At 64.2% G+C, this 57,671-nt stretch carries 45 protein-coding genes and 2 pseudogenes (2 of these 47 running past the window's edge); 30 read left to right on the top strand and 17 right to left on the bottom strand.

The features are described 5' to 3' along the window. Positions 1-92, top strand: the end of a protein-coding gene (locus tag P0D87_RS02740) for a LysR substrate-binding domain-containing protein (protein WP_053858997.1). 823 nt of this gene lie to the left of the window's left edge; the window shows 92 of its 915 coding nt (coding positions 824-915); its start codon lies off the left edge, out of view; it ends in the stop codon at positions 90-92. Positions 93-270: 178 nt separating this feature from the next. Here the strand turns inward: P0D87_RS02740 and P0D87_RS02735 are convergent, their stop codons facing one another. Next, a complete protein-coding gene (locus P0D87_RS02735; protein ID WP_006051149.1) occupies positions 271-432 on the bottom strand; it encodes a DUF1328 domain-containing protein in 162 nt (53 codons plus the stop codon). Between the two features lie 734 nt (positions 433-1,166). Here P0D87_RS02735 and wecB point away from each other — a divergent pair. From wecB to P0D87_RS02710, 5 genes are all read left to right on the top strand, one after another. After that, entirely contained in the window at positions 1,167-2,393 is a 1,227-nt protein-coding gene (gene wecB / locus P0D87_RS02730) for a non-hydrolyzing UDP-N-acetylglucosamine 2-epimerase (RefSeq protein WP_171799822.1), read from the top strand. A 276-nt stretch (positions 2,394-2,669) separates the two neighbouring features. Further along, entirely contained in the window at positions 2,670-4,913 is a 2,244-nt protein-coding gene (locus P0D87_RS02725; protein WP_053857860.1) for a cellulose biosynthesis cyclic di-GMP-binding regulatory protein BcsB, read from the top strand. Then, positions 4,910-7,069, top strand: a complete 2,160-nt coding sequence (locus tag P0D87_RS02720) for a glycosyl transferase family protein (protein WP_053857861.1) — start codon at positions 4,910-4,912, stop codon at positions 7,067-7,069. The genes P0D87_RS02725 and P0D87_RS02720 overlap by 4 nt, the downstream gene beginning before the upstream one ends. Further along, entirely contained in the window at positions 7,066-9,726 is a 2,661-nt protein-coding gene (locus P0D87_RS02715) for an NfrA family protein (protein ID WP_053857862.1), read from the top strand. Before P0D87_RS02720 ends, P0D87_RS02715 begins: the two co-directional genes overlap by 4 nt. A gap of 35 nt (positions 9,727-9,761) precedes the next feature. Further along, on the top strand, positions 9,762-10,697 hold the full coding sequence (locus tag P0D87_RS02710; protein ID WP_171799823.1) for an alpha-amylase family protein: 936 nt from the start codon (positions 9,762-9,764) through the stop codon (positions 10,695-10,697). Positions 10,698-10,760: 63 nt separating this feature from the next. Here the strand turns inward: P0D87_RS02710 and P0D87_RS02705 are convergent, their stop codons facing one another. Continuing rightward, complete coding sequence (locus P0D87_RS02705) at positions 10,761-11,381, bottom strand: LysE/ArgO family amino acid transporter (RefSeq protein WP_029969106.1); 621 nt, start codon at positions 11,379-11,381, stop codon at positions 10,761-10,763. A 97-nt stretch (positions 11,382-11,478) separates the two neighbouring features. Between P0D87_RS02705 and P0D87_RS02700 the strand changes: the two genes are divergently transcribed. Continuing rightward, the gene (locus P0D87_RS02700; protein ID WP_053857864.1) at positions 11,479-12,372 is read left to right on the top strand and encodes a LysR family transcriptional regulator ArgP; all 894 of its coding nucleotides are present in this window, start codon (positions 11,479-11,481) and stop codon (positions 12,370-12,372) included. Positions 12,373-12,386: 14 nt separating this feature from the next. On the opposite strand, the gene P0D87_RS02695 is transcribed toward P0D87_RS02700, so the two are convergent. Beyond that, positions 12,387-13,337 carry a LysR substrate-binding domain-containing protein gene (locus tag P0D87_RS02695; RefSeq protein WP_053857865.1) on the bottom strand — a complete coding sequence of 317 codons (951 nt, stop codon included), beginning with the start codon at positions 13,335-13,337 and terminating at the stop codon, positions 12,387-12,389. A gap of 116 nt (positions 13,338-13,453) precedes the next feature. Here P0D87_RS02695 and P0D87_RS02690 point away from each other — a divergent pair, with 116 nt between their 5' ends. Next, positions 13,454-14,626, top strand: a complete 1,173-nt coding sequence (locus tag P0D87_RS02690) for a M20 aminoacylase family protein (protein WP_053857866.1) — start codon at positions 13,454-13,456, stop codon at positions 14,624-14,626. A gap of 63 nt (positions 14,627-14,689) precedes the next feature. Beyond that, on the top strand, positions 14,690-16,048 hold the full coding sequence (locus P0D87_RS02685) for an MFS transporter (RefSeq protein ID WP_408636718.1): 1,359 nt from the start codon (positions 14,690-14,692) through the stop codon (positions 16,046-16,048). A gap of 90 nt (positions 16,049-16,138) precedes the next feature. Here the strand turns inward: P0D87_RS02685 and P0D87_RS02680 are convergent, their stop codons facing one another. Together P0D87_RS02680 and P0D87_RS02675 are read right to left on the bottom strand one after the other, a co-directional pair. Continuing rightward, positions 16,139-17,395, bottom strand: coding sequence for an MFS transporter (locus P0D87_RS02680; protein ID WP_029969112.1), 1,257 nt, complete (start codon positions 17,393-17,395; stop codon positions 16,139-16,141). After that, positions 17,392-18,408 (bottom strand): PRC-barrel domain-containing protein, encoded by a 1,017-nt coding sequence (locus tag P0D87_RS02675; RefSeq protein WP_053857868.1) that lies wholly within the window; start codon positions 18,406-18,408, stop codon positions 17,392-17,394. The genes P0D87_RS02680 and P0D87_RS02675 overlap by 4 nt, the downstream gene beginning before the upstream one ends. Positions 18,409-18,971: 563 nt before the next feature. On the opposite strand from P0D87_RS02675, the gene P0D87_RS02670 reads away from it, so the two are divergent. After that, positions 18,972-20,354: an NCS2 family permease gene (locus P0D87_RS02670; RefSeq protein WP_006051136.1), complete on the top strand. Its 1,383-nt coding sequence runs from the start codon at positions 18,972-18,974 to the stop codon at positions 20,352-20,354. Positions 20,355-20,414: 60 nt separating this feature from the next. On the opposite strand, the gene P0D87_RS02665 is transcribed toward P0D87_RS02670, so the two are convergent. Together P0D87_RS02665 and P0D87_RS02660 are read right to left on the bottom strand one after the other, a co-directional pair. After that, positions 20,415-20,597, bottom strand: coding sequence for a hypothetical protein (locus P0D87_RS02665; protein WP_053857869.1), 183 nt, complete (start codon positions 20,595-20,597; stop codon positions 20,415-20,417). A 166-nt stretch (positions 20,598-20,763) separates the two neighbouring features. Next, positions 20,764-21,675 carry an NAD-dependent epimerase/dehydratase family protein gene (locus tag P0D87_RS02660; RefSeq protein WP_006051134.1) on the bottom strand — a complete coding sequence of 304 codons (912 nt, stop codon included), beginning with the start codon at positions 21,673-21,675 and terminating at the stop codon, positions 20,764-20,766. Between the two features lie 113 nt (positions 21,676-21,788). On the opposite strand from P0D87_RS02660, the gene P0D87_RS02655 reads away from it, so the two are divergent. The 10 genes from P0D87_RS02655 to P0D87_RS02610 all read left to right on the top strand — a co-directional run bounded on the left by P0D87_RS02655 (position 21,789) and on the right by P0D87_RS02610 (position 34,571). Then, the gene (locus P0D87_RS02655; RefSeq protein WP_053857870.1) at positions 21,789-22,733 is read left to right on the top strand and encodes a LysR family transcriptional regulator; all 945 of its coding nucleotides are present in this window, start codon (positions 21,789-21,791) and stop codon (positions 22,731-22,733) included. A gap of 300 nt (positions 22,734-23,033) precedes the next feature. Then, on the top strand, positions 23,034-24,557 hold the full coding sequence (hutH, locus tag P0D87_RS02650; protein WP_006051132.1) for a histidine ammonia-lyase: 1,524 nt from the start codon (positions 23,034-23,036) through the stop codon (positions 24,555-24,557). A 21-nt stretch (positions 24,558-24,578) separates the two neighbouring features. Next, entirely contained in the window at positions 24,579-25,274 is a 696-nt protein-coding gene (hutC, locus tag P0D87_RS02645; RefSeq protein WP_006051131.1) for a histidine utilization transcriptional repressor HutC, read from the top strand. Between the two features lie 65 nt (positions 25,275-25,339). Continuing rightward, positions 25,340-27,028 carry a urocanate hydratase gene (gene hutU, locus P0D87_RS02640; protein ID WP_053857871.1) on the top strand — a complete coding sequence of 563 codons (1,689 nt, stop codon included), beginning with the start codon at positions 25,340-25,342 and terminating at the stop codon, positions 27,026-27,028. A gap of 2 nt (positions 27,029-27,030) precedes the next feature. Further along, the gene (locus tag P0D87_RS02635; RefSeq protein ID WP_053857872.1) at positions 27,031-27,717 is read left to right on the top strand and encodes a HutD/Ves family protein; all 687 of its coding nucleotides are present in this window, start codon (positions 27,031-27,033) and stop codon (positions 27,715-27,717) included. After that, positions 27,714-28,973 (top strand): imidazolonepropionase, encoded by a 1,260-nt coding sequence (hutI, locus tag P0D87_RS02630; protein WP_053857873.1) that lies wholly within the window; start codon positions 27,714-27,716, stop codon positions 28,971-28,973. The genes P0D87_RS02635 and hutI overlap by 4 nt, the downstream gene beginning before the upstream one ends. A 15-nt stretch (positions 28,974-28,988) precedes the next feature. Further along, positions 28,989-30,386 carry a formimidoylglutamate deiminase gene (locus P0D87_RS02625; RefSeq protein ID WP_053857874.1) on the top strand — a complete coding sequence of 466 codons (1,398 nt, stop codon included), beginning with the start codon at positions 28,989-28,991 and terminating at the stop codon, positions 30,384-30,386. Between the two features lie 74 nt (positions 30,387-30,460). Continuing rightward, positions 30,461-31,273: an N-formylglutamate deformylase gene (hutG, locus tag P0D87_RS02620; protein WP_029969131.1), complete on the top strand. Its 813-nt coding sequence runs from the start codon at positions 30,461-30,463 to the stop codon at positions 31,271-31,273. Positions 31,274-31,912: 639 nt separating this feature from the next. After that, the gene (locus tag P0D87_RS02615) at positions 31,913-32,581 is read left to right on the top strand and encodes a hypothetical protein (RefSeq protein ID WP_053857875.1); all 669 of its coding nucleotides are present in this window, start codon (positions 31,913-31,915) and stop codon (positions 32,579-32,581) included. 82 nt (positions 32,582-32,663) lie between these two features. Then, positions 32,664-34,571, top strand: a complete 1,908-nt coding sequence (locus P0D87_RS02610) for a DUF3857 domain-containing transglutaminase family protein (RefSeq protein ID WP_408636717.1) — start codon at positions 32,664-32,666, stop codon at positions 34,569-34,571. A 16-nt stretch (positions 34,572-34,587) separates the two neighbouring features. Here P0D87_RS02610 and P0D87_RS02605 read toward each other — a convergent pair whose 3' ends face one another. From P0D87_RS02605 to glgC, 5 genes are all read right to left on the bottom strand, one after another. Further along, on the bottom strand, positions 34,588-35,739 hold the full coding sequence (locus P0D87_RS02605) for a branched-chain amino acid ABC transporter substrate-binding protein (RefSeq protein WP_053857877.1): 1,152 nt from the start codon (positions 35,737-35,739) through the stop codon (positions 34,588-34,590). Between the two features lie 466 nt (positions 35,740-36,205). Next, positions 36,206-36,667, bottom strand: a complete 462-nt coding sequence (locus P0D87_RS02600; RefSeq protein WP_006051121.1) for a hypothetical protein — start codon at positions 36,665-36,667, stop codon at positions 36,206-36,208. Between the two features lie 183 nt (positions 36,668-36,850). Then, positions 36,851-37,717: a pyridoxal kinase PdxY gene (gene pdxY, locus P0D87_RS02595; protein ID WP_006051120.1), complete on the bottom strand. Its 867-nt coding sequence runs from the start codon at positions 37,715-37,717 to the stop codon at positions 36,851-36,853. A gap of 227 nt (positions 37,718-37,944) precedes the next feature. Beyond that, entirely contained in the window at positions 37,945-39,405 is a 1,461-nt protein-coding gene (glgA, locus tag P0D87_RS02590; protein ID WP_053857878.1) for a glycogen synthase GlgA, read from the bottom strand. 90 nt (positions 39,406-39,495) lie between these two features. Further along, positions 39,496-40,761 (bottom strand): glucose-1-phosphate adenylyltransferase, encoded by a 1,266-nt coding sequence (gene glgC / locus P0D87_RS02585; RefSeq protein WP_029969138.1) that lies wholly within the window; start codon positions 40,759-40,761, stop codon positions 39,496-39,498. Positions 40,762-41,313: 552 nt separating this feature from the next. On the opposite strand from glgC, the gene P0D87_RS02580 reads away from it, so the two are divergent. Beyond that, positions 41,314-42,462 (top strand): alpha/beta fold hydrolase, encoded by a 1,149-nt coding sequence (locus P0D87_RS02580; protein WP_053858998.1) that lies wholly within the window; start codon positions 41,314-41,316, stop codon positions 42,460-42,462. A gap of 282 nt (positions 42,463-42,744) precedes the next feature. Here the strand turns inward: P0D87_RS02580 and P0D87_RS02575 are convergent, their stop codons facing one another. Both P0D87_RS02575 and P0D87_RS02570 read right to left on the bottom strand, forming a co-directional pair. Beyond that, complete coding sequence (locus P0D87_RS02575) at positions 42,745-44,193, bottom strand: hypothetical protein (RefSeq protein ID WP_053857879.1); 1,449 nt, start codon at positions 44,191-44,193, stop codon at positions 42,745-42,747. Next, positions 44,190-45,587, bottom strand: coding sequence for a KGGVGR-motif variant AAA ATPase (locus P0D87_RS02570; protein ID WP_053857880.1), 1,398 nt, complete (start codon positions 45,585-45,587; stop codon positions 44,190-44,192). The genes P0D87_RS02575 and P0D87_RS02570 overlap by 4 nt, the downstream gene beginning before the upstream one ends. A 581-nt stretch (positions 45,588-46,168) precedes the next feature. Here P0D87_RS02570 and P0D87_RS02565 point away from each other — a divergent pair. Together P0D87_RS02565 and P0D87_RS02560 are read left to right on the top strand one after the other, a co-directional pair. After that, positions 46,169-46,408: pseudogene (locus P0D87_RS02565) on the top strand (alpha/beta fold hydrolase); the annotation flags it as partial. A gap of 98 nt (positions 46,409-46,506) precedes the next feature. Then, positions 46,507-47,016: a DUF2867 domain-containing protein gene (locus P0D87_RS02560; RefSeq protein WP_053857883.1), complete on the top strand. Its 510-nt coding sequence runs from the start codon at positions 46,507-46,509 to the stop codon at positions 47,014-47,016. Between the two features lie 86 nt (positions 47,017-47,102). Here P0D87_RS02560 and P0D87_RS02555 read toward each other — a convergent pair whose 3' ends face one another. Then, on the bottom strand, positions 47,103-48,551 hold the full coding sequence (locus tag P0D87_RS02555; protein ID WP_053857884.1) for a sialidase family protein: 1,449 nt from the start codon (positions 48,549-48,551) through the stop codon (positions 47,103-47,105). A 240-nt stretch (positions 48,552-48,791) separates the two neighbouring features. Then, positions 48,792-49,109: pseudogene (locus tag P0D87_RS02550) on the bottom strand (5'/3'-nucleotidase SurE); the annotation flags it as partial. Between the two features lie 175 nt (positions 49,110-49,284). Here P0D87_RS02550 and P0D87_RS02545 point away from each other — a divergent pair. The 6 genes from P0D87_RS02545 (at position 49,285) to P0D87_RS02520 (ending at position 55,392) form a co-directional block, all read left to right on the top strand. Next, complete coding sequence (locus tag P0D87_RS02545) at positions 49,285-49,590, top strand: DUF4148 domain-containing protein (RefSeq protein ID WP_053858999.1); 306 nt, start codon at positions 49,285-49,287, stop codon at positions 49,588-49,590. A gap of 162 nt (positions 49,591-49,752) precedes the next feature. Next, positions 49,753-50,442 (top strand): type 1 glutamine amidotransferase domain-containing protein, encoded by a 690-nt coding sequence (locus P0D87_RS02540; protein ID WP_053859000.1) that lies wholly within the window; start codon positions 49,753-49,755, stop codon positions 50,440-50,442. Between the two features lie 162 nt (positions 50,443-50,604). Then, the gene (locus tag P0D87_RS02535) at positions 50,605-51,762 is read left to right on the top strand and encodes an alkene reductase (protein WP_053859001.1); all 1,158 of its coding nucleotides are present in this window, start codon (positions 50,605-50,607) and stop codon (positions 51,760-51,762) included. Positions 51,763-52,149: 387 nt separating this feature from the next. Then, positions 52,150-52,956 (top strand): helix-turn-helix transcriptional regulator, encoded by an 807-nt coding sequence (locus P0D87_RS02530; RefSeq protein WP_053857885.1) that lies wholly within the window; start codon positions 52,150-52,152, stop codon positions 52,954-52,956. A 97-nt stretch (positions 52,957-53,053) separates the two neighbouring features. Further along, a complete protein-coding gene (locus P0D87_RS02525) occupies positions 53,054-54,457 on the top strand; it encodes an NAD-dependent succinate-semialdehyde dehydrogenase (protein ID WP_082366967.1) in 1,404 nt (467 codons plus the stop codon). A gap of 164 nt (positions 54,458-54,621) precedes the next feature. Continuing rightward, on the top strand, positions 54,622-55,392 hold the full coding sequence (locus P0D87_RS02520) for an alpha/beta hydrolase (RefSeq protein ID WP_053857886.1): 771 nt from the start codon (positions 54,622-54,624) through the stop codon (positions 55,390-55,392). A gap of 64 nt (positions 55,393-55,456) precedes the next feature. Here the strand turns inward: P0D87_RS02520 and P0D87_RS02515 are convergent, their stop codons facing one another. Further along, on the bottom strand, positions 55,457-56,452 hold the full coding sequence (locus tag P0D87_RS02515) for an LLM class flavin-dependent oxidoreductase (RefSeq protein WP_006051107.1): 996 nt from the start codon (positions 56,450-56,452) through the stop codon (positions 55,457-55,459). A gap of 316 nt (positions 56,453-56,768) precedes the next feature. Between P0D87_RS02515 and P0D87_RS02510 the strand changes: the two genes are divergently transcribed. Further along, positions 56,769-57,671, top strand: partial view of an LLM class flavin-dependent oxidoreductase gene (locus tag P0D87_RS02510; protein WP_006051106.1) — the 5' portion only. Its footprint extends 174 nt past the window's final position; the window shows 903 of its 1,077 coding nt (coding positions 1-903); it begins with the start codon at positions 56,769-56,771; its stop codon lies beyond the right edge, outside the window.

Here is a 57,671-nt window from a genome sequence, read left to right as displayed (position 1 = left end):
AGACGTTGCAGCGCTTTCTATGCGAGGAACTGCATCTTGGCTCGCGGACATTCACGCGGGAAAGCGAACCGCATGTGCAATCGGCGGAATGACGAGCGTTTGACGTTGTCTTTGACGGACAGCACCGCGACGAGCAAAAAACAGATGTGCTGCGTTGCGGGAGACCCGGCCGGGCGGCAACTATTGCAATAGACCGTGGCAGCTATTGCAACAGGTTGCCGGTACGCGCGCCGGGCCGGGTATTCCTCCGCTTACATAGCGATGCGGCGATCAGCGCCGCATCACGCCCATCAGCAAGGTGACGAGGAAAATCACCACGAAGATGAAGAACAGCACCTTGGCGATCTCCGTCGCGCCGGCGGCGATGCCGCCAAAGCCGAATACCGCGGCGATGATTGCGATGACGAAGAAGATTGCAGCGTATCGAAGCATGAGGCCTCCCACCGATAGAAATGCTGGATTGACGTAAAACGGCGGCTCGCAGACGGTATGGCGCACCTGCCGCGAGCGATCTGCCGGCGAGCGAAGTCGAGCAATACGTGTGCCCACGGGTAAAGCTCGCGCAAGCGGCCTCGAGTTGTCGCTTCCGTGCAACAACGCGCGCTCCGGCTGCCCAGGCCGCATGAAATCCAATTGCAAGGTAAAGCGACGCTGACTAATTTGTAATGCGTCGCCGACCGAAAAAACTCACCTATGCGCTTTTGCTTTGACGGCAACGTTTGCGCGCATGAATAACGTCGCTGGATTAAACAATTTCATCGCGAAAAATATGCTTTGCCGGATAAAAGGGCGCTGCGCAAATCTGAAAACGTTAATTAAGCTTTAACATTTGACGGCTAAAAGTCTAAACATCCAATGCTTTTACGGCTTTAATGAGCCGTTCGTTTGCAAACAACTGAAAAAAATCCCGCGAACCTCCTTGCCAAGCGCTTGAGTGCCAAGCCAGAATGCGTCGCTAGACTGATTCCGCTAGTGCTTCGCCGCCATCATTAAAAAAGTTTGAGGCGAAAACGGAGGCCGGCAAAATCCGCAGGAGCCTGCGCGGAAAATCGGCTCCGGGATAAACGAATCAAAAAAAGAAACGCACGCTGCGGGTGGGTTGCATTTTCCCGATTTCGCGGCGGGCGCGGGGCGACGCATAAAATCAAATAAAGGCCGGGGTGGCTATGTCAATTAGAGTTTTGTCGATTTTCGGCACGCGGCCGGAAGCCATAAAAATGGCGCCGCTTGTCAAACAGATGGAGGCCGATGCCGGAATCGACTCCGTGGTGTGCGTGACCGGCCAGCATCAGCATATGCTCGACCAGGTGCTCGAGCTCTTTGCAATCGAGCCGGATCACAATCTCGCGGTCATGACGGCCAACCAGACCTTGAACGGCCTCGCGTCGCGTCTGATCGCGTCGCTCGACGAGATCCTCGCCACCGTCCAGCCCGATCGCGTGCTCGTGCACGGCGACACCACCACCGCATCCGCCGCGGCGCTCGCCGCGTTTCACCGCCGCATTCCCATCGCTCACGTCGAAGCGGGTCTGCGCACTCGCGATCTGACGCAGCCGTGGCCGGAGGAAATGAACCGCCGCATCGTCGACGTGATGAGCGATCTGATGTTCGCGCCGACCCCGAGTTCGAAGCAACGGCTCGCGGAGGAAACGCTGCAGGGGCGCGTCGTCGTCACCGGCAACACTGTCATCGACGCGCTGAATCTGACCGCGGCGCGCATCGACAGCGATCCGGCGTTGCGCGCTTCGCTCGACGCGCGCCTGCCGTCGATCGACGGCGCGCGGCCCATGCTGCTCGTGACGGGCCACCGGCGCGAGAGTTTCGGCGCGGGCTTCGCGAACATCTGCGCGGCGCTCGGCGATCTGGCCGACGGCGGCAGCGTGCAGATCGTTTATCCCGTTCACCTGAATCCGAATGTGCGCGGCCCCGTGCAGGAATCGCTCGGCGCGCGGCGCAACGTTCATCTGATCGATCCGCTCGACTACCTCGGCTTCGTGCGCCTGATGCAGCGGGCGTCGCTGATCCTCACCGATTCGGGCGGCGTGCAGGAAGAAGCGCCGGCGCTCGGCAAGCCGGTGCTCGTGATGCGCGACGTGACCGAGCGTCCGGAAGCGGTCGCGGCCGGCACCGTGCGCCTCGTCGGCACCGAGCGCGCGGCGATCGTGCGGGCCGTCAGCGCGCTGGTCGACGATCCGTCCGAGCGCGAACGTTTCGCACATCGCATGAATCCGTATGGCGACGGACAGGCGTCGCGGCGCATCGTGGCCGCGCTGACCGGACGTCCGTTCGACGAATTCGCGCCCGACGCGTTGGCCATTTCACCGGCGAGTTCGTTGGTTAACTCACCGGCAAATGCGGCGCCTCGCATCGCCGAGACCGAGTTCCCGAAATAAAGCCAAAGCCGCGCGCGAGCAGGCAGCGGTTTTTCACCGGAGCAGCGCACGCCTACGCACGGCGCGGCTTCAGGGCGCGGTCCGCAAACACGCTGCGATGCCGATATTGCAGATAGCACGACTGGCGCAACGGGGCATGCTCCGCGGCGCCGTCGAACTCCGGCAAATCGCGCAGCCCACGGCAGATCGCGGCCTCACTCGTCACTCCTTGCTGATTCAACCCACGCCGGGCAATCCCGGCTTTGCCGGCCGCTGGCCGATCCGAGTCAAGACAACATGATGCTCACTACCAAGCTGCGAATCCAGGCCCGCGATGGCCGCCAAACCCGCGTCCCGAGCCCCCGGCTCACCGCGTTCGCCGGGCTGCTGCTGTTCGCGTGCAGTGCTCATGCACAGCAGCCCGCCGACATCGCCGGCAGCTTCGCGCAACTCGGCCACGGCCGTCTCGCGAGCCGCAGCATATCGCTGGCCGAACTCGGCATGCGCGATCCGCTCGTGCTGCGCGCGCCGGACGCCCGCCAGGAACTGTATCTGCCGGTGCCGGCCGGCGTGCCGCTCACGGACGCGAGCCTGCAGATCGACGGCGGCTATCTGCACGGCAACGGCGGCCGCGTCACGATGCTGGTTTCGCTCGACGGCTCGCCCGTGCTGTCGCGCAGTCCCACGCAAGAACAGGGCGACGGCTCGGCGACGCTCGGCGTGGACGGCGCCGCGCGGCCGAGCGGCTTCGTGCGCGTCGGTCTCGACTGGTCGTCGGTGATCAACGACAACGTCTGCACGGATCAAACCGCGATCGGCAACGTATGGCGCGTCGCGCCGACCTCGCGCCTGACCTATCGCTACGATCCCGGCGCGATCGTCGATCTGCGCGGCGCATGGAGCGCGTTGCCGCACAAGCCGGTCGTGATGCTCGGCGCGCGCAGCGTCGCCGCGCCCGCGTTCGACGCGGGCTGGCGAGTCGAGGCGCTGCTGCAGCGCGAAGGCCGCGCGCCCCTCACGCGCGCGTGGCCCGCTGCCGGCGATACGGTGGATCTGACTGGCATCGACGTGCCTGCGCCGTTGCGCGCGATTCCCGCTTTCGCCGCGCTCGCCGCGGGCGGCTCGCATAAGCTCGCGAATGCTGCCGAAGCCGGCGCGTTGATCGCGGTCGCGCCTGGCGCTGCGTTCGCGCCCGATGTGATCGTCGCCGACGACACGCTGCGTGCGAGCTTGAAGACTTCACTCGACGCGTTGCGCGAACAGGTGGCGGGCGCATCGCCGGCCGCGGCCGATGCGTTCGACGCCTGGCGCGCACGCGCCATCGATCCGGTCGCGAAGCCGCTTGCGGCCGGCGAAGTGCGCGTCGCGCACGTGGGCGGCCAGGCGGCGATCGTGGTGGGCGATAACGACGGCGTCGCGGTGCTCGCGCATACGTGGCGTTCCATCGACGTCGCGAGCCGCCTCGTGGTTCATCAGATCGACAACGCGCCGGATGCGCGCGGCGAGCAGATTGCGCTGTCGCTGCTCGGCGGCGAGCCCCGCACGCTCGACGTGCAGGGGCGCGCAAGCTGGGACGCGAGCTTCGATCTCGGCGCGGCCTCGCGTGACGGCAAGCTGCCGGACGCCGTCGTGCTCGACGTGAGCGCGGCGCCGACCGTCGACAATTCCGCGCAGACCGCTTCGGTCTATTTCAACGACGTGCTGATCGGCTCGCAACTGCTCAACGCCAACGGCAAGCCGCAGCGCATCACCGCGCACGTGCCGCGTTTCGCGCTCGCGCCGCGCAACCAGTTGCGGGTCGAATTTCAGCGCCCGCCGGAGGGCGGTTGCCGTGCACGCGATCCGGGCCATCCGATCGCGGTTCTCGCGAGCAGCCACTTGCGCCTCGCCGACGCCACGCTCAGCGACGACTTCACCGGCATGGTGGCGCGCTTTGCATCGCAGGCCGAAGTGATCGTGCCGGCCGCTTATCTCGGCGACGCCACCGGCGCACTGCCGCGCGTCGCGCGTCTTGCCAACGCGAACGGCATTGCGCCGACGCGTGCAACTTTCAGCGTGGCCCGCGACGGCGAGGCGGTCAAGCCGCAAGGCGCGTTTCTCGCTGCGGATGTCGCGCTCGCCGATGAAAAGAGCCTCGCGCGTCTGGCCAAAGACCGCCTGTCGTTCACCGATTCGTCGGGCAAGATGCTCGCGGATCTGTCGGGTCTGAACCGCGTCGGCGTGATCGAGGTGGTGAGTTCGGGCAGCGTGCAGGGCGTGTCCTACCGGAGCGTCGGCGACGCGCCGGCCGTGCTGCCGGCTTCGCTGCAACTGTCGCGCGGCGACGTGGCGATTGTCGACGGCAGCGGCACGCTGCGCCAGTTCGATGCGCGTCATCCGGGGCAGGTGGTCGACGCGAGCGACATCGAAGGTCCGTGGTTCATGCGAGGCTGGGTGCGCTGGGGCTTGCCCGCCGCGCTGATCGGCTTGCTGATCTTGCTCGTGCTGATCGCCAACGGCGCGCGCCGCAGAAGCCGCGACAACTCGCGGAACAAGCCGTGAGCATCGCGCTAATCAAATGGTATGCGGGCTACGCGGTCGCTCACTACTACCACGGCCTGGAATACTTCGCGGCGCTGGTGGCGTTCCTGATCGTGCTCTCGAGCATCGACGATCTCTTCATCGATCTCTGGTACTGGAGCCGCATGATCTACCGCCGCGTGACGGTGGAGCGCACCTATAAGCCGCTGACCGCCGCGCAGCTCTATCAGCGCGAGGAGCAGCCGCTCGCGATCATGGTGCCCGCGTGGCACGAGTACGACGTGGTCGCGGCGATGATCGAAGATCTCGTGCGCGTGATGGATTACCGCAACTATGTGGTGTTCGTGGGCACGTATCAGAACGATCCGCAGACCATCGCCGAAGTGGAGCGCATGCGCCGCCGCTACAAGCAGTTGCGCCGCGTGGAAGTGCCGCATGACGGGCCGACGTGCAAGGCCGATTGCCTGAACTGGGTGATTCAGGCGATCTTCGCTTACGAGCAGGAAGCGGACATCGAATTCGCGGGCGTCGTGCTGCACGATAGCGAAGATGTGCTGCATCCGGTCGAGCTGCGCTTTTTCAATTACCTGTTGCCGCGCAAGGACATGATCCAGTTGCCGGTCGCATCGCTCGAACGCAACTGGTTCGAGCTTGTGGCCGGCACTTATATGGATGAATTCGCCGAGTGGCACGCCAAAGACCTTGTGGTGCGCGAGAGTCTGGTGGGCTCGGTGCCGTCGGCCGGCGTGGGCACCTGCTTTTCGCGGCGCGCGCTGCTTTCGCTGATCGCCGAGACCGACAATCAGCCGTTCAACACCGAGAGTCTCACCGAAGACTACGACGTCGGCGCGCGTCTCGCGAAGATGGGCATGCAATCCATCTTCGCGCGCTTTCCCGTGCAGTTCGCGACACGCCGCAAGGCATGGTTCGGCTTTGGCCGCGAACGCGACATCACTGTAACGATGCCTTTATGTGTGCGCGAGTTTTTCCCCGATACGTTTCGCACCGCTTATCGGCAACGCGCGCGCTGGACGCTCGGCATCGGCTTGCAAGGGTGGAAGCAGACCGGCTGGAGCGGCTCGCTCGCGAATCGCTATCTGCTGTTTCGCGACCGCAAGGGAATCGTCACAGCGTTCGTCGGCATGATCGCGTATGGGCTCGTGATCCAGTTCCTGCTGTTCGCGGGCGCCGATCTGCTCGGCCTGATGCCTGGTCTGATCGCGTCGCCGTTCGCCGACTCGCCGTGGCTGCGCGCGTTGCTGTGGGCCAACGCGGTGGCGCTCGTGTTGCGCGTCGTGCAGCGCATCTACTTCGTCACGCGCCTGTATGGCTGGGAGCACGGCGTGCTGGCGGTGCCGCGCATGGTGGTCGGCAACTTCATCAATTTCATGGCCGTTGCGCGGGCGTGGAAGATGTTCATCGTGCATCTCATGACGGGCAAGCGGCTCGCATGGGACAAGACCATGCACGATTTTCCGTCGGCGGATGGTTTTAACAATCGCCGTCAACGTCTTGGCGAACTGCTGCTGTCGTGGCAGGCGATCGATCCCGACCGGCTCGAGCAGGCGCTCGGCGAGAGTCATGCGCGCGAGGCGCCGCTTGGCCGCGTGCTGATGGCGAAGGGCTGGCTCGACGAGGAAACGCTTGCCGAGGCGATCGCGTTTCAGACGGATCTGCCGCGCGGTCGACTGAACCCCGTCCAGCTTCACGACGATGCTGCGTGTCTGCCGCTCGAGACGATCGTGCGGCATCGCGTGCTGCCGCAGATCGACGCGGCACAGGGACGCACGAAGCTGCTGAGCGCGAGTCCGCTCGCCGACGATGTGCTCGCCGAGTTGGGCGCGCTGATCGCTGGGCCGATGGTTCAGGAAATCGTTCGCGAGGGCGAGATTGCGGCGGGTTTGCGCTTGCTGCGCGGCGTCGATGTGGCCGCTTTGGCAGAAGCGGGCGCGGGCGCGACGCCCGTGCGCAGCGTGCCGTTGATCGGCGATCTGCTGATCGAACATGGGCACGTGCGCCGCGAGGCTTTCGAAGCCGCGATGCAGCACTATCGTCCGGACCGCCACGGCCGTATCGGCGACTATATGGTGGCGCGCGAGGTGATCTCGCTTGCCGCACTCGACAACGTCATCCAGGAACAGCGCCGCCTGCAGGCCGCGTTGGCGGCAACACAATGATCGACTCGATTTTTATGCGGCGCGCAGATGCGCTGTGCGTGGACGCGGTTGCTGTTTCGCTGCGTTTTCGGGGACTTTTTGCGGCAACGCGCGATGTGCGCGAGCGTCGGCTCAGCGTATGTGCGACGCCATTCGTGTTGCATGCGATTGCTGCGGTGGTGCTGGTGGGTGCATCAGGCGCGGCGTCGAATGCGCATGCGCAAAGCGGAGCCGCTTCGGCACCGAACGCGCAAAGCGCACCGAACGCACCGAACGCGCTGCCGCTAAGCGGCGCGGCCTATCGTGTCGCGCAGGAAGCCTATGCCGCTTACGCTCGCGGCGATTATGCGGGCGCCGTCGCGCGAACTCGCGAGGCCATTCGCCAGCGGCCCGATCTCGTTTCGCTGCGCGTATTGCTGGCCAATTCGCTCGCCGCGCAGCGTCGTTATGGCGAAGCGAGCCGCTCGCTCGGCGACGCGATCGCGCAACTCGGCGCCGACCCCGCGTTGACCTCGCGGCGCAAGCAGATCGACGCTTTGAGTGTGTCGACCCGCGCGGTCGCACGCGGCAGCCGTCAGCAGGCGGGCGATCCGAATGCGCTGAGCGGCGCGGCGCTGAACGCCGCTCAGCATGCGTACAAGGCGTATGCGTCGAAGGACTTCGCGGCCACGGTCAGGTATGCCAACCACGCGCTCGCGCTGCGTCCCGATCTGCTGCGTCTGCACTTGCTGCTGATCGACGCGTCCAGCGCGGCCGGCGACGATGCGAATGCATGGGCCGCCGACCTCGATGCGATGAAGCGTTTCGGCGATAACGACGAGTTGCGCTTGCGTCGTGGCTTTATCGGCAGCAGGCTCGCGCCGAAGTCCGCGGCCGCCTCGTATGAAGCGCGCCGGCAGCACGATGACGCACGCGCCGCGTTGCTCGCACGCGATGCGGTGTCGTATGCGCCGGATCGCCTCGGCTACCGGATGCAGTTGATCGACGCGCTCTTTGCCGCGAACGATCTGCCGGCGGTCGAGGGCGCCGCAAGCGCTGCAATCACCGATTTTCCGGCCGATGGCGCGTCGCTGATGCCGCTCACGTTGCGCGGCTATGCGCTCGCGGCGCAAGGCCGTGCGTCGGATGCCGACACAGACTTCGCCCTTGCGTTGAAGGCCAACCACGCAAGCGAGCGGGACCAGCGTGTAGCGCGCACGATCATCGCCGATGTATGGATCGCCGCCGCCGAGCCGCAACGCGCGCTCGATCTGCTCGCGCCGTTGCCGACGAAAAGCGACGATACGGATGCCGCGATCGCGCTGCGTCGCGCGCGGGCGCGAGCTTCGTTGAGCCATCCGGTCGCGAGTTCGCTCGATCCGCTGCGGCGGCCGATCATCGAATGTCTGCTCGATGAATACGGCTCGAGTTGCTATGTCTATGCTGCCGATCCGGGCTTTGCCGCGGCGCGCGCAGCGCAGAAGGCATCGGCGGCGAACGATAAAGCCGGCGCGTTGCGCGATGCCCGCGACGCAGTGCAAGCCGCGCCGGACGATCCGCAGCATCGCGTGCAATTGATCAACGCGTTGGTAGCGGCCGGCGACAAGGGCGACGCGCGCGAGGCAAACGACCAAGCGCGTTACATGGTGAACGCCGGCATGCTCGACGCGCTGCCCGACATGACGGCTGCCTACGTCGCGCAACGCGCGGGCAATGGGCGCGTTGCGTACGAGCGCTTTACGATGGCCGACAAGGCCGGCGCATTGCCGCCAGGCGCGACCGCGGACGCCGGCTATGCCGCGATGCACGCGCATCGCAACCGCGAGGCCGCGCGGTACTTCGAGCGGGCCGTCGACGCGAGCGCGGCGCCGTCGCCGGACACGGAAAGCGTCGCCACGCCGACGCCGACGCTAACGTCCACTTCGACGCCCGCGCAACTGAACGACATACGCAGCGCACACGCGGACGTCACGCGCAACTGGGGCTTTAACGCGTCGCTCAATTATCGCGGCGCGGGCATGCAGCCCGGCTATGCATCGTCGCCGACGCCGGGTACGTCGAACAACTGGCAAGGCGGTGTCGAAGCGTACTGGCGGCCGTTCGGCAGTCTCGGCGAGCGGATGTTCGAAGTCTATGCGCGCGGCTATGAAAGCTTCGGGGTGAAGAACGGCGGCGCGAGCGGCGTCGATACGTTGCAGGCAACGGTCGGCGCGCGCGCCAAACCGTTCACGCAGATCGACGCGATCGTCGCCTTCGAGCGCATCATTCCGATCGGCTCGCGCGTGAATCCGGACTGGCTCGCGCGGCTCGCATATTCGGGCGGCTTCGGCACCGAGCGTCGCGTGGACGTGCCTGCGTGGTGGACTACGCGCATTTACGCGGAGACGGGCGCGTATCTGAACGCCGGCTCCGTGTATGCAACCACCAACGTGCAAGTGGGCCGCACGTTCCGGATGGACAGCTATAGTCCGAAGTGGACCGTGTTCCCGTATCTGGTGGTGGGGGCCGACTACGATTCGAGCGTCGATCACAGCATTCCGCTCGGCGCTGGGGTCGGCATCTCGACGCGCTACTGGTTCCGCGACAGTCAGTACGACGCGCCGCGCTCGTATGTCGATCTATCGGTGCAGTACCGGCTGAAAATTTCCGGCGACGATCGCGCTCGCGGCGTGTTCTTTGGCGCTGTGTTCGCGTATTGAACCAGCACAGTTCCGTTCCAGTGTCATGGAGTTGCATGTCGAAGGCTGACGACAAACAGGCATCCGATTCACGCGAGGGCAGTGCGCGGGCCGCGGGTCCGCGCTCGCCGCGCCGTCGCACGCTGCTCGCCGCGGGTGCGTTGACGGCGGTGTTCGGCGGCTGTGCAACGAACCGTCCCGGCGGTGCGGACAGCCTCGCGCAAGGTGTGGTGTGGCAGCCGGACTCGGATCATCTCGATCCGCGTGGAGACTGGCAGCGTCTTGGCGTAAGCGAGTTGCTCGTGCAGTGGACGGCGGTGGACGGCACCGCTTATCTGTCAGGCGTGGACGCGTCGGATGGCCTGAAAGCCGCCCGGCGTTTGCCCGACTGGACGCGCATTGCCGACGAGCCGTGGGCGCGCAATGTGATCGTCGGTCTTGCGGGCCGCTTCGACGAAACGTCCGCGCGCGCGCAAGCGGCGCAGTTGATCGAGCAATCGCGCAGGCTGCTCGCGGCGCGGCCGCCGGTTCGCGTCGCGGGCTATTACTTTCCGGTCGAAGTCGATCCGACGTGGGAAGGCGCGAGGGCGCTCGGGCCTTTGCTCGACCGGCTGCCGCGGCCTTTGTGGATCAGCGTCTACGACAATTCGAACCGCGGCGGCGAAGCGCTTGCCGCGTGGCTCGACGGCTGGCTGCCGCACGACGTCGGCGTGTTTTTCCAGGACGGTTGCGGCGTCTATACGCGCGGCCCGGCCGCCGCGCGCGCTTATGCGGACGCGCTGGCGGCGCGGCTCGGCGAGCGCCGCGTGAGGATCATCGCCGAGGCGTTTCGTCCCGGCACGGGCGGCGCGTTTCGGCCGGCGAGCGCGGCGGAACTCGCGCCGCAACTGTTTGCGTATCGCGGCCATCGGGTCTATCTGTTCGACGGTCCGCATTATGTGTCCGCTCAGCTTGTGCAAGAGTTGCTGGCTGTCGAGCGTCCGCGGAGTTAACGGCGCTGGTGCGCGTTGCGCCAGGCTGTGACCGCTTCGACGCGATGGCTTCACGCAACTGATTCAACGCAACTGCGTCACCGCCAGCAGCAAAATCATGCTGCCGATCGCGCCGTCCAGCACGCGCCACGCAGTCGCGCGGCGAAACAGCGGCGCGAGCGCACGCGCGCCCCAGCCCAGTCCGATGAACCACACGCAGCTCACCGCCATCGCGCCGACCGCGAACGCCACGCGTGCGCCGTCCGGTTCGCGCGCGCCCGCGGTGCCGATCAGCAGGAACGTGTCGAGATACACGTGCGGATTGAGCCACGTAAAGGCGAGCGTCATCAGCACGATCGGCAGCGCGCGTTGCGCGGGCGGCGCGCCGTCGCCGGTGCCGGCGTCCATGACCGCATGCCCGGGCCGCACCGCCCTACGCAGCGCGTTAATGCCGAACCACACGAGATAGGCGAGCCCGACATACAGCATCACATGCACGAAGACCGGATAGCGCTCGACGAGCACCGACGCGCCGCCGACGCCCGCGCTAATCAGAATGCAGTCCGACAGCGCGCACAGCGCGACGATCTTGCCGACATGCGAGCGCATGATGCCTTGCCGCAGCACGAAGGCGTTCTGTGCGCCGATGGTCACGATCAGCGACGCGCATAACGCCGCGCCATGAGAAAAAGACAGCCAGTTCATAGTCGATCCAGTAGACGGGAGAAGCGAATGTGGCTAGTCTGCGGATTCCGACCGGATAAGAGAAGCTAATTTAGCTAACGTCGATTAAGGAACGCTAATGCTCGACTATGCGCTGCTCGATGCGCTCGCCGCCGTGGTGCGGCACGGTTCGTTCGACCGCGCGGCGAGCGAGCTGAACGTCACGCCCTCGGCGGTCTCGCAGCGCGTCAAGCTGCTCGAGGAGCGCGTGGGCAGCGTGCTGGTGAAGCGCGGCCAGCCGTGTGTCGCGACGACCTCCGGCGCGTTGCTGTGCCGTCATACCGAGCGCGTGCAATTGCTCGAAGCCGAACTGACCGGCCGCGTGCCCGCGTTGCCGGGCGGTCTCGTCGAAGCATGGCCGACGCTGCGCGTCGCGGTCAACGACGACAGCGTCGGCACCTGGTTCATCGATGCGGTCGCGCCGTTTTGCGCTGAGCGTCAGATGCTGCTCGATCTGGTGATCGACGATCAGGATCACACCGCGCAGCGCATCCGCGACGGCAGCGTGCAGGGCGCGGTGACCACGCAAGCCGAGCCGGTGCAAGGCTGCCGTTCCACGCGTCTTGGGCGCATGCGTTATCTCGCGGTCTGCTCGCCCGCGCTTTTCGCGCGTCATTTCGCGGACGGCGTCACGCGCGACAGTCTGCGCCGCGCGCCGTGCGTCGATTTCAATCCGAAGGACCAGTTGCAAAAGCGCTTCATGCGCCGTATCACGCGGGCGGAAGTGGACCCGCCGTTGCACTGGATTCCGCACGTCGCGGGATTTTTGCGTGCCTGCGTGACCGGGCTCGGCTGGGGCATGTGTCCCGAGCGCATGATCGCCGCGCATCTCGCGAGCGGCGAACTTGTGGAGATGGCGCCCGGCAAGCATATCGACGTCGATCTTTATTGGCAGAGCTGGCGTCTGTCGATTGGCTGGCTCGACGATTTCAGCGCAGTGTTGCGCAAGCGCGCCGCCGAGTTTCTCGATTAGTTGCGCAGGCCGCGTTACAGCAGCAACTCGATCGAGTGAAAAAGCCGGCGCTGCTCGGGATCTTGCGAGCGCGCGCCCTCGTCGATGACTTCACGCAGGCAGCCCAGGAAACAGGTGGCCGCCGGACTTTCCGGCGCACCGCGGCGCGCGGTGATGCTGACCATCGTTTCATCGACCGTTTCGCGCAGCGGCAGCGCCCACAGATTCTCTTTCGCGAGCGTCACTTCGACGAGCGGCCACGGAAAGATGCTCAGCATGTCGGTATGCGCGAGCAGCCCCAGCACGACCGCGAGCGAATGCGCGAGATGGATCGTGTGCGGCACGCGCATGCCGCGCTTGCGGAACAGATTATCGGAGATCGACTCGCGGCTCGCCGGGTCCCAGTTCAGCACCCATTCGGCGTCCTCGAGTTCGAGCAGGCTGCGGCAACCGGCTTTCGGATGATCGCGCCGCGCGACCACCGCCGAATGCGTCGAGAACAGCGGCGTGTTATGAAATTCCGATACCGGCGACGCGGGCGGCGGACGGCCGATCGAGAAATCGAGGCTGCCGTCGCGCAGCCGTGGTTGCACGACCGCGAGCAAGCCTTCGAAGAACTCGAGTTGCACTTCAGGCATGCGTTGGCGGAAGCGCTGCACGGCGGGCGGCAGGAACGTCAACGCGACCCACGGCGTCACGCCGATCGACAGCTTGCCGGCCGCCGCGCCGCGCATCGCTTCGATTTCCGCCTGCGCCCGCTGCAATTGCCCGAGCACGACGCGCGCGTGTACGACGAGCGCGCGGCCGAACTCGGTGAAGGCGACGCCGCTCGCGCTGCGCACGACGAGCGGCGCGTGCAGATCCGCTTCCAGTTCGCGCATCGCCTTGGTCACCGCGGCCGGCGACAGTCCGAGTGAACGCGCGGCGGCCCGGATACTTCCGGTATCCGCGATTGCCGCCAAGGTGCTGAGCTGATGGAGTTTCATCTAAGAGAAGTCGAGTGAGGCAGCAACCGGAAGTTGCCGCCGCAACGATTCTACGCCTGCCTGTCAAAAAAGCGCGTCGCTATGCTGGGTTCACGCATTGATAAAGGAGACGCACCGTGAACACCATGGCCATTCCAGCGGGCATTGCCGAACTCGAAGACGAGATGATCGCGCTGCGGCATCGCATCCACGCGCAGCCGGAGCTTGCGTACGAGGAATTCGCGACCGGCGATCTCGTCGCCGAACGCTTGCAGGAGTGGGGCTACACCGTGCATCGCGGACTGGGACAGACCGGCGTTGTCGGCCAGTTGAAAGTCGGCAACGGGACGCGCCGGCTCGGTCTGCGCGCCGACATGGACGCGCTGCCTATCCACGAAACGACGGGTCTGCCGTACGCGAGCAAGGTGCCGGGCAAGATGCACGCATGCGGTCACGACGGCCACACGGCCATGCTGCTCGCCGCCGCGAAGCATCTGGCGCGCGAGAAGTGCTTCGACGGCACGTTGAATCTGATTTTTCAGCCGGCCGAAGAGGGCCTCGCCGGCGCACGCAAAATGCTCGAAGACGGTCTCTTTGAGAAATTCCCCTGCGACGGCGTCTTCGCGATGCACAACATGCCGGGTTTTCCGACCGGAAAGTTCGGATTCCTGCCGGGGTCGTTCATGGCTTCATCGGATACGGTGATCATTACCGTGACCGGGCGCGGCGGGCACGGCGCGATGCCGCACAAGGCGGTCGATCCGGTCGTCGTCTGCGCGCAGATCGTGCTGGCGTTGCAGTCCATCGTGTCGCGCAACATCGCGCCGCTCGATATGGCGATCATCACCGTCGGCGCGATTCACGCCGGCGACGCGCCGAACGTGATCCCCGAAACCGCTGAGATGCGCCTGTCGGTGCGTGCGCTCAGGCCCGAGGTCCGCGACCATCTGCAGGAGCGGATCACGGCGGTGGCCTGCGGACAGGCGGCCGTCTACGGCGCGCGGGCGCGGGTCGACTATCAGCGCCGCTATCCGGTGCTCGTCAACGATACGGAAATGACGCATCTGGCGCGTCAGGTCGCGCTCGACTGGCTGGGCGACGAAGGGTTGATCGACGGGATGCAGCCGCTCACCGGCAGCGAGGACTTTGCGTTTCTGCTGGAGCGCTGTCCGGGCAGCTATCTGATCATCGGCAATGGCGACGGCGAGGGCGGTTGCATGGTCCATAACCCGGGCTACGACTTCAACGACGCGTGCCTTGCGACGGGCGCGGCTTATTGGGTTCGGCTCGCGCAGACGTTCCTCGCCTGACGCGCTGAGGCGCTGAGGCGCTGACGCGAGCTTGCCGCGCATCGGCATCGACGTAAAGAAATCATGGAGACACGGATGGACTATTCAGCCGCACAGCACCCCGCCGCGCACGACGCGTCCAGCGACGAACCCGCCCACGGCGCGCAGCGCGCGAGCCGCGCGAAGGCAATCGCCGCGATCACGCTCGGCAACGGGCTCGAGTTTTTCGACTTCACGATTTACAGCTTCTTCGCGACGATCATCGGCAAGCTGTATTTTCCGGTCGAAGGACAGCTCGCGCAGTTGATGCTCGCGGTGGGCACGTTCGGCGTGGGCTTCATCATGCGTCCGGTGGGCGGCGTCGTGCTGGGCGCTTACGCGGACCGCGCCGGCCGCAAGGCGGCGATGAGCCTCACGCTGTGGCTGATGACGCTCGGCTCGGCGATCATCGCGTTTGCGCCGACCTATGCGGCGATCGGCGTGGCCGCGCCCGTGCTGGTGATCGTCGCGCGTCTGGTTCAGGGCTTTGCGTTGGGCGGTGAGGTCGGCGCCTCGACGTCGCTGCTGATGGAGTACGGCAGCGATAAAACGCGCGGCTTCTATGGAAGCTGGCAGTTCGTGAGCCAGGGCATGAACACGGTCTGCGGTTCGCTGCTGGGCGTTGCGCTCGCCGCCGCGCTGTCGACCGCGGCGCTCGAAAGCTGGGGCTGGCGCGTGCCGTTCGTGATCGGCATGGCGATGGGACCGATCGGCATCTATATCCGGCGTCATCTGAACGAAACGCTGCCCGGCGTCGAAGACGGCAACGCGCCCGTGAACGCTGACGCGGCCACGCAGCCGGTGCGCAAGCTGTTTCGCGACCATTCGCGCGCGATCGCCGCAGGCGTCGTCACGACGATCGGCGGGACCGCGGCGAATTACATCGTGCTCTTCTATCTGTCCACCTACGCGATCCGCATTCTGCATTTGCCGATGTCGTCGGCGCTGTGGGCCGCATGGACCGCCGCGGCGGTGACGGTGGTGTGCTCGCCGTTCGCGGGCGCGTTGTCGGACCGCGTCGGACGCAAACCCGTTCTGTTGGTCTCGCGCGTGTTGCTGATTGCAGCCGTCTATCCGGCGTTCATCGCGATCAACGCGTCGCCGACGGTGCCGGTGCTGCTCGCCGTGGTCGCCGCGTTGGCCGTGCTGGTCGCGTTCACGGCGGTGCCGAATATCGTGATGCTGCCGGAGCTCTTTCCACGCGAAATCCGCGCGACGGGGATGTCGATTGTCTATTGTCTCGGCGTGTCGATTTTCGGCGGATTCGCGCAGTTTTTCGCGACGTGGCTGATTCAGCTTTCCGGCAGCAACCTTGCGCCCGCGTGGTATCTGATCGGCTGCGGACTGGTGTCGTTGGTGCCGCTGCCGTTCATGCGGGAAACGGCGGGGCGGGCGATAGATTGATGTACAGCGTGATGTCTGCGGCGCATCGCGCGCCGCAGACCGGGTGGTTTTCTTCAGCCGCGTTCAGCCGCGTTCGTCCGCGGCTTCGCTTTATCTGACCGCCGAGCCGCCGCCGCCCGCTACCGCTTCGCCATCTTCCTCCGCAGCGGCATCGCGCGTCTCGGGCATCGCCGCCCACACCAGCAGCACGGCCAGCGCGCCTGCGGCCGCGAGTCCGAAGAACGCGACCGCATTGCCGAAATGATCGGCGATGAAACCGGCCGCCGTCGTGCTCAACGTCGCGCCGATGCCCGCCGCCAGCCCGAAGAGGCCAATGCACAGGTTGTAGCGCCCCTTGCCGCCCGCGACGTCGGCGGCAATCAGAGGCAGCATCACGCCGAACACGGCAGCGCTGAGACCGTCGAGCAGTTGCACCGGTACGAGCAGATACGGGCTGCTGATTCCTGCGAACAGCAGCGCGCGGATCGGCAGCGCGGAAAAGCCCAGCAGCAGGATTGGCCGGCGTCCCCAACGTTCCGCCGAACGGCCGACCCACGGCGACATCATCGCGACGATCGCTTGCGGCACGATGATGCACGCCGCGATCACGAGCTGCACGTTGTCGCCCATGCCCGCGGTGACTTCGCCGGCGGCGAGATTGAGCATCGCCGCGTTGGACAAGTGAAACAGCACGATGCAGGCCGCGAACAGCAGCATGCGCCTGTCGCGCAGCAACTCGCGCAGGCTTTCGCGCCGCTCGATCTGCTCCGGCGTCGGCGCGGCTTTCGGCAACTGGATGGTGTCGGTGCGCTGGATCATCGAAAGCGCGACCAGCGCGGGCACGGCGAGCCCCGCAGTCAGCCAGAACACCGCGCGCGGCGAATAGTATTCGCCGAACACGCCCATCAGGCCGGCCGCGACCGCGCTGCCGATCGACGCCCAGCGCGCGTTGCGCCCGAGCCGGTCGCCGAGATTCGCGCGCCCGACGAGCGCGAACGAAATCGCGGCGAGTGCCGGCGTCAGCATGCAGCTCGCGAATCCGTGGAAGACTTCGGCGGCGATCACCGGCAGCACCGTCGGACTCGTGGCGAGCAGCACCGCGCTCACGATGATCGCGAAGATCGCCCACGCGGCCGCGCCTTTCTTGTTGCGCAACGCGTCGACGGCGGCGCCGCCCGGCACCTGGCTCACCATCGCGCTGATGGTGCCCACCGAGAGCGCCATGCCGATCTCGCCCTGGGTCCACTTATGCGACGCGAGATACGACGCGATGAACGGACCGAAGCCCGTCTGCACGTTTGCAACGAAGAAGTTCAGCCAGTCGAGTGCGCGCAGACTTCGCGCGGTAACCATAGTGCGGCCTGTCATCGGACCGCCCGTGCGTTTGAACCGGCCGCGGAGGTTGCCGCGGAAGCAGGAGCCGAAGTGGGCGTCGCCGCCGCTGCAGCCGCAGGCGCGGTCGCTGTGGATGCAGGCGCAGCAGCAGCGGCGGGCGGCGCGGGCGACACCGCGCGGATCGGCTTATCGCTCGCGTAGGGCGGCGCCGCGTTGATCTGCGCATCGCTCAAATCGATTAGCGGATGCAGCTCCTTGTCTTTCGTGACGAAGCGCAGCGCCGACCAGTTCGCGGCAATCGTGCGCCGCTCGGTGCTGACCATGCCGTTGACGTCGAGCACGACCGCCTGCGGCTGCGCGCTGGCGTCGATCAGCACGTCGATCACGCGGCCCACCTTCGCGCCGTTCGAACGCTCGACGGTCGCGTCGATCAGCGGCAATTGCATCGCCGCATTCGACTTCGCGGGATTCACCGGCACCGCCGACGGATTCAGCGTGATCGGCGCGGTTTTCGCGGCCGGCGTGAAGCGGAACGCGTTCCACGCAAAATTGACCTTGCGGTCGCCGACACCCAAAAAGCCTTGCAGATTGACGACGACTTCACGCGGCTTGCCGCTCGCGTCCGCGATCATGTCGACCGCCCGTCCGACGACCTTGCCGTCCGGCTTCTGCACCTGGCTGTCGAGCAGCGTGTGCGCGTCGTTGTGCTCGATCGTGCGCACGAGGATCAGCGGCGGAGGAGGCGGCGGCGGGGGAGGCGGCGCAACGACGGGCGGCGGCGGCTCGACCTTGTGCGGCTTGACGACCGGCTTCTTCGGCTTCTTCGGCTGCTCGGGCTCGGCGGCTTCGGTTTCGACGGGCTCCGGCGCCGATGCGGCCACCGGCGCGCTCGCGGCTTCGACCGGCATCACCGTGGCTTCGACGATCGGCGCCTGCTGCGTGCCCCACAGCAGGCTGCTGCAACCGGACAGCGCGAGCAGCGCCAGCAGCGCGAACGCGGCGAGAAGGGTTTGACGCCATGCGGGAAGCGAAAAGCCGCCACTCATCGGGGAAAACTCCATGGACCGGTGCGGCTTTCGAGGGGCCGCGGTTGGACAGTACGGCCAAGAGTTTAACCCGCGACGTCGGCAGGGCCCGTTTTCGGGGCGTGGGGCGCGCGCCGCGGCAAGCACGCTTCGTGCCGCGGCGCGGTTGCGGTTACGCGGCTGAGTACGCGGCTGAATGTTCGTCCGTGCGTTCCTGCTTTGCGGACGTTGCCAAGTGCAAAGCTCTCAGAAGGCTTTCATCTGTCCTATCTCAGCCGCGAAGACAGACAGCCAGGCGGTAGGTGTAAACACGCGGATCGACGACGACCTTCGCCGTCGCTTAAACGATATAAGCATCGCGACATGCCGGGCATGCCATCCATGCGATGGGAGATATATCTGCATTGGCCTACATTTCGAGACACAAAACGAGACACAAAAAAACACAAAGCGGGCCGACGCAGACAAACGCGGACAACGCGCTTCATCGCACGCACACATCAATTAAACCAACGCAACGAGACGAACCTGATGACGGCCACTTCGACGGCCGTTTCAGCATGCTGATAAAGGAGGCACTCATCATGATGGAACCCCACGCCCAGCCGCTTTCCGAAGCCGGCGCCGAGTCATTCGACACCAAGGGCTTTCTCGACCGCTACTTCCAGATTTCCGCGCGCGGCAGTTCGCAGCGCCAGGAAATCGTCGCGGGCATTACGACCTTTCTCGCGATGGTCTATTCCGTGTTCGTGGTGCCGGGCATGTTCGGCAAGGCGGGCTTCGACACGAGCGCGGTGTTCGTCGCCGTGTGCCTCACGACCGCGTTCGGCTCGCTGCTGATGGGCGTGTGGGCGCGTCTGCCGATCGCGATCGGCTGCGCCATTTCGCTGACCGCGTTCACGGCGTTCGGCCTCGTGCTCGGCAAAGGCTTGCATCCGACGGTCGCGCTCGGCGCGGTGTTTCTGATGGGCGTCGTGTTCACGGGCATCTCCGTAACCGGCGTGCGTTCGTGGATTCTTCGCAATCTGCCGACGGGCATCGCGCACGGCACGGGCATCGGCATCGGTCTCTTCCTGTTGCTGATCGCCGCCAACGAAGTCGGTCTCGTCGTCAAGAATCCGGGCGCCGGTTTGCCGGTCGCGCTCGGCAATATCACCGCGTTGCCGGCGCTGATGTCGGTCGCGGGACTCGCGGCGATTTTCGGGCTGGTGCGCCGTCGCGTGCCGGGCTCGATCCTGATCGTCATCGTCGCCATTTCGGCGATCGCGCTGCTCGTCGATCCGGCCGTGTCGTTTCATGGCGTGTTCGCGGTGCCGTCGCTGAGCGCGCCGGGACACGAGTCGCTGATCGGCGCAATGGACATCAAGGGCGCGCTCTCGATGGCGGTGCTGCCGAGTGTCCTCGCGCTCGTGATGACCGCGGTGTTCGACGCGACCGGCACGATTCGCGCGGTCGCCGGACAAGCGGGTCAACTCGATGAAAACGGCCGCATCATCAACGGCGGCCGCGCGCTGACGGCGGATTCGGTCAGCTCGATTTTCTCGGGCCTGCTCGGCGGCGCGCCGGCTGCGGCCTACATCGAATCGACGGTCGGCGTGGCGGCCGGCGCGAAGACCGGCATGGCGGCGGCGGTGGTCGGCCTGCTGTTTCTCGGCGTGATGTTCTTCTCGCCGCTCGCGGGCCTCGTGCCTTCGTACGCGACGGCGCCCGCGCTCATGTATGTCGGACTCCTGATGCTCTCGAACGTGAGCAAGCTGCATATGGACGATATGGTCGACGCGATGTCGGGTCTCATGTGCGCGGTCTTTATCGTGCTCACGGCGAACATCGTGACCGGCATCATGCTCGGCTTCGCGACGCTCGTGATCGGTCGCGTGGTGAGCGGCGAATATCGCAAGCTGAACGTGGGAACAGTGGCGATTGCGCTCGTGCTGGTGGGGTTTTATCTGGGCGGCTGGGCGATCTGATCTAGTTGTTCAGGCAGCGCGCGCGTGCGGCTGGTTGCTAACGAGTGCCGCGCGCCGCGCTCACAACGCCATGTCGAATGCAGGCTTGAGAAACAGTTCGATCGCCATCACGGCGAGACTCATCACGGCCGCCGACAAGGTCAACGTGCCGTACTCGTCGTAGCGTGCATCGTAAAGGCACGCGACGACGAACAGAATCGCCAGCAGATTCGTCAGCCAGTCGAAATTCAGCGCCAAAGTCATCGATCCAATCCGGGCTCATGGGCGGCTCGAATGTCGAACCGCGGGGCTCAGCTTCACGCGCAAAACTGCGTGGTTTAGCTGAGCGCGATTCTATCGAGTTGAGCTTACGGATTAGCAACGCCGGCGCTTACACAACTTACACCGCTTAATACACCGCTTAAGCCGCTTAAGCCGCGAGCCCGGCCATCATGTCGCGCTCGATCCACTCGATCACCGACGTGCGCTTCGGCTGCCAGCCCAGCAGTTTGCGCGCACGCTCGCCGCGCACGCGGCTGTTTGAACCGAGCCCGTACGACGCCATTTCGTAACCCCATTCTTTTTGCGCTTCGTCGAGCGGCCAGTCTTGCGGCTCGCCGAGCTTCATCGCGCGAGCAATCGCGGCGCTCATCTCGCGGAACGACGCTTCACCGCTTTCGACGAAATAGAACATGCCGGCAGGGCTTTTCTCCAACGCGAGCCGATAGAGTTCCGCGACGTCGTCGATATGCACGTTCGACCACGTGTTGCCGCCGCTGCCGACATGGCGCACCACGCCGCTCTTTTGCGCCTGCCGCACGAGGCGCGGCAACTGCACGCTCGCGCTGCCCGCCACCGCGCCGTGTCCGTAGATCAGCGTATTGCAAAGCACCGCCGAGCGGATATTGCGCTGTGCCGCTTCGAGCACCTGACGGTCGATCGCGACGCGCGCCGCTTTGTCCGCGGTCGGCTCGGGCAGCGCGTCTTCGTGATAGATGCGCGCCTGCGCCGCTTCGCCGCCGGATGCATCGCCGACGATGCTCGAGCCGCTCGTATGCAGAAACGGTTTGCCGGAGCCGGCGAGTCCTTCGATCAGCGCGCTCACCGCGCCTTCGTGATCGCTGCTTGCCGCGTTGATGACGGCGTCGGCGGCTTGCGCTTCGGCGATCAGCAACGCGCGGTCGTCGAGCGTGCCGATAACCGGTTCGATGCCGAGCCGCTTCAACTCGTCGCGATGTTCGGGCTTGCGGATCAGACCGCGCACCTGATGACCGGCGCGCACCAGATGCGCCGCAATCGAACCGCCGATAAAACCGCTTGCGCCTGTAATGAAAATCTTCAAGACGTTCTCCTGAGTGCCTGAGTGGAAACACGATGACAGGCATGCAGTATCCGCCGTCTTGATTCTCGCAAAAAGCGTGTTAGTCTCAAATCAACCTTGACTTGAGATCAATAATGAAAACTTCCACGGACGAGTTGCTGGTGTTCGTCAGCGTGATCGACAGCGGCTCGATCACGGCGGCCGCCGAGAAACTCGGGCAGACGGTTTCCGGCGTGAGCCGCGCGCTCACGCGCCTCGAAAAGAAGCTCGACACCGCGCTCGTGCGGCGCACCACGCGCCGTCTGCAATTGACGGAGGAGGGCGAAGGCTTCCTGCAGCGCGCCCGCGCGATTCTCGACGCGATGGAAGAAGCGGAGGAATCGGTTGCGCGCAAGCGTCGGCGGCCGTCGGGGCGCCTGCGTGTCGATGCGGCGTCGCCCTTCATGCTCCACTGCATCGCGCCGCATATGACGGCGTTTTCCGCGCTGTATCCGGAGATCCGGCTGGAGTTGACCAGCAGCGAGCGCATTGTCGATTTGCTCGAGCAGAAAGTGGACATCGCGATCCGCATCGGCGCGTTGCAGGATTCCACGCTGCATGCGCGCGCGCTCGGCAGCAGCAAGCTGCGCGTGGTCGCGAGTCCCGCGTATCTCGCCGAGCATGGCGAGCCGAAATCGGTCGACGCGTTGCGCGAACATCGGCTGATCGGCTTTACCGCGCCCGAGCATCTGAACCGCTGGCCGTTGCGCGAGCGCGGCAAGCGGGCGGGCAAAGGCACGAGTGCTAGCGGCCGTACCGGTCGTGTCAGCGGCAAGCCCGAGCCGCTGAAAATCCAGCCGTCGATCACTGCGTCGAGCGGCGAGACGCTGCGCCAACTCGCGCTCTCCGGCTGGGGCATCGCCTGTCTCGCCGATTTCATGACCGCCGCCGACATCCGCGATGGACGGCTCGTGCCGATCCTCGGCCATGTGCTGCTCGATGAGCGTCAGCCGGTCAGCGCCGTCTATTACCAGAGCGCGTCGCTTGCCGGGCGCGTGCAGTGCTTCCTGGATTTCATCGCGGCGCGCGTGCGCCTGTAGCGGCGCGTCCGACGCCCCCGCCATAAACAAAGCCTGCGGCTCTGACGAGCGCGCGGGCTTTTTTACGTGGGTGTTTTGTCCATGTGGCGGCGTAAATTATGAAGGTGTATATACAAGCTATACGCGATTGAGCGCGCTGTGCTCTTAGTCGCTTCGCCCGTGGTACGGCGGGCCTGACGCCTACATCAACTACCAGCATTGCCTTAGTGGAAAGCCCTGGGCCTCGAATCTTAAAAACAAGTTGTATATACAAGCCGTGGCCGCTAGACTTTCTGAAATTGTATAGACAGGACAACAACCATGATGACTCTGAAGCCCGGCCACCTGACCCTCCCGCAACTGCGCCAGATCGCGCGTGCCCACGTGCCGCTGAAGCTCGATCCCGCCAGCCATGCCGCCATCGACGCCTGCGCGAAAGCCGTCGCGGACATCGCCGCGAAAGGCGAGCCGGCCTACGGCATCAACACGGGTTTCGGGCGTCTCGCCAGCACGCACATTCCGCATGATCAGCTCGAACTGCTGCAACGCAACCTCGTGTTGTCGCACGCGGTCGGCGTGGGTGAGCCGATGTCGCGTCCCGTCGTGCGTCTGTTGATTGCGTTGAAGCTGTCGAGCCTCGGCCGCGGTCATTCGGGCATTCGCCGCGAAGTCATGGAAGCGCTGATCACGCTGTACAACGCCGACGTGCTGCCGGTGATTCCGGTCAAGGGTTCGGTCGGCGCATCGGGCGACCTCGCGCCGCTCGCGCATATGTCGGCGGTGCTGCTCGGCGTCGGCGAAGTGTTCGCGAAGGGCGAGCGCCTGCCGGCCACCGAAGGCCTCGCGCTCGTCGGCCTCAAGCCGCTCACGTTGCAGGCGAAGGAAGGTCTCGCGCTGCTGAACGGCACGCAGGCATCCACGGCGCTCGCGCTCTACAACATGTTCGCGATCGAAGACCTGTACCGCACTGCACTCGTGGCAGGCGCGTTGTCGGTGGATGCAGCGGCTGGCTCCGTGAAGCCGTTCGACGCGCGCATTCACGACCTGCGCGGCCATCAAGGACAGATCGACGCCGCCGCGGCGTATCGCTCGCTGCTGCAAGGCTCGGGCATCAACGTATCGCACGCCGATTGCGACAAGGTGCAGGACCCGTACAGCCTGCGCTGCCAGCCGCAAGTGATGGGCGCCTGTCTCGATCAGATGCGTCATGCCGCCGACGTGCTGCTGCTCGAAGCGAACGCCGTCTCCGACAATCCGCTGATTTTCCCCGACACCGGCGAAGTGCTGTCGGGCGGCAACTTCCACGCGGAGCCGGTTGCTTTCGCCGCGGATAATCTCGCGCTCGCCGCCGCGGAAATCGGCGCGTTGGCCGAGCGCCGCATCGCGTTGCTGATTGACGCCACGCTGTCGGGCCTGCCGCCGTTCCTCGTGCGCGACGGCGGCGTGAACTCCGGCTTCATGATCGCTCACGTGACCGCTGCCGCGCTCGCGTCGGAAAACAAGACGCTCGCGCATCCGGCTTCCGTCGATTCGCTGCCCACGTCGGCCAACCAGGAAGATCACGTTTCGATGGCGACGTTTGCCGCGCGCAAGCTCGGCGACATCGCCGAAAACACGGCGAATATTCTCTCTATCGAATTGCTCGCCGCCGCTCAAGGTGTCGATCTGCGCGCGCCGCACAAGACCAGCCCGAGCCTGCAAAAGGTGATGGACGCGGTGCGCAACGACGTCGCGCATTACGAGCTCGATCATTACTTCGCGCCGGACATCGCGGCGGTGACGCGTCTCGTGCAGAACGGCACGATCGCGAAGCTGAGCCCGTTCTCCTTCGTCTCAGAGCAGTAAGCGGACAGCGAGCGGCAGCCAATGAACGCACCGGCCTACCAGGGCATCAAGGACTTCATCCTCGCGCGCATTCATGCGGGCGAATGGGGTGAAGGCGACCAGGTGCCGTCCGAAAACGAGCTCGCACGCGAATTCAACGTCGCGCGCATGACGGTCAACCGCGCGTTGCGCGAGTTGACCTCGGAGCAGGTTCTGACGCGTGTGCAGGGCTCCGGCACGTTCGTCGCGCGCCCCAAGTACGAGTCGACGCTGGTGGCGATCCGCAGTATTTCCGACGAAATCGTCGCGCGCGGGCATCGCTATCAGGCGAAGGTGCTGCACATCGGCGCGAGCATTGCGGACGCCGCGCTCGCCGAGGAAATGCAGGTTAGCGCGGGCAGTCCGGTGTTTTTCTCGCGCGTGCTGCATTTCGAAAACGACGAACCCGTGCAACTCGAAGAGCGCTGGGTCAATCCGGCCGTCGCGCCCGAGTATGCATTGCAGGACTTCACGAACACCACGCCGAATCAGTACCTCGTTCGCGTCGCGCCGCTGCAGCGCGTCGAATACCGGATCGAGGCATTGGCGGCGGACGGCGACACGCGCGAGCTTTTGACGATGGACGAACTCGAACCCTGTCTCGTGCTGCATCGGCGAACGTGGTCGCAAAGCCAGGTCGCGTCGATCGCGAATTTATGGCATCCAGGCAGCCGCTACCGTTTCACCGGACATTTTTGATCCGCTTTTTCCGAGCGATTTTCCCCGACACATTCTGATCATCTTTACGCATTCCGAGGGCCACCATGAACAACCCGAAACACATCGACCCGCGTCTCGATCCCACTCGCACGATCCGCGCGCCGCGCGGCGCCGAAAAGACCTGCAAGACCTGGATCGCGGAAGCCGCGTATCGGATGATCCAGAATAATCTGGACCCCGAAGTAGCCGAGCATCCGCATGCGCTCGTCGTGTATGGCGGCATCGGCCGCGCGGCGCGCAACTGGGATTGCTTCGATCAGATCCTGGCATCGCTGAAGGACCTGAACGAAGACGAGACGCTGCTGATTCAATCGGGCAAGCCGGTCGGCGTGTTCCGCACGCATGCCGACGCGCCGCGCGTGCTGCTCGCGAACTCGAACCTGGTGCCGCATTGGGCGACGTGGGAGCATTTCCACGAACTCGATCGCAAGGGCCTGATGATGTACGGGCAGATGACCGCGGGTAGCTGGATCTACATCGGCAGCCAGGGCATCGTGCAGGGCACGTACGAAACGTTCTTCTCGGTCGCGAACCAGCATTTCAACGGCGATCCGAAGGGCCGCTGGATTCTCACGGGCGGTCTCGGCGGCATGGGCGGCGCGCAGCCGCTCGCGGCCACGATGGCCGGCTTCTCGATGATCGCGGTGGAGTGCGACGAGACGCGCATCGACTTCCGTCTGAAGACCCGCTATGTCGACAAAAAAGCGAAGACGCTCGACGAAGCGCTCGCCATGCTCGACGAAGCGAAGCAGGCGGGCAAGCCGGTGTCGATCGGGCTGCTCGGCAATGCCGCCGACGTGTTCGCCGAGTGCGTGACGCGCGGCATCACGCCGGACTGCGTGACCGATCAGACGAGCGCGCACGATCCGATTCACGGCTACCTGCCGCAAGGCTGGAGCGTGGAAGACTGGCGCGAGCGCATGAAGACCGCGCCCGATTCGATCGTCGTGCCGGCGAAGCAGTCGATGGCGAAACAGGTGCAGGCGATGTTGACGTTGCAGCAGCGCGGCGCGGCCACGCTCGACTACGGCAACAACATTCGTCAGATGGCGCTCGAAATGGGCGTTGACAACGCGTTCGATTTTCCGGGCTTCGTGCCGGCGTATATCCGCCCGCTGTTCTGCGAAGGCAAGGGGCCGTTCCGCTGGGTCGCGCTGTCGGGCGATCCCGAGGACATCTACAAGACGGATGCAAAGGTCAAGGAACTGATTCCCGACGATCCGCATCTGCACAACTGGCTCGACATGGCGCGCGAACGCATCGCGTTCCAGGGCTTGCCGGCGCGTATCTGCTGGGTCGGCGTGAAGGATCGCTATCGTCTCGGCCAGGCGTTCAACGAGATGGTGAAGAACGGCGAGCTGAAGGCGCCGATCGTGATCGGCCGCGATCACCTCGATACCGGTTCCGTCGCGAGCCCGAATCGCGAAACCGAATCGATGAAAGACGGCTCGGACGCGGTCAGCGACTGGCCGCTGCTTAACGCTCTGCTGAATACGGCGGGTGGCGCGTCGTGGGTGTCGCTGCATCACGGCGGCGGCGTCGGCATGGGCTTCAGCCAGCATTCGGGCGTCGTGATCGTCGCGGACGGCACGGACGCCGCGAAGGAACGCCTCGGCCGCGTGCTGTTCAACGATCCGGCAACGGGCGTGATGCGTCACGCGGATGCGGGCTATGAACTCGCGCAGCAAACCGCGCGTGAGGCGGGTCTCAATCTGCCGATGCTGGGCCGTTGAGCATGACGTTCGCGGGCAGCATGGCGACGCTCACGTTGATCCGCGGCGCGCAACTCGTGGCGTCGCCGTGGAAGAACGGCGGCGGCGTGACACGCGAGGTCGCGGCGTTTCCCGCGGATACGGGGCTCGACACGTTCGTATGGCGCGTGAGCGTGGCGGACGTTGCGCAAGCGGGGCCGTTTTCGCGCTTTCCTGGAATCGATCGCACGCTGGTGCTGTTGTCCGGCGCGGGCATGCTGCTCGATGAAGCGCAAAGCGGCGAAGCTGTGGCCACGCATGCGTTGACGCAGGCGTTCGATACCGCGCGCTTTGCCGGCGAGGCGCACATCGACGCACGTCTCGTCGACGGTCCGACGCGCGACTTCAATCTGATGGTGCGCCGTGACCGCGCGCAAGGCGAGCTGGACGTGTGGCACACGACGCAGCAGCAGGCGCAAACCGAACACACGTTATCCGCGGATGTCGCGCTGCTGTACTGCGCGAGCGGCGCGATTGCAGTCGCATTGGGCGATGCAGAAGCAGATTCGCAAGCAGATTCACAAGCGCAACGGCTCGAACCAGGCGACACCTTGCGCATCGACGCCCCGAACAATCTCTCATGCAGGATAGAAGGCGAAGGCGCGTTGCTGGCAATCCGCATTCGCTACACGCAACCAGCCACGCAACCAGCAGCAGCGAGCATCCGATGAAGCAAACTGTCTGGCATCAACTGAAACTGTGCCCTCAGGGCGACCCCGACCATACGCTGCCCGACGCGGCGATCGCCGTAGAAAACGGCACGATCGCGTGGCTCGGCGCGTCCGCCGATCTGCCTGCGCAATACGCCGCGTGGCCGCGCGAAGAGTTGCACGGCGCGTGGGTGACGCCGGGTCTCGTCGATTGCCATACGCATCTGGTATACGGCGGGCAACGCGCCGATGAATTCGCGCAGCGCCTCGCGGGCGTCAGCTATGAAGAGATCGCGCGCCAGGGCGGCGGCATCGTGTCGACGGTGCGCGCCACGCGCGCTGCGACCGAACAGGCGCTGTTCGACCAGTCGGCCGCGCGGCTCGAGCCCTTGCTTGCCGAAGGCGTGACCGCAATCGAAATCAAATCCGGTTACGGGCTCGATCTCGACAGCGAGCGCAAGATGCTGCGCGTCGCGCGCCAGTTGGGCGAACGCTATCCGGTCACCGTCTACACAACGTTCCTCGGCGCGCACGCATTGCCGCCCGAATTCGCGGGCCGCGCCGATGCGTATATCGACGAAGTCTGCAACACGATGCTGCCCGCGCTCGCGGACGAAGGTCTCGTCGACGCCGTCGATGTGTTCTGCGAGCGCATCGGCTTTTCGCTCGAACAAAGCGAGCGCGTGTTCAACGCGGCGGCGCGCTACAAGCTGCCCGTGAAAATGCACGCTGAGCAGTTGTCGAATGGCGGCGGCACCGCGCTTGCCGCGCGCCATCGCGCGTTGTCCGCGGATCATCTCGAGTTTCTCGATGAAGCCGGCGTCGCCGCGATGAAAGAGGCCGGCACCGTCGCCGTGTTGCTGCCCGGCGCGTACTACTTCATTCGCGAGACGCAACTGCCGCCGCTCGATCTGCTGCGGCGTTATGAAGTGCCGATTGCAATTTCGACCGACAGCAATCCGGGCACGTCACCCGCCACGTCGTTGCTGCTGATGATGAACATGGCGACGACGCTATTCCGCATGACCGTGCCCGAAGTGCTGAAGGGCGTGACATCGAATGCGGCGCGCGCGCTCGGCAAGGCGGACCGTCATGGTTCGCTCGAAGCAGGGCGCGCTGCCGACTTCGCGGTCTGGTCGGTCGACTCGCTCGCGGAGCTTGCGTACTGGATCGGGCGTCCGCTGTGCTCGCGGGTCGTGCGTGCAGGCGAGACGGTTTATGCCGCGCCTTCGCGTGCTTCTCGTGCTTCGAGTTCTTCTACACGCGACGCGAACTGAGTCAGGACCTGAGAGATGACACCAGAAAAACAGTCGCTATTCGCCGAACACGCGTACCTGCCGGACGGCTGGCGCCGCAACGTGCTGCTCGAATGGGACGCGGACGGCACGTTGACGGCGGTCACGCCGGACACTGCGGAAATTCCCGCAGACGTGCAGAAAGCCGCGGGTCCGATATTACCTGGCATGCCGAACCTTCACTCGCATGCATTTCAGCGCGCGATGGCCGGCCTCACCGAATATCGCGCCGCTTCCGGCAACGGCGCCACCGACAACTTCTGGAGTTGGCGCGATCTGATGTATCGCTTTGCCGCGCGCATCACGCCCGAAGGATTGGCGAGCGTCGCGCAATGGCTCTACATCGAAATGCTGAAGGCGGGCTATACGTCGGTGTGCGAGTTTCATTACGTGCATCACACGCCGGAAGGCAAGCGCTACACGAACCAGGCGGAACTTGCACAACGTGTCGTGGATGCGGCGTCGGCGGCCGGCATCGGCATGACGATGCTGCCGGTGCTCTATCAGTACAGCGGTTTTGGCGCGCGCGCGCCGCGCGACGATCAGCGGCGCTTCATCAACACGCCGGAAAGCCTGCACGAACTGCTCGCCGCGTTGCGCGCCGCTCGCCCTGAAAACGCGGCATTGCGCTATGGCGTGGCGCCGCATTCGTTGCGCGCGGTGTCGGAGCAATCGCTGCGTGCCTTGCTCGACGGCCTGGACCGCAGCGCGCCGGTTCATATTCATATCGCCGAACAGACCGCCGAAGTCGACGCGTGCATCGAAACGGAAGGCGCGCGTCCGGTGCAGTGGCTGCTGGATCGCTTCGACGTCGACGGAAGATGGTGCCTCGTGCACGCCACGCATGTCGATGCAAACGAGACGCTCGCGCTCGCGAAGAGCGGTGCCGTTGCGGGCCTGTGTCTGACCACGGAAGCGAATCTCGGCGACGGTATTTTTCCGGCGCACGAGTATCTCGACGCGCAAGGGCGCATCGGCGTCGGCTCGGATAGCCACATCGGCGTCGACTGGCGCGCGGAATTGCGCCTGCTCGAATACGGGCAGCGTCTGACGCGCCGGCAACGCAACGTGCTGGCCTCGGCACAGACGCCTTATGTGGCCGATCGTCTTTTCGACGCGGCGCTCGAAGGCGGCGCGCGCGCCACGGGTCGCGCGACCGGTGCATTGCAAGCCGGCCATCGCGCGGATTGGCTCGTGCTGGACCCGGATCACGCGAGCATTGCCGGACACGCGCCGAATAACTGGCTCTCGGGCGTCGTTTTCTGCGAGCATGGCGAGACGCCGATCCGCGACGTGTACGCAGGCGGCGACAAGCTGGTCGAGAATCGCCGGCATCGCGACGAAGAGGGCGCTTACGCGCGCTATCGCATCGCGCTCGCGGAACTGCTCAAATGAGTTGACGCGATGCACGCACACCGCATGCGCGCCGTGCCCGCGTCACCGCAACGTTCTTCCGATTCAGGACTGACATGACTGCTTCGAACACTCCACCGGTTTTCACGCTGCATCGCGGCAACCTGCCGATGCTGATCTCCATCCCGCATCTGGGCACGCAGATCCCCGCGGACATCGCCGCGACGATGGCGCCCACGGCGCTTCGCACCGACGATTGCGACTGGCATCTCGACCGGCTCTACGCGTTTGCGAAGCGCATGGGCGCGTCGATCATCGCGCCGACTTACGCGCGCTACGTGATCGACCTGAACCGTCCGCCCGACGGCGCGAACCTGTATCCGGGGCAGGACACCACGGGGCTTCTGCCCGTCGATACGTTCGACAAGGAGCCGTTGTATCGCGAAGGTCATCTGCCGGACGATACTGAGGTGGCCCGCCGTCGCGACGTTTACTGGATGCCGTATCACAGCGCGCTCGCAGGCGAACTCGCCGCGCTCAAGGCGCAGCACGGCAAAGTGCTGCTATGGGAAGCGCATTCGATCCGCTCGCGCGTCCCGCGTTTCTTCGAAGGGCGCTTGCCGGACTTCAACTTCGGCACGTCGAACGGCGCGAGTGCGATGGCGGGTCTCGCCGAGGAATTGGCTGCGATCGTCGAACGGCATGGCGTTTATTCGGCTGTCGCGAATGGGCGCTTCAAGGGCGGCTACATCACGCGCGAGTATGGTCAGCCTTCGCAAGGCGTGCATGCGGTGCAACTCGAGCTGTCGCAAATCACGTATATGCAGGAACAGTTGCCGTACGCGTACGACGAAACGCTTGCAGCGAAGATCGAGCCTTTGCTCGAGCAACTCGTCGCGACCGCGGTGGGGCGCGTGAAGACGGCGTAATCGCGGGCGCGAACCTCTCGCGCGCGATAGGCAACCAAAAAGCAGGCAACCAAAAAACAGGCAACCAAAAAACAGGCAACCAAAAAACAGGCAACCAAAAAGAATGGCCTCGCAAAAAATGCGAGGCCATTTTCATTCGCGCGACGCTTGGCGTGAGCGTCCGCCGCCGTTACCCTCTATGCGAGGCAAGCTTAACGGCAGTGGCGTTCCCAGTGGTGATGCACGCGCACCTTCTTGCAAACTTCGTGATGGTGCCCAGCGGCCTGTGCGGGAGCGATTGCGCTGAAAGCAGCAGCGGCTGCGGCAAGAGCCAGGACGATCTTCTTCATTACAAAACCCTTAATCAGTGTTGTGGAGTTGGCGGTGCAGCAGGACGTATGCCGCACGGCACGCAAGCATGCCACATCGACGGCTGCTGCGGAGGAACGCCGCCGCTCCGTCAGTGTCAATCCTCACGGCGGATGGCGCAAAAGGCCGTCCGCGTTGACGTGGAGCAAGGCGAGCCGGTCTCCGCACAAAGTTCGCGTGATGTGCGGCGTGCCGCTTGCAAGCGAGGCCGGGCAACGGCTACCCTTTCAGAATGATGACGCTCGTCACGGCGTCGTCTTGACATCGGGCAAAAAGATGGAAGACCCCGCAATGGAAGATTCCGACGAATTGCTGCTTCCCGTCTGGCGCGCGAATCTCGTGCTGCTCACGCGCGAGGTCGGCGCGGCGAGTCGCCTCGCGCGCATGATGACGTTTTCCGCGAGCTATCTGAAGTTGATGTTGTCGGGCCAGCGCGAATTCAGCGAGGAGTTCGTGCGCGGCATCGAAGCGGTGACCGGCTTGCCGAATGGCTGGATGAACGCGCCGCATACCGAAGAGGAGATTCCGCCCAACGCGCGCGCCGCGATCGACAACGAAGAGCCGCAGGCGCGCTTTCGCGGCACGGCGCATCCCGCGAGAAAAAAGACGGTGCTGCGGCCACCCGAGCCGATTTTTGGCCAGAGCGCGCCTGCCAAACGTATCGAGGACGAAGCGCTGGACGCGGAAGCGCATCGGCGCCAGGCGTACTTTCGCAAGGTCCGCGAGCTTGCGCTTCAGGAGGTCCGGCGTTTCGAGCGGCATCTCGCGCATGCGCCTGTCGAACTGCCGTCGTTGCGCGCCAAGGTCGAAGAGGTGATTGCCGCCGCCGATCCCGACGGTCCGATTCAGGCCGATCTTGCCGGGCGGCTCGAACAGATCGAGAAGCATCGGCATTTGCTGTTGCGGCATGTGGAGAGCCTGCAGGCGTTGCTCGCGCAACTCGGCGAGGGCGACGGATGAGCGGCGCGGCCGGTGGCCTGCTCACGGGGGCATTACGCGGGAAAGAGCGGTCATGACGCGGTGCGTGAGCGTCCTGAGTTGCATGAAGCTGCTGCGGTGCCTGCGGATAGCCACCGCGCTCGCACTAGGCGCGGCAGCGTCTGCCGCTTTCGCCGGCGGCGCAACCCCCGATCCCTCCAGCGACGACCGCGCGCCCTACACAACCGAGCGCGACGTTCATCTCTTCGTGATCCAGAAAGACGGTTCCATCGAGGAACACGACGACAGCGTGTTGCGCGCGAACACGGCGAGCGGCGTCGACGACATCGCGCAACGCTACGTGTGGTTCAACAAGGACATCGAACAGGTGCAGTTGCTCGCCGCCGAGACGATCGATCCGGACGGCGCGACGCACACGGTCGGTCCCGAAGCGATCCGCGACATTCAGGAGCCGCGCTCGGCGGGCGCGCCGAGCTTCCAGGACGGTGTGTTGCGCACGGTGATTTTTCCGGGCGTCGAGCCCGGCTCGCGCGTCCATCTGGCGTTTCGCAAGACGCGCGCGAAGCCGTTGCAGGCGGGCACGTTCGCGTATCTCGTCGAGCCGACGCGCGAACCGGTCGAGGATCAACGCCTGATCTTCGATCTTCCCGCCGATGTGCCGCTGTATGCCGACGCGCGCGGCTACACGGCATTGCCGCCGGTCAGCGAGAATGGCCGCACGCGTTACGAATTCCGCTACCAGCATGGACCGTATGCGCGGCTCGAAGCGGGCGCGGTCGGCTATGCGAATTGGGGCGATCGTCTGATGGTGTCGACCGTGCCGGACTTCGCGAGCTTCGCCGCGCGTTATCGCGGTCCCGCAACCGACGCCACCTTCGACGATCCCGCCATCGTGCGGCTAGCGCAGTCGCTCACCGCGCGCGCCGCGGACCCGCGCGAGAAGGCGCGGATACTGTACGACTGGTTGCGCATGAATATCCGCTACGTCGCGCTTTTTCTCGGCGAGACAGCGGCGATTCCGCACAAGGCGGCCGACATCCTGCGCAATCGCTATGGCGACTGCAAGGACCACGTCGCGCTGTACAGCGCGCTGCTGGCCGCGGTCGGCATTCGCAGCGAGGCGGTGCTGCTCAATCTCGGGCCGTACTATAGTCTGCCGGACGTGCCCGGTTATGGCGCGAGCGCGATCAATCACGCGATTATCTGGATTCCTGAACTATCGCTGTACGCGGACACGACCGCGGGCGGCGTGGGCTTCGGTTATCTGCCCGCCGCCGTGATGGACCGGCCCGTGTTGCTGGTCGGCGAGGGCACGCTGTCGCGCACGCCCGCCACTCAAACGCGCGAGCGCACGGCGCGCGTGCAGATCGACGTCGATGAAAACGGCACCGCGAATTACGCCTATCGCGTGGAAGATGCGGGCTTCACGGCCGAGATCGAGCGCAATATCTTTCGACGTGCGTCGCGGCAGCGCACGCAGCAGATCGCCGGCAATCGTCTGTTGCAAACCGGCCTGCATGGCAGCGCGCAATTGCGCACGGGCGACGTGGCCGCGACCGACGGGCCGTTCGCGACGTCGATAGAGGGCAAGCTCGAGCACTTCATCTGGAGCGACGGCACGACCGCTGTGCCGTCGCTGACGAGCTTCTCCGGCGGCATGCGTTCGCAGGTGCAGGCATGGCTCGCGGAGCCGGCTCGCACGCAGCCGTGGACCTGCATCGGCGGCGCGTTCGACGAGACGCTCGAAATCACGCTGCCGCGCTTCGCGAAGATAACGGACATGCCCGTCGATACCGATGTCCACGACAAGTTCGTCGCGTTCTCGTCGCGCTATGTATTCGACCCGGCGGCGCGCGTGCTGCAGATCAGGCGGCAGCTTCGCGCCGCCTTCGGACACCAGATGTGTTCGGCAGAAGAGTTTGCCGCGATGAAGGACGACCTCGTGCGGATCGAGCGCGACCTCGACGCACAGATCGTCGTCAAGGCCGCGCGGCCTGCGTTGAACCGCTAAGGGAAACGAAAGACGCTCAGCTACCGCTCTTCGTCACGACCGGAACCCACGCGCCGTTCTTCACCTGATACAACGTCGACGCGCCGCTTTTCAGCGCGCCGGTGTTGTCGAACGAAATCTTGCCGGTCACGCCTTCGAAGTCGATCGTCTTGAGCATCGGACGGTAGTCGTTGGGCGACGTCGATTTGGCCTGCTGCATCGCCTTGATCGCGGCCCACGCGCCGTCGTAACCGAACGGCGCATACGACAGAATCTCGCCGCCGAAGCGCTTCTTGAACTTCGCGGAGAAGTCCTTGCCGCCGGGCAGTTGCGCGAGCGGGCGGCCGTATTCCCAGGCCATCACGCCTTCGGCCGCGTCGCCGGCGAGCTTGATGAACTCGGGGTCTTCCACGCCGCCGCCGCCCACCAGTTGCGCCGTCACGCCGAGCTGCTTCATGCGCCGCGCGAAACCGGCGGCCTGCGTATCGAGCCCGCCGAAGAAGACCAGGTCCGCGTTCGCCGCCTTGATCTTGGTGATCTGCGTGCTGAAGTCGACCGCGTGATTGTCGGTGTACTCGCGCGCGACGATCGTGCCGCCATGCGCCTTCACCGCCTTCTCGAACTCGTCGGCTTCGCCCTGACCGAAAGCCGTACGGTCGTCGATGATCGCGATGCGCTTCGCCTTGCTCACTTCGACCGCATAGACGCCTGCGTTGCCGGCGTTTTGCGCGTCTGTCGAAATCACCATGAACGTGTTCGCGAAGCCGCGTCCGGTGATGATCGGGTTGGTCGCCGCCGGATCGATCACGGGAATGCCGGCCTGCTCGTAGATCTGCGAGGCGGGAATCGTCGTGCCCGAATTGAAGTGGCCGACCACCACCGAGACGCCCGAGTCCACCAGTTTCTGCGCGACCTGCACGCCGATGCGCGGGTCCGCCTGGTCGTCCTGCGAGACGATCTGGAACTGCGCGACCTTGTCGCCGATCTTGATCTTCTGCGCGTTGGCTTCCTCGATGGCGAGCCGCACGCCGTTTTCGAGGTCCTTGCCGTAGCCTGCGTTGGCGCCCGTCATCGGCGCGGCGAAGCCGATTTTCACGGGCATGTCGTCGGCGAAACCGGCGAGCGGCGCGACCGCAAAGAGGGCGCCGACGAACAGGGCAAGCGGTTTGAGCGTGGTGTGGTGACTCATGGTCTCTCCTTACTTCGACAGTTCGAGTGATGAAAGCGGCAAAGCGATGACGCGGCTCGGCGCTGACAAAGCGAGCGGGTTCCCGCGGGCACGAAGGCTCGCGATGCACCGTGCGGAGTACGTGTGGTTGTATTCGCACGCCGGTCATGTGGCGCGAATATAGGAAGCCAATATGCGGCCGTCTTGGCAGTTCGCGGCGCTTTGAATGAGGATTTCGGCATAAGCTCGCGAGGGGGGCGCGAGCGTTGATGCGTGCCGGAGCGAGAGTGCGGATTGGCGCACACATGCATGGAGACATGTGGCGAAGTGGTGGGCTTAACTGGTTGTAGGTGTCGAAGCTATGTGTTCAACACACAGCACGAAGATGCGCGCGAACACGATGGCCGCGGGGTGCAAGAGGAATGCGAGAGAAGCGAGCAACAGGACGCGCGAGCCCATGCCCGCGCGCTCGCCTAAGTAACCAGCGTTACCGCTCGCCTTGCTGACGCAGCACTTCTTCGCGCAGACGCAGCAGCGGCGCTTTGGTTTCGTCGTCGGCCCACGTGTCGAGATCGTCGATCGCGCGCTGGCAGCCGTCGAGCACGAGGTCGAGGTCCACCGGCACGCCGTTGTTCAGCGCGAATTCGATCGTCTCGGCGAACTGCTGGCAGTCGTCCTCGCCGTACGAAATGTCGAGGTTGTCCGCGATCACTTCGGCGATGTTGCTGCGCGCCTTGTCGTCGGGCGTCACCATGTCGATGATGCCGCGCGCGACGGCCGGCGAGTAGTAAAGCGCGATGTCGAGCCACTGCGCGGGGTCGAAGTCGGGCTGATCGAACTGGTTCTCGAAGAACTCGATGGCTTCCTGTTCATGCACCTCGTCGGCGTCGACGCTGATGCACAACTGCTCAAAATACTCTTCCCGCTCGCTGCGGATATAACCGTCCATCGATGCCTCGTCTGCTGAATGCCGGATGCCTGAGAAAGTCGCCGCACGAAGCCGCAAAGCCGCAAAGCCATTATCGGCTCGCGCGTGCGGCACGCATTATAGGACGACCGGCCGGCTGACAAGGTTCCTGGCGGCGCAACGCCGGCAACGCTGCGGCCCGCACCGCACCGCACGATGCGCAAGCTACGCCGTCTCGGCCACCCACGCGTCGAACCATTCGCGCGGCTGCGCGATTTCGTTTTGCGCGGGCACCAGTTCCAGTTCGTAGCGCCCGGCTTGCCACGTCGCCTTGACGACCGCGTTGACCGCGGCGAGCGTGTGCTCGAACGCGCCGCGAATCGTGTCGCCGAGCAGCGTGCGCGCGACGAACACCGCGCTCGTCAGATCGCCGACGCCGACCGGCTGCCGCGCGAACGGATAGAGCGGGCGCTGGCCCATCCACGCCTCGCGTTCGGTGACGACGAGCATGTTGAAACGATCCGCGGGACTGTTGCGATCGAGCAGGTGTTTGACCAGCACGAGCTTCGGTCCGCGCGCGATGATCTCGCGGCACGCGGCGACGGCTTCCTCGAGCGTCTCGATCTCGCGGCCGACGAGCCGCTGCAACTCCGTGTGATTCGGCGCCATCGCGTCGGCCACTTCCGGCATGGTGTCGACGAGAAACTGCTGGATGCCGGGCTCGACCTTGCAGCCGCTTGCCGCGCCCATCACCGGATCGCAGAAGTACCAGGCGCGCGGATTCGCGGCCTTCACGGCCTTGACGATTTCCAGCACCGACTGCGCCTGCTCCGGCGTGCCGAGATAGCCCGACAGCACCGCGTCGCAGCGCGGCAGCATGCCGATTGCGCCGATGCCTTCGGCGAGTTCTTCCATCTGCGCGGCGTTGATGGCGGTGCCGGTCCAGTGGCCGTATTGCGTGTGATTCGAGAACTGCACGGTGTTCAGCGGCCACACGTTCACGCCAAGCCGACGCATCGGAAACACGGCCGCGCTATTGCCCGCGTGCCCGAAAACGACATGTGACTGAATGCTGAGAACGTTCTTCGTCATGGTATGGCTCGCGCAGGCGGACGTGCGCGATCGGTGAAAACGGGAGGGATGCGCGGCGGCGATGCTCGGGCATGAACCCGCTACGCCGCGCGCAGGACTGCTTCATGTATTGCAAGAACAATGCACGGTCTGCATCGTAGGGAAACAATACAGGAGTTTGCCGCAAGCCAGTTGATCCGTCCCCGTGCTGTTGCGCCGAACCATCACCGGCGACGGCTCGGGCAGGATCAGGCCAGCTCGCGATAGAGCGCGAGATAGCGGTCCGCCGACGCGCCCCAGCCGAAATCCTGGCGCATCGCGCGGCGCTGCGCCGCCTTCCATTCGGTGCGCCGGCCGTGCAGCGCGAACGCACGGCGGATCGCGGCGGTCAGGCTGCGCGGCGTGAAGTCGTCGAACACGAAGCCGGTCGCGAGATCCTCGGCGAGATTTTCAAGCGATGCGTCCGCGACGGTGTCCGCGAGACCGCCCACGCGATGCACGAGCGGCAGCGATCCGTAAGCCAGCGCGTAAAGCTGCGTGAGACCGCACGGCTCGAAGCGCGACGGCACCGCGATCACGTCGCTGCCGGCGATGATCGTGTGTGCGAGTTTTTCGTCGAAGCCGAGTTCCACCGCGACCGATTCCGGATGCGTCTGCGCGACGCGCTTCAGGCCGTTTTCGAGCGCCGGGTCGCCGGTGCCGAACACGACGAGCTGACCGCCGCGCTTGACGATCTCCGGCACGGTTTCGAGCAGCAGGTCGAGACCCTTCTGTTCGGTCAGGCGGCTCACCACGCCGAACAGCAGTGCATCGCTTTTTTGCGCGAGGCCGAAGCGTTTTTGCAACGCCTCCTTGCACGCGAGTTTGCCGGCGAGCCGCGTCGCGGTGTAGCGGTGCTCGAGGAGCGCGTCGTTCGCGGGGTTCCAGACCGTATAGTCGACGCCGTTCAGGATGCCGCACAGGTCATGCGCGCGGCTGCGCAGCAGGCCGTCTAGTCCGCCGCCTTGCGCAAGGGTTTGAATCTCGCGCGCGTACGTCGGGCTCACGGTCGTGATGCGGTCGCTGTAATAGAGCCCCGCCTTCAGAAACGACAGTTGTCCATAGAATTCGACGCCGCGCATGCTGAAGAAATCGTCCGGCAGGCCGAGCTGGCCGAACTGATGCGCGGGAAACACGCCCTGATACGCAAGGTTGTGCACGGTAAAGACGCTGCGCGCGGGCGCCCGGCCGTGCTGCCGTTCGGCCGCTTTCAGATAGGCGGCAGCGAGCCCCGCGTGCCAGTCGTGCGCGTGGACGATCTGCGGCGACCACGCCGGGTCGAGCTGCTGCGCGAGTTGCGCGGCGACCCAGCCGAGCAGCGCGAAACGCTGTGCGTTATCGCCGTAGGGTACGTGCTCGTCGTTCAGATACGGATTGCCTGGCCGGTCGTACAACGTGGCCGCCCGAATCATGTAGACGACGAGTCCGTTCGACGGCAACGTGCCCTGTTCGAGCGTCACGCCCGGCGCATCGAAGCGGCGGCCCAGTTGGGCGACCGGACGCAGGTCGTGCAGGCCGGCCGCGACCGCGGGAAAGCCGGGCAGCAGCACGCGCACGTCGGCGCCGCGCTCGACCAGCGCGGACGGCAGCGCGCCCGCGACGTCGGCGAGACCGCCCGTTTTCAGGAGGGGATACAGCTCGCTGGCGACGTGTAGGGCGCGAATCGTCATAGGCTCGGTCTCGTTCCTTTAAAGATGTGACGGTCGATGCTTGCGGGCTGCGCTGGGCCGCTGCGGACGGCCGCGCGGCACCAGCGCTCATTAGTTCACGTCCTGCCGCAGCGCCTCGGGCGTGACGAGCACGACGCCTTCGTCGGTACGATAGAAACGCTCGGCGTCGCGCACCGGATCTTCGCCGATTACCGTGCCGTCCGGGATCGTGCAGCCGCGGTCCACGACCACCTTCTGCAAGCGGCAACTCGCGCCGACGGTGACCTGCGGCAACAAGACTGCCTCATTGATATTACAGAACGAACTCACCTTGACGTTCGACGACAACACCGAGCGCGAAATCTGCGAACCCGAGATCACGCAGCCGCCGCACACGATCAGATTGTTGCCCGAGCCTTGCAGCCCCTTCAGGTCGCGCACGAACTTGGCGGGCGGCAGTTGCTCCTGGTAAGTCCAGATCGGCCAACTGCGGTCATAGAGGTCGAGCGTCGGGATCGTGGAAGCGAGGTCGAGATTGGCGGCCCAATAGGCGTCGATGGTGCCGACGTCGCGCCAGTACGGCTCGACATTCGGGTCCGAGGACACGCACGACATGCTGAACGGATGCGCGATCGCGGTGCCTTGCGTGACGACGCGCGGCAGAATGTCCTTGCCGAAGTCGTGATCGGTATCGACGCTCGAGATGTTTTGTTCGAGCAACGCGTACAGGTAGTCGGCGTTGAACACGTAGATGCCCATGCTTGCGAGGGCGGTGTCGGGCCGGCCGGGAATCGCCGGCGGGTCGGCCGGTTTTTCGACGAAGCCGGTGACGCGGCGGTTTTCGTCGACGGCCATCACGCCGAAGGCCACCGCGTCCATGCGCGGCACTTCGATGCAGCCGACCGTGCAATCGGCGCCGCTCTCCGCGTGGTCCGCGATCATACGCGTGTAGTCCATCTTGTAGATGTGATCGCCCGCCAGCACGACGACATACTTTGGACGAATCGAGCGGATGATGTCGAGGTTCTGGAACACCGCGTCGGCCGTGCCGCGATACCAGTGCGCGCCTTCGACGCGCTGTTGCGCGGGCCACAGATCGATGAACTCGCCGAACTCTCCGCGCAGAAAACCCCAGCCGCGCTGCAGATGACGCAACAGCGAGTGCGCCTTGTACTGCGTGACGACGGCGATGCGCCGGATGCCGGAGTTCAGGCAATTGGACAGCGCGAAGTCGATGATGCGGAATTTGCCGCCGAAATGTACGGCCGGCTTGACGCGTTTGTTGGTGAGCGGACCGAGCCGGGTGCCGCGTCCGCCGGCCAGTACGATGGCGAGAGTGGTGCGTTGCAGATCGTTCAACCGTGCCGGCGTATCCATGTCTGTCTCCTTTGTCGACCGCGGTTAGCGCTATAGCGCTTACTGCGGTCCCATGTAATCGTTCCGTTGTGCCATGCAATGAATGCCTCGCTTGCTTCCCCGATGCGGCTGGTCGATCGCTTCTACATTGATTCGCGTTTGATTCGCGTTTGATTCGCTTTTGATTCGCGTATTGCGGCTGCTGCGCTGGCGAGCCCGTCCCGTAGTTCTAGCACTGAATGGCCTCGCGCGGGCGACGTTTCTCGGCTGCGAGCCGCCGACGCGCCCAACTGCGAACCTTCGGCCGAGGCGCGCCGACGCTCCGTGCGCCACGGCACATAGCGAGCGAGGTTCCGTGCGCAATATGCGTGCCACGCGATGTGCCGCACGGCGCGGCGTATCGCGGCGCCTCGTGGAGAAGCGGGCTGTGTGCGTGCCGCTGCGCGGTCGCGATGGGCGTCGTAGAATCGTCCGCGATTGCGCGGCATGTCGGCGGCCGCTTGCGGCGAACTTTTAATGTGCGCTGGCAGCCGCCTCCATCCGCATCCTTTTCCCGGCTTCTTCAATAGAAAAATGTCCATCAGCTTTCGCCGTCTTTCATTGCTTGCAACGTTGAGCGCCGCCGCATTCGGCGCGGCGCCGGTCACGGTTTGTGCCGCATCTGCGGCTTCTGCCGAAACGCTGGCGACGGGCTCGGTCGGCGCGTCGTCGACCGTATCCACAGCCGCTTCAACCAGCAGCGCATCCGAAACCGCCGCAGGCGGCGGCAATGCGGGCCCGGCCTACGGCCCCGAGTTGCAGGGCTTCACCTATCCCGAACCTGTCGGCCAATACGACTTCACTTCGCAAGGCGTTGCGCTGCATATGGCCTACATGGACGTCAAACCGGCGCACGCGAACGGCCGCACTGTCGTCCTTCTGCACGGCAAGAACTTTTGCGGGGCGACGTGGGAGGCGACGATGCATCGTCTGAGCGAAGCGGGTTATCGCGTGATCGCGCCGGATCAGGTCGGCTTTTGCAAGTCGAGCAAACCGGAGCACTATCAGTACAGTTTCCAGCAGCTCGCGCGCAATACTCATGCGCTGCTCGAGTCGCTCGGTGTGAAAGACGCGACCGTCGTCGGACATTCGACGGGCGGCATGCTCGCCGTTCGCTATGCGCTGATGTATCCGCGTGAGACGCAGCAACTGGTGCTCGTCAATCCGATCGGGCTCGAGGACTGGAAGGCGAAGGGCGTGCCGTCGCTGTCGGTGGACGACTGGTATCGGCGCGAACTGAAGACCAGCGCGGACGGCATTCGCCGCTACGAGCAGTCGACGTACTATGCCGGCCAATGGCGCGCCGATTACGAACCGTGGGTGCAGATGCTCGCGGGCATGTACCGGGGGCCGGGCAAGCGGATCGTCGCGTGGAATTCGGCGTTGCTCTACGACATGATTTATACGCAGCCGGTGGTCTATGAGTTCGGGCAGTTGAGCATGCCGACGCTGTTGCTGATCGGGCAGAAGGACACGACCGCGATTGGCAAGGACGCGGCTTCACCGGAAGTGCGCGCGAAGATCGGTCATTATCCGGAGTTGGGGAAGGCCGCGGCGAAAGCGATTCCGCATGCGACGCTGGTTGAGTTCGCTGACCTGGGCCACGCGCCGCAGATGCAGGACCCGGATGCGTTTCATAAGGCGCTGCTGGATGGGTTGGCGGCGGGCCTGGCGAATCGCTGAGGTTCGAATGACTCTTCGTGTTGCCGGCATATCCTTACGTCGCGCTTCACCAGGTGGCTCTTTTTGGTCTATCGCGGTTCCTAGGCGGACGCTTCAAGATAGGTGCTGGCCGTCCAGAAGTGGTCGCTCTTTGCGTTTCCAGTACAGGCTGCTTCAAACTGTTTTGCCGCTCCGCTTTTGCAACTGATCGACGATTCTAGGCAAAACGAGTCGGCCGCACGGTCCGAGCAGCGTGTTGAGAGGAGCACTCGCGAGCGTTAGGAAGGGTTTATAGCGAATGACTTATTGACGTTTTGGGACAGCGACCCCGCCCTTGCGCAAGATTCCAGCCTCCACCCGGTAGATGTCCGGTACGTTGATCTTGCCATTGCTGCGTTCGTCCATCACGGCCACCGCTTTCATCGCTTCGAGTAGCGCTTCCGGCCCTGGGCTATCCGTTAGGCCAGCGGGCGTCTTTATCACCTCGCCATAAGTTGATGATTCGATGGCTCGCATGACACGGCTCTCTTCCCACAGTTGGAAGAGCTGGTCGCGTGACATAGGGACGAACTGTCGCTTTAGCGCTTCCAGTGACGGACGAATCCACTCGTAGTCCTCATAGAGCTCGTTCAAGCGACTTTGGGACGCCGACCGTACCCCGTCAAGAAGACCTAAGTGGTCGATGGCGCGATCCGCAGGAGCCGGTACGCGCTCTGCGGCCTTTTTCCAGGCCGTGAGAAAGGTTCGAGGTGAACAGGTATTGGCCGCATCGCTCAGATGCAGGGGCACCCACGTGTAAACGAGACCGCGTTTCTTGTTGCTCCCCATAAACTCGCCTGCTACGGCATGAACCAGACTGCGCTGTGCATCCGCATGCAGCCTGCTGTCCTCACCGTTGATGGGCAGGGCAGCCAACGCACCCGTCTGCTTGGCCAGCATTTCCAATGCTGGACGACCATCCGGACTTCGAAGGATCTCGAACAGCACTAGGCCGTACAGTTCCTCTGACTGCCATACCAAGCTGACATGGTCGTTTCTGATCTTTGAGCTATCCGGAAATCTGAATATCTCACGGTCGGAAAAGAGGTCAACGCGCATGAATATCTTCGCGCGTATGAACCCGAACGACTGAAGGCCGATTGCCAGACGCAGCAAGGCGCGGGTCAGTTCCCTAATGGTTACCCAGTCCTGCGCCAACCGATCGAGCGCGTCGAAAACCACGAGCAAGTACTGTTTTTTGCTGGCTAGTTGCTCGTCTAACTGCGAGAGGGTTTCGGAGTAGCGACTCGGTTGCTGCTGGAGTGCACCAATGGTAGCGGCCAAGGTGTCGAACTTTCTACCGAGCATGTTCTCCGCCATCCGCAGCAGCAAGGCTTTCCAGATTAGGTCCGGGTCACCGACCAAAGTCTGCCGAATCTCGACAAGGTCGTCTACCGTAGGAGCGAACTCCAGCTTCTTGTGCGAGCCATTGAAGCCGATTCTGACTTCGGTGGATTTGAGCTCAGGAAACCGGTAGTACTCGGCCAGCTTGTTGCGAATGGTCTGGTTGCCGAGGGCATGCGTCCAGAAGCTCTTTCCCATGCCGCGATTTCCCACCACAAGCTGCCGACGCAGATCGAGTACGCCCCTATGCCCAACAGGCAAAAAGACCTCTTCGGGCAAGATCGTGGCGTTAGGCTCTACTCTCGATGCCAGTTCAAACTGGGCAATGGCCTGACGGATGGCGGTGAAGGAGGTAGCGACGTTGTTCAATTTGCAGGCTCGGTATTTGTAGGCTCAAGGATACGATCGATTGCATCCAAGAACGGACGGAAGCTTTGCTCATAGAACGCAGTGGTCAACTGCGCGGGTTCACGGGACGGGTCAAAGTCTACGAACGCCGGGTTGAACGGGATCGCAAGCGGCGTGTGCGGAGCCGCACCGTCGTGCTGTGTGAAACGGAGGGCGGTGACTTCGGCGTGTGCCTCATCTTCCGACTCTGCGTCATACAAGTATTCGGAATAAAGCTCATAGATATCGTCACGGAACCGATCGGCGGTCGCTGCGTTTAGGCTAGCCTTGGCGTAGACCGGCCGCAGAGCCAGACGCCAGTCCGCACTTCGTCCTTGCGCAGTGTCGCGTTGAGCTAGAAGTTGCAGTGCCGCGAAAAGCGCCCTGTACCCCTCGATCGTCTGTGCCTGAGCTGTGCCGAACAGCAGCACGGTTGCGCCGAGCCCGGTGACCGCCGGCGCTGCCAGTTCCGCCAGGCCGGCCCGGCTGTCAATGAGCACCGCGTCGTACGAACCCAAGGCGACGATGCGTTCGATCATGGACGAAATCTGCTGGCCGACTGAAACTGTGCCCGTTTCGGTCACGTCCTCGATCATGGCCCGCGACAGCTTAGCTAAGATGTTCTCCGGCGCGTCTTCCGATTTTCGGCCGATCGCAGGCATAACGTCGACCACGCCTCCACTCGCCGATGTCAGTTGGCTTGTGCCGACAAACTGCCGCAAGAGGCCGTTGCCGACGCCGCCCACGCCGTCTTCGACGAGGAAGTCGACAACGCCATAGTCGGGCAGTCGGCCATCTTCGAGCAGCAGATGACCCAGACCGGGGGCCTCTAGGTCCAGGTCGATCACAAGCACGTTGCGATTGCGTCGCGCTAGGTCGGCAGCCGCTACCGTCAGGGCTGTGGAGCGGCCTACACCGCCCTTCAAAGACGCGAACACCACGCGCGGCGGGTTGGACGCGAGGGTGGAGGAGGGCTCAGCTAGCCAGCCTGTACCCACGATGCGACGGTCAACCAAGTAGCAGAACTGCTCGCCTACGCGCACCGGAATACGCTCGGGAGACGTCAGTAAGGGAGACGCACCGTCTTCAGTGGGGTACACCACCGGGCGGTCCTTCCGCGCGTATGCGCCTAGGCGATCGACAATGCGCAGGCCGAGCGGATCCAGTGGCGGCGCCTCATCCGGGCACGGGTACTCTGCGCTGACAGACGTGCTAGCTTCCGCCGATGCTGGAACGGGCGGACGGTCAGCAGCAAAAAAGCTCAGGCGACCCGTTGCGTCGCGCAGCACGGTGCCCCGCTCCACGAACGCCTCGCCACCCCAGTTCCTGAGAATCTCGATCAGGGTCGGCAGCGCGTCATCGAAAAGTACTTGCATTACTGTTCCTCCATCTGGCCGATCAACCTCTTCGCATCTCCCTGCCACCCATCCACGAGGCCAGTAGGGACTTCGAGCGTCGGTGCATATCGCATCTCGGTGCTCCACGTCCGGAAAATCTGAGCCGCTCGCGCAATACTCAGCAGTTCACCGGACCTACGACCGGTCGCGGTAGTCTGCAAGAGTGTCTTCAACTCCGGAAAGTGCTTATAAAATGGATCGTTGCGCCGCTGATCACTTGCTAGGGGGCGCATGCCACTTTGAATCATCATCTGCTTCAGGGCCAACTCGCCTGCCAGACCGTACAAGTATCCTGCCACTGCTTTTGCGCCGGGTTGGGAGCCCGCTGAGTCCGACGTATAAAGCATCTCGGCAGCCTTGAAATGCCGTCGAGCGGATGTCTGATAGTCATGTGAGTAGGCCATGGCGGAGATATGGGCGGAAATGAAGGAGCATAGCGCACTCAGAAGCGGCGGTTAAGCCTGCGCTGAAATACGGCTGCTTCGGGCAGGCAGGGCGCGTCTTGCTAAAATTCGATGAACCATGCTTACTGTCTTCGGTACGCATTCATATCGCTCAACCCTTTACTGTTGCTGATCGGGCAGAAGGACACGACCGCGATTGGCAAGGACGCGGCTTCACCCGAAGTGCGCGCGAAGATCGGTCATTATCCGGAGTTGGGGAAGGCCGCGGCGAAAGCGATTCCGCATGCGACGCTGGTTGAGTTCGCTGATCTCGGTCACGCGCCGCAGATGCAGGACCCGGATGCGTTTCATAAGGCGCTGCTGGATGGGTTGGCGACGGTGCAGGGGAGTCGGTGAGGGTTTAAACGGCTCTTTGTCTCGAGATCGTGCTTCTATTTTGCTAACCGGCAGCGGCTCGACTGCTGCACACCATGAACCAACCCCGGAGTACGACCTTGACCAAAGCGCGCGCCGTACCCATGCCTGGCAACAGCGTACTCGCGCCGCTCTACGCGGGCGCGGATCTTTTGGACGCCTTTGCAATCCGACTGCCCGCGGGGGCCAGCGATGATCTTGAGGTGTTGGCACGCGCCGCGTTCGAGCGGCAGGCGTGGTGGATTCGTGCGCTCACCCGTGTCCGCGATCTGGTGATGGCGACGGTCGGCGTCAAATCGTCTCGCGACGTCGGTCTTGCGGCGGCGGCGCGTGGGCCGGTTATCGGCTACTTGCCGCTGCTGTCGAAGAGCGCGACGGAGCTGGTAGTCGGCGCGGATGACCGGCATCTGGACTTCCGCGCGACCATCCAACTACGCGGCGACGCGGCAAACGGGCGAGAACTGCTCGCGGCAACGGTGGTGCATTGCCACAACAGATTGGGGCGAATCTATCTTGCGACGATCGCGCCGTTTCATCGCGCGATTGTGCGGGCCAATCTGGAACGGGCAGTAAGAGCAATGAGAAGTTAAGCTGCCCTTAGCAGTGCCTGCGCTTCGCCTTCTTGGCTCGCAGCGCAAAGTCCACGCTGCGAGCCAACCACTCCCGCGCAAAACCGTTATGGCTGAGGCTGAGCAAACACATCAGTGCGATTGCCGAGGTTCCCGGAGTTCGTCTGCACGAAGAACGGCACGAAGCTCGAGCCGATCGCGGCCAACCCCTGATAATCCCCGACGAAGAAGCCCTCGGCATCCGGCGCGGTCTTGAGGTCGAATGCGCCCGCCACGTGTGTTTCATTGGCGAACGTCGTTCCCTTGTCCGTCGATGTCGTCTGCCAGATATCCGTCGGTAACGTCGTGGTGTTGCCATCCGCCAGATTGCGGAAATCGTAGTACGTCACTGCAACGGTCCCCGACGAATTGACGTTGATGCTCGGATTGAACGCCGGCCGTCCCGTGGGCGTGTTGACGCGGATTGGCGCGCTCCAGGTGCTGCCGCCGTCCTCTGAAGTAGACAGCGCGATCTCGTCGTAGAGCCCGCCATTGAAGCGCGAATCCTGCCAGACGACATACAGTTGCCCCGTCTTCGGATCGATCGCGGGCTCGGGAATGATGTCTCCCGAACGCACCGCTTCGCCGGTGTTCGGATCGAACACCGATACGGTCTGCAAACCGGAGATGATTTTCGGCTTCGTCCACGTTGCGCCGTCGTCGGTCGATTTGATGAACGCCACCTTGCCGGCCGCTTTCGAAAACGGCGGAGAGATCAGGTCGAAGAAGTCATAGAGCGTTCCGTTCTGCGAGTTGACGACGATCTGGTTGCCGATCGTCTGTTGCCGGGAAGGCACCGTCACGATCACGGATGGCGGACTCCATGTCAGGCCGCCATCGGATGTCTTCGAGAACATCGATGGCCCGCGGAAGGCGGCCGTGTGCGTGTTGGCGTACGGATTGCCGTTCGGCAATTCGAGCCGGTCCCACACGGCGTAGGCGACGCCTGCCTTGATCGGATTGGCCGTCACCGATTCCTTGTCGTTGAAGAATTGCAAGGTCGGTTCGTTGTTGGCGATGATGGTGCGCGGGCTTGCCCAGGTCAGGCCGCCGTCCTTCGAAACCGAAGCGAGCACCGCGTTGCTGTTGTTGGATTGGTTGAAGGAGATCGACACGGCGTACGCGGTTCCATCGGGGCCGATCGACACCCACGGATCGGACGCGCGCTCGTAATCAGTCCCGCCCGCGCATGCGGTGAAAGGCAGTGCAGCCGGCGTGGCCCATGTCAAACCGCCATCGAATGATGGGCGGGCAACCAGGCCGTGTGCGCCGCCGTTGTCCCATCGGTCCTGCTGCCATACGCCGATCAGGTTCGACGGATTTTTCGGGTTCGTGGCGACCCACGGCTCGACTTCGGCATTGACGTAGTTCGTGCCGGGGCCGCCGATGGTGCAAGTGGCAAAAAGGCTGGGGCCGGACACGAGGACGGGCGCGGCTCGACTGGTCGGAATGGTTGCGGCGAGTACAAGAGCAAGCGGAACGCTGCTCAGAAATGCACGGGGCTTGTTGCAACGCATGGAAGGCTCCTTCTCCATTGCGACCTGTAGCAGCCCACGGTAGCGCGCCGGCAGTTGCGAAAGAAGTGGAGTGGCGTTGCACCTTCGCCGGAAGTCTTAACGATGGCATCGTCGGCGCGCCTTGTTTCCGCCATTATTCGCTCGCCATACTCACTACCGCTTCAACTGCCACAGACCGCGAGCGCTGATCACCGCCAGCGCATCGGTCACGATTTCACTACGCAATATCAAGTGGTTTTTTCACGCATCGGAAAACGTCGTCACGGTATGAGCGGACGCTTTGCGAAGACCGTCTTTTGTCAGATGCGTGGATTGGACTTTAGGTCGCGGCAACGGACGTTGCGGGAATTTTTTGTAACGATTGAAAGCGATACACATTCTTGTTTGTCGTTTCGGTCCGCACCTGCTCGCGAGCATCACGATGCAATCGCCGGGCGTGCGTTGCACGCCGAAGCGCCGCTGCCCGTGACGCGAAATGCGCAGCGGCGAATGCAGGCTTATGGAATGCGACGTTCCGCTCTGGTCGTGTGCGGGTGCGACGACCCGGCCTTCGTGCGCCTTCCAACTCCACGATGCTCCTGCCTGTGACCCTCACTCATAGGATCACAAGACGCCTTCTTGCCTCGGTTTCGTTTGCTTAAAGTGACACCACTGCAGCAGCTTTCCTTCTGTCCCGCTGCTGCAAGCACAGTTACTTCGCCACTTTATTCAACGACAACCTTTGGAAGAAATCATGAAATCGCTCATCAATGCTGTTGCAGTCGCCGCCGCCCTTGCCATCCCCGCAGCATCGTTCGCTCAGTCGAACGATCAGGTCAGCCGTGCGCAGGTTCGCCATGAACTGGCGCAACTCCAGAAGGCTGGATACCGTGCTGGCCAAGGCGATCAAGCGTTCTATCCGGCTCAGATCGAGGCCGCCACTGCACGTGTGGCTGCGGAGGAAAAGTCCGCGAGCGGCTTCGGCGGTGCAAACAGCGGTTCCTCCGCCAGTGGCGCACCGGCGACCAACGGCGTCCGCTCTCTGTATTCCGGCCGTTGATTCAACGCTGCGAACGATGTCACGACGAAATGAACGGACCTTGCTGCGCCCTAACCGATTGCAGAGGCGAAGCACTGACTACATAGCCGTGTCGTCATGACAGCGTTGCCGGCAATTCGCAACTCAAATTCGCAACTCACCTATCACGCATTGGAGAACGACATGAAAGTACTGATGGTTTTGACCTCGCACGATCAATTGGGCAACACCGGCCGCAAGACCGGCTTCTGGCTGGAAGAACTCGCGGCGCCTTACTACACGTTCAAGGACGCGGGCGCTGAGATCGTGCTGGCCTCGCCGCAGGGCGGCCAGCCGCCGCTCGATCCGAAGAGCAACGAGCCGGCCAATCAGACCGACCAGACACACCGCTTTGAAAACGACGCGGCGGCCAAAGCGCAACTCGCGGCAACCGTGCGCCTCGACAGCGTCTCGCAGGCGGACTTCGACACGGTGTTCTATCCCGGCGGCCACGGCCCGCTGTGGGACCTGGCCGAAGACCCGCATTCGATCGCGCTGATCCAGTCGTTCATCGCCGCCGGCAAACCCGTTGCACTCGTGTGTCATGCACCGGGCGTACTGCGCCACGTCACCACGGCGGACGGCAAGCCGCTGGTCGAAGGCAAGAAGGTGACGGGCTTCGCGAATTCGGAAGAAGCCGCGGTGGGCCTCACCGAGATCGTGCCGTTCCTCGTTGAAGACGAACTGAAGGCCAAGGGCGGCATTTATTCGAAGACCGTCGACTGGGCTCCGTATGTAGTCACCGACGGCCTGCTCATTACCGGACAAAACCCGGCTTCGTCGTCCTCCGCTGCGGCCATTCTGATGAAGCACCCGGCGCTCGCCGCGCAATAAAAGCCGCCTGTCTGCCGACGCGCGTTGCCTTCGGGCAAGCGCGCGGCATCTTCACCAAAGAGTCAGTTAGCTGATCGCGCAGGATCGCCATGATCGCGCGCAGCCGGCTCGATCGAGCCCGTCGCAATGCGCGACCTGGGTCCATTCGGGAGCGAAAAGAACATGGAATATCCTTCACTCTTCACGCCGCTCAAGCTCGGGCGGCACATCTTGCGCAACCGTATCGTGCTGCCGCCGCTGACGCGCCAGAGAGCCGCCCAGCCCGGCGACATACCGGCCGCATCGAGCGCGCTCTATTACCGCCAGCGCGCCGGCGCGGGCTTCATGATCAGCGAGGGAACGCAGATCGAACCGCGCGGTCGGGGCTACGCGTGGACGCCCGGCATCTACAGCGACGAACAGGTCGAAGGCTGGGCTCGCGTGACCGACGCGGTGCACGCCGAAGGCGGCGTGATCTTCGCGCAGTTGTGGCATGTGGGCCGCGTCTCGCATACCGCGTTGCAGCCCTACGGCGCAGCGCCGGTTGCACCTTCGGCGATCGCGGCACAGAAGGTCAAGGCGTTCATCGAGACCGGTCCCGGCACCGGCACGCTGGTCGAGCCTTCGGTGCCACGCGAGTTGAGCGTCGCCGAGATCGGCGAGTTAGTCGGGCACTACGCAAAGGCAGCGCAGAACGCGCTGCGTGCGGGCTTCGACGGTGTCGAGATTCACGCGGCCAATGGCTACCTCGTGAATCAGTTCATCTCGGCACACTCGAACAAACGTGAGGACGAGTACGGCGGCTCGCTGCATAACCGCTTGCGCTTTCTGCGCGAAATCGTCGGGGCGGTCGCCGCGGTGGTCGGGCCTGCACGGCTGGGCGTGCGCTTCACGCCGTTGTTCACGAGCACCGATCAGGATCGCGTGTACATCGGGCTCGTCGAAGACGATCCTCATCGCACGTATATCGAGGCAATCAAGGTGCTGGAAGCTGCCGGTGCGGCCTATGTGTCAATAGCGGAAGCCGACTGGGATAACGCACCCGATCTGCCGGCGGCGTTTCGCGAGGAAGTCCGCCGGGTGTTCAGCGGCCGCATCATCTATGCGGGTCGCTACACGGCCGAGCGCGGCGCGCGCCTGATCGAAGCGAACCTTGCGGACCTGATTGCATTCGGCCGCCCGTACATCGCGAACCCGGATCTGCCTGAGCGCATCGCGAACGGCTGGCCGCTCAATGCCCTGAATCCGGCAACGTTGTATGGCGGGGGGGACGAAGGACTCACGGACTATCCGGCCTACGCGGAATCGTTATCCGTTCAGGCAGACGAGGTGATCGCATGAGCAAGGGATCGAAGCGGGCCGTCGCCTGTGCGATCGGGCAGCCCGACGACGTCGACATCGACGAGATCGTGCTTCGTCCCACGAGCCGTCCCACGAGCCAGGAGTTCTGAGCGAACGCTGACTCACACTTTCCAGCGACAGGGCCACGCGCAAGACATTGTGCGTGGCCATCACGCAAATGCGGCGCTTCATACGAGAGCGGTTTCGACGCGTTCGTATGAAGCGCCGCTAGTCGTCGTGGCACAACCTGGACATTTTGCCGTGATAGTGTTCGCATTCCCGGTCGAGCAAGGCATGTCCGGGCCGTCAGTGGGCTGGTCGTAAGCTGCCTCGCGACGATGCCCGGCACGTCCGCCCGCCTGCCCATTCGCCGTTAACCGAGACACTATGTCCAGAAGACCCTCTGCCGAGCAGCGACGCGAACTTGGCGCGTTTCTTTCAAGCCGCCGCAGCCGCCTGCAACCTGCCGAATTCGGCCTGCCCGACGGCCCTCGCCGTACCCCCGGCCTGCGCCGCGAAGAGGTCGCCGTACTCGCGGGCGTCAGCGTTAGCTGGTACACCTGGCTCGAACAGGGCCGCGACATTCAACCGTCGGCCGATGCGCTGCGCAGAATCTCGCGCGTGCTCAAGCTCGACACCGTGGAGTCGGCGCATCTGTTCGCGCTTTCATCGCGCGAGCTTTCGCAGGTAGCAACCGGCAGCGGCGTCACCGAAGGCCTCGAACGACTGGTTCGCTCGATCAACGTTCCGGCCTATGTCCGCAACACGCGGCTCGACATTCTCGCGTGGAACGATGCCATTGCCGACCTGTTCGTCGACTATGGATCGCTGGAGCCGCACGAGCGCAATACCTTACGCCTGCTGTTTCTCTACAAGCCTTATCGCACGCTGATTCTCGACTGGGAGCAGATGACGCGCGGCATGATCTCCGCGTTCCGCGCCGCGCGCGCGCAGGCGCCGGACAAGGCGCCGTTCGATAGCCTCATCGACGAGCTCACGGAACTGAGCCCCGAGTTCAGCGACTGGTGGCAGGACACCGAGGTCAAAGGTTTCGATGAAGGCGACAAACGGCTTCGTCATCCAGCCGGCGGCCACATCGAATTCACTTATGTTGCGTTGACGCCCACCGGCAGACCGGACCTGTCGCTCGTGACTTACATTCCCCGGCACTCTGCCAGTGAGTCCGACTCATAGGATCACAAGACGCCTTCTTGACCCGCCCCGGTTTGCATAAAGTGACACCACTGCAGCGACTTTCCACTGCTCGTCACTTCACTCAATCGAGGCAAACATGTCGAACCTGAACCTTCCCACCGCCATCGGCGCAACGTCGCGCAATCCCGCAACCGGCGAGTTCATCGCGCACTATCCGTTTCAGACCGCCGACGAAGTCGAGCGCATGCTGGAGGACAACGCCGCGGCCTACCGGCTGTGGCGCGCGACGCCCATGGCTGTGCGCGTGGAAACTTACCGCCGCCTGGCCGCGACGTTGCGCGAGCGTTCGGAAGCGTTGGCCGCGCTGATTACTCAGGAGATGGGCAAGACGCTCGCCGCCGCACGAGCCGAAGTCGCAAAATGCGCCAGCGCGATCGACTGGATCGCAGAGCATGGTCCCGCTTTCCTCGCCGACGAACCGGCGCCTGTCGAAGGCGACGATCAGGTGCATGTCTCCTATCTGCCGATCGGTTCCATCCTCGCCGTGATGCCGTGGAACTTCCCGTTGTGGCAGGTGATTCGCGCATCGGGTCCGATCATGCTCTCGGGCAACGGCTTCATCCTCAAGCATGCCGCCAATGTGATGGGCTCGGCGTACGCGTTGCAGGACGCTTATGAAGCCGCCGGCTTTCCAGTCGGAATCTTCGCCAACCTGAATGCCGATAACGAAACCGTGGCCCACGTGATCGAAGATCCGCGCGTTGCCGCCGTCACGCTGACCGGCAGCATGCGGGCCGGGTCCGCCGTCGCATCCACGGCGGGCCGGGCGCTCAAGAAGACGCTGCTGGAACTCGGCGGCGCCGACGCCTTCATCGTCTTGGCCGATGCGAACATCGATCTGGCCGTGAAAGCGGCCATCGAGGCTCGCTTTCAAAACGCCGGCCAGGTTTGTCTCGCAGCCAAGCGGTTCATTGTCGAGCGGCCCGTTGCAGAAGAGTTCACGCGCAAGTTCGTGGCCGCCGCGCGTCAGGTCGTGGCGGGCGATCCGCACGATCCGGCAAGCACCATCGGGCCGATGGCGCGCGCCGACTTGCGCGACGAGCTGCACGGGCAGGTGCAACGCACCATCGAAGCAGGCGCGACGCTGCTGCTCGGAGGCAGCAAGGTGGAAGGCGCCGGGAATTACTACGCGCCGACCGTGCTCGCGGATGTCGCCCCCGGCATGGCTGCTTTCGACGAAGAAACCTTTGGCCCGGTCGCCGCAATCACCGTTGCCGACGACGCCGAGCACGCTATCGAACTTGCCAACACGAGCGACTATGGTCTCGGCGGCAGCCTGTGGACGCGCGACGTCGCCCGTGCGCAGCGAATCGCGCGCCGGCTGGAAACGGGCGGCGTCTTTATCAACGGCTTCTCCGCTTCGAATCCGCGCATTCCGGTGGGCGGGGTCAAGAAGAGCGGATACGGCCGTGAACTGTCGCACTTCGGTCTGCGCGAGTTCACCAACGCTCAGGCGGTGTGGGCCAAGACCGTCGATTGATCCGACGTTCCCCGGTTCGCCCGATCACCTCGCGTATCGTTAAGGCATCCAAAACATTCGTGCCGGCTTTCGCATGACCCGTACGCTAACGGGTCATCGGCGGCAGTCTGCAAGCTGAACCATTGCAACCAATGTCCAATCATCGTTAGCTTCTGGAGTCGAAAATGAAAACCATCAACAAGATCCGCCGTTTTGCCGCAGCCTTGACCATTGGCGCCGGCGCATTCGCCACGCAATTCGCCGAAGCCGCACCTGTCAAGAACATCGTCCTGGTTCACGGCTATTTCGCCGACGGCTCAGGCTGGCAAGCCGTGTCGAAGATCCTCACGCGGGACGGCTATAACGTCTCGGTGGTTCAGGAGCCGGAGACCTCGTTCAAGGAAGACGTCGCCGCGACTACGCGTATCGTCGATGCGCAGGACGGCCCGGCAATCCTCGTCGGCCATAGTTATGGCGGAGCGGTGATTACCGAGGCGGGCAACAATGCGCGCGTGGCGGGCCTCGTCTACATCGCCGCGTTCGAACCGGATGCGGGCGAAAGCCTCAAGGACCTGACGACGAAAATGCCGGCCGCGACAAAAGCCATCAAGGCAACCGACGATGGCCACCTCTACTTCGACGCAGAGCACTTCAGAGCCGACTTCGCTGCCGACGTACCCGCCGCGGAGGCCGCATTCATGGCGAGTTCGCAGGTCATGCCGGCACATGAGTCGTTCACCGCGCCGGTGAGCCAGCCGGCCTGGAAAACGAAGCCGAGCTGGGCCGTCGTGGCGACTCAGGACCGAACCGTGAATCCCGATCTCGAACGGTGGATGGCGAGCCGCGCGAAGAGCACGGTCGTGGAGGTTCCGTCGAGCCATGTCGCCTATCTGTCGCATCCGGCAGAAGTCGCCCGGGTGATCGAGCGGGCGGCCACTGCAACGGGCAGCCGCTGAGGAACCGACCAAAGCAAAACGGCGGCGCATCGACGCACCGCCGGCTTCATACACCTCGAAAGCCTCACTTCCCCCCAGCCATTTCCTCCCAAATCTCCGCCCCAATCTCAAACGACCGCAACCGCGCCTCATGATCATAGATCTGCGCGGTGAGCATCAACTCATCGGCGCCGGTCTGTTCGATGATCGACTTCAAGCCCTCGCGCACCGCATCGCGATCGCCGATCGCCGTGCACGCGAGCGAATGCGCGACCGAGTTCAATTCCATTTCCGAAGCCGCAACCCGGTCCACCGGCGGCTGCAATTGCCCCGGCGTGCCACGCCGCAAATTGATGAACTGCTGCTGAAGCGACGTAAACAGCCGCCGCGCTTCTTCATTGGTGTCGGCTGCGAAGAGGTTCACGCCGACCATCGCATACGGCTTGTCGAGCGTCTCCGACGGACGGAATTGCGCGCGATAAACCTGCAACGCCGTCAGCATGTAATCCGGCGCGAAGTGCGACGCGAATGCAAACGGCAAGCCGAGCGCCGCCGCAAGCTGCGCGCTGAAAAGCGACGACCCGAGCAGCCACAGCGGCACATGCAAGCCCGCGCCGGGCACCGCGCGAATGCGCTGGCCGGCGACGGGGTCCGCGAAATAACGCTGCAATTCGGCGACGTCGTCGGGGAACGAGTCCGCGCTGTTTTGCAGGTCGCGGCGCAGCGCGCGCGCCGTGCTTTGGTCGGTGCCGGGCGCGCGTCCGAGTCCCAGGTCGATGCGGCCGGGATAAAGCGATTCGAGCGTGCCGAACTGTTCGGCGATCACGAGCGGCGCGTGATTCGGCAGCATTACGCCGCCCGAACCGACGCGGATCGTCTTCGTGCCGCCCGCCACATAGCCGATCACGACCGAAGTGGCCGCGCTCGCAATGCCGGTCATGTTGTGATGCTCGGCAAGCCAGAAGCGGCGGTAGTTCCACCGCTCGGCGTGCTGTGCGAGATCGAGCGTGTTCCTGAAGGCATCCGCGGGCGTGGCGCCCGCGATGACCGGCGAAAGGTCGAGGACCGAAAAAGGGATCATTGTCTGTTGGCTTGCTGTTTCTGGCGCTTTCACGCGATGGGGCATTCTCGCAAAGCTTCCGGCTTTCTGCTGGCGACGCCCGCATGTCCACGTTTGCGAAAGGGTTTGTCGGCGGCATCATGGGCACTGAACCGCCGCAACGCTTTCCCCGGCACCTCTGCCGTTACATGCAAGTTCGATATAGATATGGCCGATCAATATTTAACAAGCGCATGACGGCCTGCTACCGTGAACGCCTCGAACAATGCACTGCCATTGCATTCGGCCCGCAACGCCGCGGCCTCGCCGGGCAGCAATCATTCATGGAGGCACTCGCGTGTCCATCGAATTCATCGGCATGATCCAGACTCGCAAGGTATCGGAAACGCACGCGCCGCAAGGGCCGGCTATCGATGTCGGCTATCTCGAACAGTTCGCGCGCGCGCATGAAGCGGCGGGCTTCGACCGCATTCTCGTGCCGCATCATTCGACGAGCCCCGATGCATTGCTCACCGTCGCGCACGCCGCGAGCGTGACGAGCAACGTGCACTTCATGCTCGCGCATCGTCCGGGCTTCGTGGCGCCGACGCTCGCCGCGCGGCAACTGGCGACGCTCGATCATTATTCGCGCGGCCGTCTCGCGGTGCACATCATCTCGGGCGGCGACGACGCGGAGCAACGCCGTGACGGCGACTTCCTCTCGCACGACGAACGTTACGCGCGCACGGACGAGTATCTGCAGATCCTGCGCCGCCTCTGGACCGAAGCGAAGCCGTTCGATCACCACGGCCAGTACTATCGTTTCGAACAGGGCTTCTCCGAAGTGAAGCCGGTTCAGCAGCCGCATATCCCGGTGTATTTCGGCGGCGCGTCGGCGCCCGCACTCGAAATCGCTGGACGTCATGCGGACGTCTACGCGCTATGGGGCGAGTCGAAGGCGCAGGTGCGCGAGCAGGTGACGCGCGTGCGCGCCGAGGCCGCGAAGCACGGGCGCACCGTGCGCTTTTCCGTGTCGTTCAGGCCAATCCTCGCTGCGACAGAAAGCGCGGCGTGGGAGCGCGCCGAGCGCATCCTCGCCGAGACGAAGCGGCTGCGCGCGCTGCAAGGACTCGGCGTGGGCGGCCCCGCGCAAAGCGAAGGCGCGCGGCGCTTGCTCGCGGCATCGGGCGAATCGGATCGCGCGGACGAGCGCTTGTGGACCGGCATCGCGAAGGAAATCGGCGGACGTTCGAATTCGACG

It is taken from the genome of Paraburkholderia sp. RL17-368-BIF-A (assembly GCF_046054045.1).
Lineage (GTDB): Bacteria > Pseudomonadota > Gammaproteobacteria > Burkholderiales > Burkholderiaceae > Paraburkholderia > Paraburkholderia graminis.
The sequence above is the reverse complement of the archived record's forward strand: the minus strand, read 5'-3'. Positions and strand labels throughout refer to the sequence as shown.

What these genes read in the sequence shown, in the direction of transcription:
- P0D87_RS02735 (WP_006051149.1), bottom strand. Translation starts at nt 432, where the DNA reads ATGCTTCGATACGCTGCAATCTTCTTCGTCATCGCAATCATCGCCGCG.
- wecB (WP_171799822.1), top strand. Translation starts at nt 1,167, where the DNA reads ATGTCAATTAGAGTTTTGTCGATTTTCGGCACGCGGCCGGAAGCCATA.
- P0D87_RS02725 (WP_053857860.1), top strand. Translation starts at nt 2,670, where the DNA reads ATGATGCTCACTACCAAGCTGCGAATCCAGGCCCGCGATGGCCGCCAA.
- P0D87_RS02715 (WP_053857862.1), top strand. Translation starts at nt 7,066, where the DNA reads ATGATCGACTCGATTTTTATGCGGCGCGCAGATGCGCTGTGCGTGGAC.
- P0D87_RS02710 (WP_171799823.1), top strand. Translation starts at nt 9,762, where the DNA reads ATGTCGAAGGCTGACGACAAACAGGCATCCGATTCACGCGAGGGCAGT.
- P0D87_RS02705 (WP_029969106.1), bottom strand. Translation starts at nt 11,381, where the DNA reads ATGAACTGGCTGTCTTTTTCTCATGGCGCGGCGTTATGCGCGTCGCTG.
- P0D87_RS02700 (WP_053857864.1), top strand. Translation starts at nt 11,479, where the DNA reads ATGCTCGACTATGCGCTGCTCGATGCGCTCGCCGCCGTGGTGCGGCAC.
- P0D87_RS02695 (WP_053857865.1), bottom strand. Translation starts at nt 13,337, where the DNA reads ATGAAACTCCATCAGCTCAGCACCTTGGCGGCAATCGCGGATACCGGA.
- P0D87_RS02685 (WP_408636718.1), top strand. Translation starts at nt 14,690, where the DNA reads ATGGAGACACGGATGGACTATTCAGCCGCACAGCACCCCGCCGCGCAC.
- P0D87_RS02680 (WP_029969112.1), bottom strand. Translation starts at nt 17,395, where the DNA reads ATGACAGGCCGCACTATGGTTACCGCGCGAAGTCTGCGCGCACTCGAC.
- P0D87_RS02675 (WP_053857868.1), bottom strand. Translation starts at nt 18,408, where the DNA reads ATGAGTGGCGGCTTTTCGCTTCCCGCATGGCGTCAAACCCTTCTCGCC.
- P0D87_RS02670 (WP_006051136.1), top strand. Translation starts at nt 18,972, where the DNA reads ATGATGGAACCCCACGCCCAGCCGCTTTCCGAAGCCGGCGCCGAGTCA.
- P0D87_RS02665 (WP_053857869.1), bottom strand. Translation starts at nt 20,597, where the DNA reads ATGACTTTGGCGCTGAATTTCGACTGGCTGACGAATCTGCTGGCGATT.
- P0D87_RS02655 (WP_053857870.1), top strand. Translation starts at nt 21,789, where the DNA reads ATGAAAACTTCCACGGACGAGTTGCTGGTGTTCGTCAGCGTGATCGAC.
- hutH (WP_006051132.1), top strand. Translation starts at nt 23,034, where the DNA reads ATGATGACTCTGAAGCCCGGCCACCTGACCCTCCCGCAACTGCGCCAG.
- hutC (WP_006051131.1), top strand. Translation starts at nt 24,579, where the DNA reads ATGAACGCACCGGCCTACCAGGGCATCAAGGACTTCATCCTCGCGCGC.
- hutU (WP_053857871.1), top strand. Translation starts at nt 25,340, where the DNA reads ATGAACAACCCGAAACACATCGACCCGCGTCTCGATCCCACTCGCACG.
- P0D87_RS02635 (WP_053857872.1), top strand. Translation starts at nt 27,031, where the DNA reads ATGACGTTCGCGGGCAGCATGGCGACGCTCACGTTGATCCGCGGCGCG.
- hutI (WP_053857873.1), top strand. Translation starts at nt 27,714, where the DNA reads ATGAAGCAAACTGTCTGGCATCAACTGAAACTGTGCCCTCAGGGCGAC.
- P0D87_RS02625 (WP_053857874.1), top strand. Translation starts at nt 28,989, where the DNA reads ATGACACCAGAAAAACAGTCGCTATTCGCCGAACACGCGTACCTGCCG.
- hutG (WP_029969131.1), top strand. Translation starts at nt 30,461, where the DNA reads ATGACTGCTTCGAACACTCCACCGGTTTTCACGCTGCATCGCGGCAAC.
- P0D87_RS02615 (WP_053857875.1), top strand. Translation starts at nt 31,913, where the DNA reads ATGGAAGATTCCGACGAATTGCTGCTTCCCGTCTGGCGCGCGAATCTC.
- P0D87_RS02610 (WP_408636717.1), top strand. Translation starts at nt 32,664, where the DNA reads ATGAAGCTGCTGCGGTGCCTGCGGATAGCCACCGCGCTCGCACTAGGC.
- P0D87_RS02605 (WP_053857877.1), bottom strand. Translation starts at nt 35,739, where the DNA reads ATGAGTCACCACACCACGCTCAAACCGCTTGCCCTGTTCGTCGGCGCC.
- P0D87_RS02600 (WP_006051121.1), bottom strand. Translation starts at nt 36,667, where the DNA reads ATGGACGGTTATATCCGCAGCGAGCGGGAAGAGTATTTTGAGCAGTTG.
- pdxY (WP_006051120.1), bottom strand. Translation starts at nt 37,717, where the DNA reads ATGACGAAGAACGTTCTCAGCATTCAGTCACATGTCGTTTTCGGGCAC.
- glgA (WP_053857878.1), bottom strand. Translation starts at nt 39,405, where the DNA reads ATGACGATTCGCGCCCTACACGTCGCCAGCGAGCTGTATCCCCTCCTG.
- glgC (WP_029969138.1), bottom strand. Translation starts at nt 40,761, where the DNA reads ATGGATACGCCGGCACGGTTGAACGATCTGCAACGCACCACTCTCGCC.
- P0D87_RS02580 (WP_053858998.1), top strand. Translation starts at nt 41,314, where the DNA reads ATGTCCATCAGCTTTCGCCGTCTTTCATTGCTTGCAACGTTGAGCGCC.
- P0D87_RS02570 (WP_053857880.1), bottom strand. Translation starts at nt 45,587, where the DNA reads ATGCAAGTACTTTTCGATGACGCGCTGCCGACCCTGATCGAGATTCTC.
- P0D87_RS02555 (WP_053857884.1), bottom strand. Translation starts at nt 48,551, where the DNA reads ATGCGTTGCAACAAGCCCCGTGCATTTCTGAGCAGCGTTCCGCTTGCT.
- P0D87_RS02545 (WP_053858999.1), top strand. Translation starts at nt 49,285, where the DNA reads ATGAAATCGCTCATCAATGCTGTTGCAGTCGCCGCCGCCCTTGCCATC.
- P0D87_RS02540 (WP_053859000.1), top strand. Translation starts at nt 49,753, where the DNA reads ATGAAAGTACTGATGGTTTTGACCTCGCACGATCAATTGGGCAACACC.
- P0D87_RS02535 (WP_053859001.1), top strand. Translation starts at nt 50,605, where the DNA reads ATGGAATATCCTTCACTCTTCACGCCGCTCAAGCTCGGGCGGCACATC.
- P0D87_RS02530 (WP_053857885.1), top strand. Translation starts at nt 52,150, where the DNA reads ATGTCCAGAAGACCCTCTGCCGAGCAGCGACGCGAACTTGGCGCGTTT.
- P0D87_RS02525 (WP_082366967.1), top strand. Translation starts at nt 53,054, where the DNA reads ATGTCGAACCTGAACCTTCCCACCGCCATCGGCGCAACGTCGCGCAAT.
- P0D87_RS02520 (WP_053857886.1), top strand. Translation starts at nt 54,622, where the DNA reads ATGAAAACCATCAACAAGATCCGCCGTTTTGCCGCAGCCTTGACCATT.
- P0D87_RS02515 (WP_006051107.1), bottom strand. Translation starts at nt 56,452, where the DNA reads ATGATCCCTTTTTCGGTCCTCGACCTTTCGCCGGTCATCGCGGGCGCC.